Below are 55,779 nucleotides of genomic sequence, written 5' to 3' on the forward strand. Positions count from 1 at the left end.
CAGTGAGGGGGCGCGCGCGTTTGGCACGCAAGCAGCACCGAATCGGCCTCAACCGAAATGAGGGGCCGATTCGAGCTCCGTCGCCGGGAACGGTACCGCGGGGGTTTACGCGTGCTCGTACACCGAGATGTGGCTCTTCCAGTTGAAGACCGTGTCCGGGATGTAGGTACCTCCGGGCGGGGTGATCAGGAACTGGTCGTCCTTGTTGTTCGGGTTCGCGGCGTAGGTGAGTCCGTCGCAGGAGACCGCCCACCGCTGCTGGTGGGTGGCGTCCTCGGCCAGGCACTTGCCGTTGGAGGCCATGAGCTCGTCACCGTCGGCGTACCACACCTGGCGGGAGTCGTTGTAGTTGCACGGGGTGAGGGCGACGTTGTAGCTGGTGTCGGTCAGGCACCTGCTGCCCTGGCCGATCAGGTAGCCGATGGCGCCGTCGTGGTTGATGTGCGGGGTCTCGGCGACGTCCCAGTTGTAGTACGGGGTGTTGTAGTTGCCCGAGTACAGGTCGTCGTGCACGTCGCTGCCGGAGGCGTGGGAGGGGATGCGGAACTGCACCCCGTCGGCGATCGGCTGGCCGCGCTTCTCGGCGATGACCGGCTCGATCGAACCGCCGCCGCTGTAGGCGATCGGGAAGGCGCCGAAGTTGTGGCCCATGACGTAGTTCAGCGCGCTCTGGACACTGCCGACCATGTTCGGGCCCACGCTGCCGATGCGGGCGCCGACGGACTTCAGGGCCTGTCCGGCGCTCTTCAGGGTGGCCCGGACGCCCTTGCCGACGTAGGACTCGTCCAGCTTGTCGAGGCCGGAGAACGTCAGCATGGAGACGGTCGCGTCGAAGAAGGCGCCGCCGACGCTCTTCCAGTTGAGGTAGCCGTCGGTCAGGTACTGGAAGGCCAGCGCGCCGACGAAACCGCCGACGAAGGACGCGAACCGCACGCCCCACTTGCAGCCGACCGGACCGGTGAGCGAGCAGATCAGCGTGGAGCCGAGGATGGTGATGACCGCGTCAGCGGCGATCTCCACCGCCCGCGCCGACAGGTAGGACCACTTGGCCTCTGTCACCTTGTGCAGCTTGCCCGTGCAGTCGGTGACGGCCTCCTTCTTCTTGGAGGCGAGGACCGTCACCTGGTGCGCGGTGAGCGCGTACGAGGTGGCGGAGACCGTGGCCGTGGAGGAGCCGGAGTCGTAGGCCGCGCTCTGGACGACGGGTCCGTTCGCCACCGGTCGTGCCTGTGCGCGGTAGGCGGCCTCGACCGCGTCGACCGTCCCCTCGCAGAGCTGCGTGACCGAGGTGGACGTCTTCCGGGCCGCGTCGGACAGGCGGCTGCCGAAGGAGGCGTCGAGGAGGGTGGCGGCCAGAGCGGTGACCAGCACCGTGATGATCAGTGTGCGTATGGGCACCCGTTGAAGCGGACGCCCGGTGAACCAGGTCAGCACGAATAAGCTCCTTATGGATGCTTTGTTCGGATCGTGAACGCGGCGGTGTGTGCGGGTGCCGCCCGGGGAGCCGCCCCTGCCGAGGCCGACGTATTCGGGTCGCCGGACCGCCGGCGGGGGCGGAACACTTCCGATCCTGTGGGGCCCGACGTTGTTGCTCAATCCCCCTTCCGGGGGCGGCAACAACTCGGTGACCTGGGGAGACGCCGAACCCGCGGGTCCGATCCGCGACACCTTCCCGGTCCGGTCGGCGACCACTGCGACCGGAACAGCCGTTGGACCGGCGGGCCGGGGCGTAGGAGTGCGGACGCGGTACTCGGGTGGTCGGCTGGTTATGGGCGTCGTGGCTTTCTTCTCCCGGATGCCTGCCTTGATGTGGCGCTTGCGCAGGGGGGCGGGGTTGCCGCGGGAGGAGGTCAGGTCCTGTCACCGGCGACCGCGTCCGACCGGGTACGGGAGCGGCCAACGGGGCCGCGGACCGAGCAGCCGCGCAGCGGGACCTCGAACTGGACGGCCCCTTGCTGACCATCGGCTACCTCTTCGGCCGAATCCCCAGGCACCGTGCCGCTCGGCACAGAACAGCTGTGGCCTGCCGCCCCGGTCGGCGAGCGCCGGTCGCAGGCCGCCCACCCGCTCGCGGCCGCGTCCAGGCAGGCGAGGGCGGCTGCGACCACGGAGGCGACACGCTCGTGGTCGCCGGCGTGGACGACGTCACAGCCGAGTCCTCCGGCCTGGCGGGTCACCGCGCCCACGTCGCCGGGGCCCTGGACGGCGCTGACCCGACCTGCCCGTTCTGCTCCTGACCCGCCAGCCCAAGTTCATCGACCGGGCAGCAGCCGCCGGCATCGACCTCCAGCTCTCAGGCCACACCCACGGCGGCCAGATCTGGGCCTTCCCCCACCTCGTCCGCCTCGACCGACCAGCCCGCCCTCGCCGGCCTCAGCCACCACGGCCCCCGCACCCTGCTCCACACCAGCCGTGGCACCGGCTTCTGGAGCCGCCGTTCCGCATTTTCGCCCCCACCGAGATCACCCTGCTCGTGCTCCGCTCGCCGCACCTGCCCACCTCGCCGTAGCACCGGGCGGGCCGGCACAACCGCTCGCAGCAGTCCCACGACCGAGGGGTGTGGCGTCGGCAGACGAACAATCGCAAGAGCCCAGCTCAGCCCCAGGCAGCCACCGGCACAAAGGAACTGTCCTGCCGGAACAGATCCGTCCCCGCCGTCCGGTCCAGGCGGAGCTGGTAGTTGTAGTGGCGCAGGAAGTACCCGGGGTAGTTGTACGACTCCCAGCGGATCGAGCCCGAGGACGAACCCGTGCGGGCGACGAACGTCGCGTCCTTGGCGAAGGTCGACGTGCCGTCGTTCGCGTCGAAGCGGCCGCGGAAGTCCCAGTGGCGCAGGTAGTTGCCAGAGGCGTCGCGGAAGGAGTAGCCGTTGGCGTCGGCGAGGCCCGCGACGACCGTGAAGGTGGACGCCGACTTCTCGGCGGCCGTGCTGGAGCCGGTCACCACCGGGAGGTTGAGCAGCGAGGACTGGGTCTGCCAGTACCGGGTCGAGTAGTTGGCCGACTGGAAGGACCGGGTGACGTTCTTCGCGAGCGAGGGCCCGCCGGACACCGTCTCCTTGATGACCGTGAAGTGGCGTGCGGTGCCGGAGACCACCGGCAGGGCGGTCGGGGCGGACCAGGTCGCGAAGGTGTCGTGGCTGTCGCTGTAGTAGTAGTTCCCGTCGCCGTAGCCGTCGAAGAAGATCCGCCAGCCGCCGTTGTCGAGCTGGATCACGGACGGGCCCTCGCGGTAGCTGCCCCAGCCCGCCCAGTCGCCGGTCCTGGAGATCGTGTAGGGGCCGGTCAGGGACGACGCCGTGGCGTACTCGATGTACTTCGTCGTCTCGTTCTTCGTGAAGGCGTGGTAGGTCGAGCCGGTCCGCACGATGTACGTGTCGATGTGGTTGGAGCCGATCCCGGACAGGGCCACCGGTGAACTCCAGGACGTCAGCGCCGAGTTGGCCGCCTTCAGCCGGTACGGTGTGAAGATCCACTCGTCGCTGGTGAGCGAGCAGGACACGATGACGTGCACACTGCCGTCGCTGTCGACGAACCACTCCGGCGCCCACGCGCGGGACAGGTTGGCGATCGGGACCGTGTAGTCGTACAGGAAGGTCCAGTTGGCGCGGTCGGAGCTGCGCGCGAAGCCAATGGTGGTGCTGACGTCCTGCCAGGTGTGGGTCGTGTACGTGAGGTAGTAGTAGCCGTCGGTGTGCTTGAAGACGCTCGCGTCGCGGATCCTGTTTTTGGGCGGCGTGTAGGCGGAGGACTTGAGCAGCCGGAAGTCCGTGGCGTCGTCCGACTGGTAGACGTTCACGGTGCCGTCGTTGCTGTTGAGGAACGGGACGATCGTGTAGCGGGTGGCCGAGCCGCTGGGCGGGGCGGCGGCGTAGGCCGCGCCGGGCAGTTCGCCCAGCAGGACGGCGGAGGCGGGCAGGGCCGCCATCGCGCGCAGCAGGGTGCGGCGGGACGGCGTGGGGGGTCGTGTGGTCACGGCGGCTCTCCCTGGGGCAAGGACACAACGCGGCTCTCGACGTCCGAGCGGCCGGACGTCCGACATTTCGAACAAGGTTCGGAAAGTCGATCAGAAGGTAGGACCGTGACCGGAACGCGTCAATGCTTTGCACAGGACCTGCGGGACCTGGTGAGCCCTGTGAGGCGCCTGTGGCGTCCGCCGAACCGCCGCTCGCACCTGGAATCGTTCCGCGAAGCGCTTTCCGACGTTACCGTTCGGTAGGCAACGTCGTCCCGGAGTCCCGGAGGTGCCCCGCATGATGTACGACCGTTCCGCAGGCCTGGTGGAGACGGCCCGGGCGCTGGCCGACGGCACGACCACCTCCCGGGCGCTCGTCGAGCAGACGCTGGCGCGGATCCTCGGCAGTCAGGGCACGCTCAACGCCTTCCGGATCGTACGGACGCGGGCCGCCCTCGCGGAGGCGGAGGCCGCGGACGCCCAACTGGCCGCCGGAGTACGCAAACCGCTGCTCGGCGTGCCCGTCGCCGTCAAGGACGACATGGACGTGGCAGGTGAGCCCACCGCCTTCGGCTGCCAGGGAGAGTTCCCGGCGGTCGCCCGGGACGGCGAGGCGGTACGGCGGCTGCGCGCGGCCGGGGCCGTGATCGTCGGCAAGACCAACACCTGCGAGTTCGGGCAGTGGCCGTTCACCGAGGGACCCGCCTTCGGCGCGACCCGCAATCCATGGAGCACGGAGCACACGCCGGGCGGCTCGTCCGGCGGGTCCGCCGCGGCCGTCGCCGCCGGTCTCGTGCCCGCGGCCCTCGGCTCGGACGGGGCCGGTTCGGTACGGATCCCCGCCTCCTGGACCCACCTCGTCGGCATCAAGCCGCAGCGCGGCCGCATCTCCACCTGGCCGCGCGGCGAGTCGTTCCACGGCATCACCGTCAACGGCACGCTCGCCCGCACGGTCGCCGACGCGGCCCTCCTCCTCGACGCGGCGAGCGGCAACCACGTCCTGGATCCGCACCGGCCGCCCGCCGTCGACGCCGTGGCGGCGGTCGGCCGCGACCCGGGCCGGCTGCGCATCGCGCTCGCCCTGAAACCTCCGTTCACCGCGCTGCCCGCCCGGCTCCAGCCGGAGGTACGGGCGCGGGTGGTCGAACTCGCCGAGAAACTCAGCAACTTGGGCCACATGGTCGAGGAGGCGGATCCGCCGTACGGGCAGATCGGACTCACCTTCATCCCGCGTGCCACGGCCGGTATCGCCGAACGGGTCCGTGAGGCGCCCTTCCCCGCGCTCCTCGACCGCCGCACCCGGGGCGCGGCCCGGCTCGGCGGACTGCTCGGCGGGGCCCCGCTGCGGGTCGCGCGGCGCGCGGAGGCGGTCCTGCACCGCCGTATCGGCGCGTTCTTCACGTCGTACGACGTCGTCCTCGCCCCGACCACGGCCGCTCCCCCGCCGCGCATCGGGACGATGCTGGAGCTGAGCGGGCTTGCGACCGACCGCGCGATGATCGCGGCCTGTCCCTACGCCTGGCCGTGGAACGTGCTGGGGTGGCCCGGGGTCAATGTGCCCGCCGGATTCGTCGGCGCAGGGCTGCCCGTCGGGGCGCAGTTGCTCGGACCCGCGAACAGTGAGCCGCTTCTCCTGTCGCTGGCCGCCCAGTTGGAGGCGGAGCTGCGCTGGCACGAGGCCTGGCCGCCCGAGCAGGCCGCCGTGGATTCTCCCGCCGCCTGACAGCGTTCCGCCCGTACCCTGTGACCATGGACGATGCGTCGATGGTCGGGCTCATGGGGCGGGTCACGGGGGCGATCGGGCCGGGGCTCGTCGGCGAGGTGATCGTCCGGGTGCGGGGCGGCGCCGAGCACTTCCTCGCCTACCCCGCCACCGGCACGGACCGGATCGAGCGGGGCACGGTGGTGATGGTGGTGGAGTACCTGCCGCCGAGGACGGTCTACGTGCAGGCGGCATACGACAGTTGAGCCTGCTCACGCCCAGGTGAGAGGCGTGTGTATCAAGGTTTCGACAAGGATTCGTCAGCGTCTTCACCCCCGCCTCCAACAGGCGCACACTCCCTTCGTTCGGTGCCGAAAGGGCACCATCCAAAGGGGGCGTATGCCGATGATCATCGGCGTCGTTGCGGGGGTGGCCGTAGCTGCCATCGCCGTTCTGATCGGTCTGTTCAAACTGATGTGGCGTGTCGCGGAGCCCAATGAGGCACTGATCATCTCGGGCTCCAACCACAAGACCGAGGGGCTCGAAGCGGGCATGGGATTCCGCATCGTCACCGGGCGCGGCACTCTGGTGCTGCCCGGTGTGCAGGCGGTGCGCAAGCTCTCGCTCGACCTGAACGAGACCGAACTGCACGTGGACTGCGCAACGCACCAGGGCATTCCGCTCAAGGTGCGGGGCGTGGTCATCTTCAAGGTGGGCGACGACTTCGTGTCGATCGCCAACGCGGGGCGCCGCTTCCTCGACCAGCAGAAGCTGATGTCGGAGCGCGTGCACAACGTGTTCGCCGGTCATCTCAGGTCCATCGTCGGCGGGTTGACCGTCGAGGACATGATCCGTGACCGGGAGAAGCTCACCGGGCAGACCCGGGCTGCCTGCGGCACGGAGATGGAGAAGCTGGGGCTCATCGTCGACTCCCTGCAGATCCATGAGATCGAGGACCCGACCGGGTACATCCAGAACCTGGCGATGCCGCACGCGGCAGCCGTCCAGCGGGACGCGCGCATCGCGCAGGCGGAGGCGAACCGGCTGGCCACCGAGGCCGAGCAGCAGGCGTTCGCGCGGATGGCGGAGGCCACCCGGGACAGCGAGATCCTCCAGGCCGGGTACCAGGCGGAGCGGGACAAGGCGGCCGCGAAGGCGCAGCAGGCCGGTCCGCTCGCCGACGCCGCGGCCCGGCAGGAGGTCGTCATCCAGGAGACCCGGGTCGCCGAACTCGAGGCGCACCGGCGGGAGCAGCAGCTCCAGGCGGACGTCCGCAAGCCGGCGGACGCCAAGGCCTACGAGAAGCGCACGCTCGCCGAGGCCGAGCGCGATGTGCGGATCTCGGCGGCCGAGGCCAAGGCGAAGGAGACGGAGCTCGCCGCGGCGGCCGAGGCCACCCGGGTCAAGACGGCCGCGGGCGCCGAGGCCGAGGCGACCAAGGCTCACGGTACGGCCATGGCCGCGTCGACCCGGGCCACCGGTGAGGCCGAGGCCGCCGCGGCGCAGGCCAGGGGTCTCGCGGAGGCGGAGGCGGTCAGGGCGAAGGGTCTCGCGGAGGCGGAGGCCATCAAGGCCCGTGCCGCCGCCCTCGCCGAGAACCAGGAGGCGGTCGTCGCCCAGCAACTCGCCGAGAACTGGCCGGAGATCGTCAAGGCGGGCGCGTCCGCGTTCGGCAACGTCGACAACATGGTGGTGCTCAACGGCGCCGACGGGATGGCGGACATGCTCGCCAAGGCGCTCACCATGGGCGGCACCGGGCTCGGTCTGGCCCGTCAGCTGTTGGCGTCGATGAACCAGAACGGGCAGACGCCGAACGGGACTTCGCTCAACGGGGTCGCCGCACCGCCGCCCGTCCAGAAGGTGCCGGTCCAGGAGTAGAGGGCAGGCGGTCCGGGACCTTTGGAGCAAAGGGTCCCGGACCGACCCGCGTTCACCGTGCGAGCAGCGTGGCACCCAGGCCGACGAGAGCGAGGACCTTGGCGATCTCGAAGGCGATGTAGACGAGGTGACCGCGCGAGCGCGGCAGGTCCTCGCCGGCCAGGACGCGTTGGGAGCGTCGGTTCAACCGGGGGCGGACCACGGCGAGTTGACCGACGAGCAGCACCAGCAGAGCCACGGTCCACGCGATGACCCCAGGCGGCGCGTCGCCGAAGGCGAGCAGCACGACCACCGCGGCGGCCAGGACGCCCTCCACCAGGTTCAGGACCGGAAGACCAGGCGGCCGATGCCCAGGCCGACTTGCGTCGTCACTCCCGGCGCACGGAACTTCAGTGGCGCCTCCAGAAAGGAGATCGCCGGCACCATCCCGAGCCATACGAAGGTGACCGCGCCCGCCGCTTCGTTCCTCCGGCCGACCGTACTACCGCCCCGGTTCCGCGGACGCCTAAGGTGCCCCCGTGACTGCGTTTACCGATGAGAACGTCCCCGGCCGCTTCGGCGCCACCGCCACCACCGAGGCCGACCCGCGCGAGGTCGGCCGGGTGCGCACCGAGTACTCCCCCGCACACGACGGCGACCCCGACCCCGGGGAGATCGTGTGGACCTGGGTGCCCTTCGAGGAGAACGACGGACGCGGCAAGGACCGTCCCGTACTCGTGGTCGCCCGGGAGGCGGCCGGCTCCTTCCTCGCCGTGCAGCTGTCGAGCAAGCGGCACGACGGCGACCGGGAGTGGGTGCCGATCGGCAGCGGTCCCTGGGACCGGACCGGCCGGGACTCCTGGGTGGACGTCGACCGCGTCCTGCGTCTGCACGAGGAGGGCATGCGCCGGGAGGCGTGCGCGCTGGACCGGGGACGGTTCAACCTGGTCAGGCAGCGGCTGCACGAGCGGTACGGCTGGACCTGACGGCTAAGCCGTTCGGAGCAGCCCCGCCTTGGGAAACGCGCGGGCGAACGCCTCGCGGACCATCGCACCGCGTGTCCGGTCCAGCACCCCGAACACCACGTGCTCGAAGGCCCCGCCGAACCGTCCGCCGGGCCCGAGAAGCGTCCGGAACGCCCCCGCCACCTGGGCGGGGTCGTTCTGGAAGACCCCGCAGCCCCAGGCGCCAAGGACCAGCCGCCGGTAGCCCTCCGCCACGGCCACCGACAGGACCTGCCCGGAGCGCGCCGCGAGGGCCTCCGGCAGCTCGGCGGCCCGCTCGGGGGCCGTGCGCCGCACCACCCCGGCGTTCGGGGCGGCCGCCGTCAGGAAACCCACGAGGTGCGCCGAGTCCAGCAGCGCGCCGCGGTCGTCCCGGAACACCGGTACGGCCGGTGAGTGGATGACCCGGTCCGTGTAGAACGGGTCGCGGTGGGCCCGGTGGTGGTCGTAGAACTCGCGGGCCCGGAGCTGGCAGGTGTACAGCGCGGAGGCGCGGCACAGGGCCTCTTCCTGGGCCTGGGCGCCGTTCAGATAGCCGCCGCCCGGATTGCGGGCCGAGGCGAAGTTCAGCACCGCAGGCCGGCCGCCGAGCCGGTGGGCCGCTTCCAGGCTGCTCTCCCCCGTGACCTCGAAGCACGTGTCCACGGCGGAGAAAACCGGCACCTGGACGGGCTCCGGTCCGTACATCCGCGTCCCCGCCCGGGCCGCCTCGATCTCGGCGGCCACGGAGACCTCGTGCCCGTCCGGCGCGCGATAGTGGCCCGCCGCGACGATCCGTTCCGTCTCCTGCGCGATCCCGCGCAGACGCGCGCTCATGGCGCCACCCCCGTGGACGCCATGACCGCTCGCCGTGCGATTTCCCCCGTCGTGCCCATGCTGGAATCGTGAGCGATACCGGTGTGGCGGTGCAACAGAGTTTCCGGCGCCCGGATCAACCGGAAAACTCCTCGAAAATCCTGGGAGAACGGAGATCCACAGCCCCTAATGCGAGGATGTGCCCCCTTGTGCGGAACGGCACGAGGGTCTTGGGTGGGACGAGCGTTGCCGGTCCGACCCACATGATCCCCGGACCGGTGGCATGGTGGAATCTCAGGAGGATCCCGACATGTCCGACACCCCCAGCGACTGTACGCCGGCCGACTGTACGAAGCCGCGTACCTCGCTCCCCGAAGCAGAGCTCGAGGCCCTGGTCCGCGGCATCTGCTTCAAGACCGGTCCACCCCGCCGTATCGGGGTGGAAGTGGAATGGCTCGTCCACGAGCTGCGCAGCCCGCGGCTCCCCGTGACACCGGAACGACTCGCGGCGGCCTACGCCGCACTGCGGACCGTGCCCCTGGACTCGGCGCTCACCGTCGAACCGGGCGGCCAGCTGGAGCTGAGCTCGCAGCCCGCCGACTCCCTGATGGAGTGCATCGGTACCGTCTCCGCCGATCTGGCCGCCGTACGGGCGGCCCTCGCCGAGCACGGTCTCGGCCTCGTCGGCCTCGGCCACGACCCCTGGCACCCGCCCCGCAGATACCTGCGGGAACCGCGCTACGACGCCATGGAGACCTGCCTGGACCGCAACGGCCCGGCAGGGCGCGCCATGATGTGCACCTCGGCCTCCGTACAGGTGTGCGTGGACGCCGGCCACGAGGAGCCCGGCCCCCTGGGCCTGGGACGTCGCTGGTGGCTCGCGCACCAGCTGGGCCCGGTCCTGGTGGCCGCCTTCGCCAACTCCCCGCTCGCCGGTTCCGAGCCCACCGGCTGGCTCTCCACGCGCCAGCTGCTGTGGACGGAGATCGGCAAGGACCGGGCGGGCGGCCCGTCCCTGGACATCGACCCCCGCAGCGCGTGGGCCCGGCATGTCCTGGACGCGCCCGTGATGTGCATACGGCGGGACAGCGGCCCCTGGGACGTCCCGGAGGGGCTCACCTTCCGGGAGTGGGCCAGGTCGGGGTCGCCCCGGCAGCCGACGCGGGAGGATCTCGACTACCACGTCTCGACCCTGTTCCCGCCGGTCAGGCCGCGCGGCCATCTGGAACTGCGCATGATCGACGCCCAGCCCGGCGAGGACGGTTGGATCGTCCCGCTCGCCGTGACGGCGGCGCTCTTCGACGACCCGGAGACCGCCGAGACCGCCTACCGGGTGGTGAAGCCGCTGGCCGAGCGGACCCTGTCGATGCCCGCCCCGCACAATCCGCTGTGGATCGACGCGGCCCGCCACGGCCTCGCCGACCCCGAGCTGCACGAGGCGGCGATCGCGTGCTTCGCGGCGGCCCTGGAGGCGTTGCCACGGCTGGGTGCCACGGCCGAGGTCACGGACGCCGTCGAAACGTATCTGCACCGCTATGTGATCCGGGGCCGCTGCCCCGCCGACGATCTGCTGGACCGGACGCACGGTTCGCTCGGGAAGGAAATCCGCACATGACCAACCCGTCCGCCGACCCCTCCGTCGACCCCGAGGCCTTCCGCGAGCGGGCCGTCACCACCCTGGTCACCGCCCGGGACCGTACGACCCTCCTCACCAGCTGTGTGGAGGACCCCGACCTGACCGCCCAGCACTCGCCGCTGATGTCGCCGCTCGTGTGGGACCTCGCCCACATCGGCAACCAGGAGGAGCAGTGGCTGCTGCGGACCGTCGCCGGGCAGGAGGCGATACGGCCCGAGATAGACGGCATCTACGACGCCTTCGAGCACCCGCGTTCCGAGCGCCCCACGCTGCCCCTGCTGTCGCCCGCCGAGTCCCGGCGCTACGCGGCGGAGGTACGCGGGCGGGTCCTCGACGTGCTGGAGGGATCCGCGCTGCACGGGACCCGGCTCACCGAGGCCGGGTTCGCCTTCGGGATGATCGCCCAACACGAACAGCAGCACGACGAGACGATGCTGATCACCCATCAGCTCCGCAAGGGCCCCCAGGCCCTCACCGCCCCCGACCCGGCCCCGGCCCCGCTGTTCACCGGCCCGGCCGAAGTCCTCGTCCCCGGCGGCCCGTTCACCATGGGCACCTCCGACGAGCCGTGGGCACTGGACAACGAACGCCCCGCGCACCGGCGAGAGGTGGACGCCTTCTACATCGACACCACCCCGGTGACGAACGCCGAGTACCAGGCCTTCATCGAGGACGGCGGCTACGACGACGAGCGCTGGTGGGCCCCGGCCGGGTGGGCGCACATCCGCGGGCACTCCATCCACGCCCCGCTGTTCTGGAGCCGTGACGGCAAGCAGTGGCTGAGGCGCCGCTTCGGCGTCACCGAGGTCGTCCCGCCCGACGAGCCGGTGGTCCACGTGTGCTGGTACGAGGCCGACGCCTACGCCCGCTGGGCCGGCCGGCGGCTGCCCACGGAGGCGGAGTGGGAGAAGGCGGCCCGCCACGACCCGGCGGGCGACCGCTCGATGCGCTACCCGTGGGGCGACACCGACCCGGCTCCCGAGCACGCCAACCTGGGTCAGCGGCATCTGCGCCCCGCCCCCGCCGGCAGCTACCCGGAGGGTGAATCGCCGCTCGGGGTACGCCAGTTGATCGGCGACGTGTGGGAGTGGACGGCGAGCGACTTCGAGCCCTACCCCGGCTTCCAGGCGTTCCCCTACAAGGAGTACTCGGAGGTGTTCTTCGGCCCCGACCACAAGGTGTTGCGCGGCGGTTCGTTCGCCGTGGACGCGGTGGCCTGCCGGGGCACGTTCCGCAACTGGGACTATCCGATCCGGCGGCAGATCTTCGCCGGCTTCCGCACGGCCCGTTCCTCGGGGGCCGTCTGATGTGCCGTCACCTTGCCTATCTGGGGCCCGAGGAGCCGCTCGGCCGGCTCCTCGTGGAGCCTGCGCACAGCCTGTACCGCCAGTCGTGGGCACCGCGCAGGCAGCGGCACGGCACCGTCAACGCCGATGGTTTCGGGGTCGGTTGGTACGCCCAGGGCGACCCGGCCCCGGCGCGGTACCGGCGGGCCGGACCCATCTGGGCGGACCTGTCCTTCGCGGACCTGGCACGGGTCGTGAGGAGCACGGCGGTCCTGGCGGCCGTACGGGACGCCACCCTGGCGGGAGCCGACGCCGAGGCCGCAGCGGCGCCGTACGCCTCCGGTCCCTGGCTGTTCAGCCACAACGGCGCGGTCAAGGGCTGGCCGAGCTCACTGGCCCCCCTGGCCGCCTCGCTTCCCGCGGCGGAGCTGCTGTCCATGGAGGCCCGTAACGACTCGGCGTTCGTGTGGGCCCTGGTCCTGAACCGGCTGCGCGGCGGCGACGAGCAGGGCCAGGCGCTGGCCGACACGGTCCTGGAGGTCGCCGAGGCGGCCCCCGACTCCCGGCTCAACCTCCTGCTGACCAACGGGGAGTCCATCGCCGCGACCGCCTGGGGCGACACCCTCTGGTATCTCCAGCGCCCCGGCACCGGCACGGTCGTGGCCTCCGAGCCGTACGACGACGATCCGCACTGGCGGGAGGTCCCCGACCGCACGCTGCTCACGGCGAGCCGCGCCGATGTCCTGCTGACACCACTGAAGTCTTTGGAACCACTCAAGGAGCCGAGCACGTGAGTCCGTTCCTGCTGACCCGCACCCTGCCCGAGGACGCCACCGAGGCCGCCCTGCGCGCCGACGTCCTCAAGGGCCTGACGCACACCCCCAAGACACTGCCGCCGAAGTGGTTCTACGATGCTCACGGCAGCGAACTCTTCGAGCAGATCACCGAGTTGCCCGAGTACTACCCCACCCGTGCCGAACGGGAGATCCTCGTCGCACGCTCCGGCGAGATCGCCGCGGCGACCGGCGCCCGCACCCTGGTCGAGCTGGGCTCCGGCTCCTCGGAGAAGACCCGGTACCTGCTCGACGCACTCACCGCACTGCACACGTACGTCCCGGTCGACGTCAGCGAGAGCGCTCTGACCCAGGCCGGGCACGCGCTCATCGCCCAGCGACCGGAGCTGAGCGTGCACGCGCTGATCGCAGACTTCACGGGCGGTCTGTCCCTGCCGGGGACGCCGGGCCCGCGCCTGGTGGCCTTCCTCGGCGGCACGATCGGCAACCTGCTGCCGGTCGAGCGTGCCGCGTTCCTCTCCTCCGTCCGCTCGCTGCTCTCCCCCGGTGACGCGCTGCTCCTCGGCACTGACCTGGTCAAGGACGAGAACGTGCTGGTCAGGGCGTACGACGACGCGGCCGGGGTGACGGCCGAGTTCAACAAGAACGTCCTGACCGTCGTCAACCGCGAGCTCGGTGCCGACTTCGATCCCGGCGCCTTCGACCACGTGGCCCTGTGGGACGCCGAGAACGAGTGGATCGAGATGCGCCTGCGTTCCCGTACGGATCAGACGGTGAAGGTTCCGGCGCTGGACCTGGCCGTCGACTTCGCGGTGGACGAGGAGCTCTACACCGAGATCTCGGCAAAGTTCCGCAAGGAGGGTGTCCGCAGCGAACTGGCCGCCGCAGGGCTTGAGTTGGCGCACTGGTGGACGGACAGCGAGGGCCGGTTCGCGCTGTCGCTGAGCGTGGTGCGGTAACACGGATCGCGGGGGGGCCGGCTCGTCCCGGCCCCCCGTCAGCGACGGTCCGTCAGTGCCCGTCGAGGGCCCCGGCCATGCGCCGTACCGCCTCGGTGATCAGCTCGGGCGATGTCGCGAGGTTCAGCCGGACGAAGCCTGCGCCCCCGGTACCGAACGGAAGGCCGGAGTTCAGGGCCACCCGGCCGCGCTCCAGGAACACGGCCGCCGGATCGTCGCCCAGCTCCAGCGCACGGCAGTCCAGCCAGGCCAGAAAGGTGGCCTCGGCCGGTTCGTAGCGCACGGCGGGCAGTGACTCGGCGAGGAGTTCGGCCAGCAGCCGGCGGTTGTCGTCGAGGCCTGCGAGCAGGGCGTCGAGCCAGGCGCCGCCGTCCCGCAGGGCGGCGGTGTGGGCGAGGACGCCGACATGGCTCGGGCCGTGACCGACCTCCTCGGGAAGACGCGCGAGGTCGTCGGCCGCCCCGGGCCCGGCGACGGCCACGGCGGCCTTGATCCCGGCCAGGTTCCACGCCTTGGACGCCGACATCAAGGACAGCCCGTTTCCCCCGCCGGGAACGCTCAGGTAGGGAACGAACCTCGCGCCCGCCGCCACGACCGGGGCGTGGATCTCGTCGGCCACGACCCGCACCCCGTACGTCTGCGCCAGCCCCGCCACGTCCGCCAGTTCCTCCGCGGAGTGCACGGCGCCGGTCGGGTTGTGCGGGCTGCACAGCAGATAGACGGGCCGGGCCGCGCCCTTGCGGACCCGCGCGAAGGCGTCCTCCAGGACCTCGAAGTCGATCCGGCCGTCCTCACCGAGCGGGGCCTCGACGACCTTCCGGTCCATGTTCCCGACGAACTGGTAAAAGGGCGGGTACACGGGCGAGTTGACGACCACCGGGTCACCCGGACCGGAGACCAGCTTGAGCATCTCGACGATGCCCAGCATCACGTCCGGGACGATCGCCGTCCGCTCCACCGCGAGCCCGTCCCAGCCCCACCGCTTGCCCGCGAAGTCGGCCAACGCCTCGGCGTACGCCGTCCCGGCCGGATACCCGGTGTCTCCCAGCGCCACCGCGTCCCGGACGGCCCGCGCGACCGGTTCGGCCAGGGGGACGTCCATCTCGGCGACCCACAACGGCAGCACGTCCTGCGGGTACGTCCGCCATTTCATGCTCGTACGTCGTCGCAACTGCTCCAGGGTGAGCCGGCGCAGCGGATTGTCGGTGACGGGGGCTGGGATGTCTCGCGGCATACCGTCCATGGGCCCAAGATAGGCGGCCTTCGCCCCTCGACGAACCGGCGGACCACTCGCGCTCCGCCGCCGCCTGGGGCACGGTGGAACCATGACGAATCACACCTACCGGGTGACCGAGATCGTCGGCACCTCGCCGGACGGCGTCGACCAGGCGATCAGCAACGGCATCGCCCGCGCCTCGCAGACCCTGCGCAATCTCGACTGGTTCGAGGTGACCCAGGTGCGGGGCCAGATCGAGGACGGACGGATCCAGCACTGGCAGGTGGGGCTGAAGGTCGGCTTCCGCCTCGACGAGTCCGACTGACGGCCCGCCGGGGCGGCTGACGGCCCTCAGCCGCTCACGTCCGCCCCTCCCGCTCCTGCGCCACCTCCAGCGTCGCGGAAGGGGCGGTCCAGGATGCCCGTACGACGGTGAAGCCGGCCCGTCGGGCGTCCTCGCAGACCAACTCGTCGTCGTCCACCAGGACCCGGATCTCCCGGGTGCGGGCGAGCCGCTTCAGGATCTCCAGTTTGGTGCGCCGGGCGGGCCGCCGGTCGTCGTTGCGCCGCATGTACACGCGTCCCTCGGGCAGCCCCTGCGCGGTGAGCCAGGCGAGCGTGTCATGTCGGCAGCGCTCGGGCCGTCCGGTGAGGTAGACGATCTCGCACTCCTCGGCGCTCTCCAGCACCAGCGCGATGCCCTCCTGGAGGGGCGGATCCTCGGGCGCGGCCGCGAAGAAGCCGTCCCAGTCGCGCGGCCTGCGCTCCAGGAACCGCTGTCGGTGGGCCGTGTCGGCCAGGGTGTTGTCCAGGTCGAACACGGCGAGCGGGAGCTTGTCGCTGTCGGTCACCTCACCCACCCTAGACCCGGCAACCTTCCCGCCCCGGGCGACCACTCCCCCTCGACAGAGCAGCAGGGCCGAGGCGGGAGACTTCATGCGTGTGAACACGGCGATCTGGACGGCGGCACTGGTCGGCGCGGCCCTGGCCACGGCCTTACCCGCGACCGAGGCGTCCGCGGCACCGACCACCCGGGTGGTGGCGACCAACGGGAGCGACAGCGCCCCGGGCACGCTCGCCCAGCCGCTGCGGACGATCCAGCGGGCCGTCGACCTCGCGAGGCCCGGCGACACCATCGCCGTGCGCGGGGGGACGTACGCCCTGACCGACAACATCACCATCGCCACCTCGGGCACCGCGTCCCAGCCCATCACCCTGGGCGCCTACCAGGGCGAACGGGTCGTGATCGACGGCGAGCAACTGGCCGCGAGCCACACCCCGGTCGGCGGCAGCATCCCGCGGGCCGAGCGCGGGACCATCCACCAGGAGGCGTCCTACTGGCGGATCTCGGACCTGGAGATCGTGAACGGCCCGTACGGGGTGTACTGCGACGGCTGCAACGGCAATGTCTTCGCTCGGCTGAGGACCCACGACAACTACGAGTCGGGATTCCAGCTCCAGGGCGCCTCCAGCGACAACCAGATCCTGAACCTGGACAGTTGGGCCAACCGCGACCCGCGCAAGAACGGCGAGAGCGCGGACGGCCTCGCCATCAAGGAGGGTTCGGGCACCGGCAACGTCGTGCGGGGCGCCCGGCTGTGGAACAACGTCGACGACGGCTTCGACGACTGGAAGTTCACCTCGCCGGTCCTCATCGAGAACACGCTCGCGTACGGCAACGGTTTCAACCGCTGGAACTTCCCCGACTTCGCGGGCGACGGCAACGGCTTCAAGCTCGGCGGCGGCAGTCCGGCACCGGCGGTGGCGCACACCCTGCGCAACTCGATCGCCTTCAAGAACGCGGCGCACGGCGTCACCGACAACGGCAACTCCGGCGCCCTCACCCTGACCCGCGACACGACCTGGGCCAACGGCAACACCGGCTTCGACGCGGACGTCGTGGGCGGCACGGCCCACCTGACCGCGAACCTGTCCGTCGCCGACCCCAAGGCGGCCGCCGTGGGCTCGGCGACCGTCTCCAGCGGGAACTCCTGGAATCTGGGCGGCGCTTGGAACGCCTCGTCGGTGCTGAGCACGGACACGACGGCCATCACCGGGGCACGTGCGGCCGAGGGCTCCCTGCCGTCGGCCCCCTCCTTCCTGGTGCCGCGGAGCGGGGCGGCCGTCGGAGCGCGCTTCTGACTCCAGAGCACCCCGCCCGCACTCCGCGATCAGTGCCGGTTGCATGCTTCTCCCATGTCTCCGACGCCCCGCACCTTCCTGACCGGCTCCGGCTCCTGCACCCTCGTCGTCTGCCGGGGCTGCTGCTGCGGCGACGCCCGCAAGCACCCCGGCGTCGACCACGCCTGGCAGTTGGAGTTGCTGCGGGCCGGGGCCGCCGAGCACGGCTTCCAGGTCCGCACGACCGACTGCCTGGGCCCCTGCGACCAGGCGAACGTCATCGTCGTGCGCCCGTCGGCGGCCGGACGCCGGGCGGGTGGGCGGGCCGCGTGGATCGGGTTCGTCATGGACGACGCGGGCACCGAGGAGGTCGTGCAGTGGGCGGCGGCGGGCGGCCCGGGGGTGGCCGAGCCGCCGCTGACGCTGGAGTTGCAGTTCATCGAGCCGCCGCGGGAGGCCAGGGTGCGCTCCCGACGTCGCCGTTGACGCCACCTGCGACCACGAGACCACTGAAGCTCACGCTCACGCGGCCGTGTCGTAGAACTCCGCGCGGACGCGGCGCAGCCACGCCTCGGCCGGGGCCTCGTCCGGTCGGTCCGGCAGCACGCTCGGCGTCTCGGCGAACGCGGTCTCGTAGTGAGCCAGCAGCGACCGGGCCGAGGCCGGGTCGGCGGCGACGGCGTCCCCGAAGCGGTGGTACTCCTCGGGGTCCTCGACCCGCACCGTGAGCCGCCCGGCGGTATACAGCTCCAGGCCCTGGTGGCACAGCCGCTTCAGGTGCCGGGCGTGCTTGGCGGTGCGGTGGTCGCCGTCGCGGCTCTGAAGTTTCCTGAACTGCTGGGTGGCGTACCCGAGATAGGCGTCCCGGACCCGCTGGGCGCTCAGGAACGACCCGCGGATGCCGATGAGTTCGTCGCCCAGCGGGGTGCGCACCTCGTACATCTCTTCCGGCAGCCACACCAGCTCCATGACGGTCGGATTTCCGCCGAGGGCGAGCCGGCACCACTTCGCCGCCTCGTGCAGGGTGCGGTCCGGTGCCGTGGTGACGTGGGACTCCTTCGGTGTGCGCAGGCCGAGCAGGGTCTCGGTGGGCGCGGCGAACATGCCGAGCCGGTCCACGTCGGAGCCTTCGCGGGCGAGTCCGTACGCGGTCGAGCCGACGATGCCGGAGAGCAGGATGTTCTGGACGGTCACCCGGCCCATTGTGCTGACCTGCGGCGATCGCGGTCATCCGGTTTTCCGGCGGAATACCTCGACCGGTCAGGCGTTGAACCGGGTGTGAGTTCCCTGACCGCCGCCACCCGCTTCTCCGTCCTCGACCGCTCCCGCACCCGCGAGGGCGGCACGAACGCGCAGGCTCTCCAGGACACCGTCCGGCTGGCGCGGGAGCTGGAAGGGCTCGGCTACCACCGGTTCTGGGTGTCGGAGCACCACGGTGTGCCCGGAGTCGCGGGCTCCGCGCCGACGGTGCTGGCAGCCGCCGTCGCCTCGGCCACGGACACGATCCGGGTCGGCACCGGTGGCGTGATGCTGCCGAACCACCAACCCCTGGTCGTCGCCGAGCAGTTCGGAGTGCTGGAGTCCCTCTTCCCCGGCCGGATCGACATGGGCCTGGGGCGCTCGGTCGGCTTCACCGACGGCGTGCGAAAGGCGCTGGGCCGCGGCAAGGACGACGCCGACGACTTCGCCGTACAGCTGGAGGAGCTGCTGGGCTGGTTCCGCGGCACCTCCCCGACGGGGGTGCGCGCCCGCCCCGCCGAGGGTCTGACGGTGCCGCCGTTCGTGCTGGCCATGGGCGAGGGCGCCGCGATCGCGGCCCGCGCGGGCCTGCCGATGGTCATCGGCGACCTCAGGAACCGCGAGAAGATGCAGCGGGGCATCGACCACTACCGCGCGCATTTCCGCCCCTCCCCCTGGGCGTCCGAGCCGTACGTCGTCATCTCGGGCACGGTCGCGGTCGCCGCCACTCCCGAGGAGGCACGGCGCCTGCTGATCCCGGAGGCCTGGTCGATGGCGTACTCCCGGACCCACGGCACCTTCCCGCCGCTGCCGCCCGCCGAGCGCGTCGAGACGCTCCCGATGACGGCCAAGGAGCGGGGCTTCTACGAGGCCGGGCTGGCCGGGCACATCGCGGGCACCGAGGAGCACGTCGCCCACGAGCTGGAGGCGGTCCTGAAGGAGACCGGGGCTCAGGAGGTGCTGGTCACGACCAGTACGTACGACCGCGAGGCCCTGCTGGACTCCTACCGGCGGCTGGCGACGATCACCTCCGGTTAGAGTCGTCGTCATGCACGACCCGAACGGCTCCCACGACCCTTACGTCCGCGTCCGCGGTGCCCGTGAGCACAATCTCAAGGGTGTGGATGTCGATGTCCCACGGGATGTGCTGGCCGTGTTCACGGGGGTGTCCGGGTCGGGGAAGTCCTCGCTGGCCTTCGGGACGATCTACGCGGAGGCCCAGCGACGGTACTTCGAGTCGGTGGCCCCGTACGCACGGCGGCTGATCCACCAGGTGGGGGCGCCGAAGGTCGGGGAGATCACCGGGCTGCCGCCCGCGGTCTCGCTCGAACAGCGGCGTTCGGCACCGACCTCCCGCTCGTCCGTGGGGACGGTCACCAATCTCTCGAACTCGCTGCGCATGCTGTTCTCCCGGGCCGGTGACTATCCGCCGGGTGCCGAACGGCTCGACTCCGACTCCTTCTCCCCCAACACGGCGGTCGGCGCCTGCCCGGAGTGCCACGGCCTGGGCCGCGTGCACCGTACGACCGAGCAGTCGCTGGTACCCGACCCGTCGCTGTCGATCCGGGAGGGCGCCATCGCCGCGTGGCCCGGCGCCTGGCAGGGCAAGAACCTGCGGGACATCCTCGACGCGCTCGGCTACGACGTGGACCGGCCGTGGCGTGAGCTGCCCGCCGAGCAGCGGGAGTGGATCCTGTTCACCGACGAGCAGCCGGTGGTCACCGTGCACCCGGTGCGGGACGCGGACCGTATCCAACGCCCTTACCAGGGCACGTACATGAGCGCCCGCCGCTATGTCCTGAAGACGTTCGCGGACTCCAAGAGCCAGACGCTCAGGGCGAAGGCGGAACGGTTTCTGGTGTCCGCCCCGTGTCCGCTCTGCGGCGGCAGCAGACTGCGCCCGGAGGCGATGGCGGTCACCTTCGCGGGCCGCACGATCGCCGACCTCGCGGCTCTGCCACTGACCGAGCTGGCCGCCCTGCTGGTCGGCCGGGGCGAGACCGCGCGCGTGCTCACCGAGGACCTCAAGTCCCGTATCGCGCCCGTCGTCGAGCTCGGCCTCGGCTATCTGAGCCTGGACCGCCCGACCCCCACCCTGTCCGCGGGCGAACTCCAACGACTGCGCCTCGCGACCCAGTTGAGGTCCGGGCTGTTCGGAGTGGTGTACGTCCTCGACGAACCCTCCGCCGGACTGCACCCGGCGGACACCGAGGCCCTGCTCACCGTGCTGGCACGGTTGAAGGCGGCCGGCAACTCGGTGTTCGTGGTGGAGCACCACCTGGACGTCATGCGGGGCGCGGACTGGCTGGTGGACGTCGGGCCGCGGGCGGGTGAGCACGGCGGTCGGGTGCTGCACAGCGGTCCGGTGAGCGGGCTGGCGACGGTCGAGGAGTCCGCCACCGCCCGGTACCTGTTCGACCGCTCCCCGGCGGTGAGGCGGGAAGTGCGTTCGCCGCGCGGCCGGTTGCAGGTCGGTCCGGTCGACCGGCACAACCTGCGCGGGGTGACGGCCGAGTTCCCGCTCGGTGTGTTCACCGCGGTGACCGGGGTGTCGGGCTCGGGCAAGTCCACGCTGGTCGGCGAGATCACGCAGGAGTCGGAGGGGGTGGGCCGTCTGGTCTCGGTCGACCAGAAGCCGATCGGCCGCACCCCGCGCTCCAACCTGGCCACCTACACGGGCCTGTTCGACGTGGTGCGCAAGGTCTTCGCTGCCACCGAGGAGGCGCGTGAACGCGGCTACGGGGTGGGCCGGTTCTCCTTCAACGTGGCGGGGGGACGCTGCGAGACCTGCCAGGGCGAGGGGTTCGTGAGCGTCGAGCTGCTCTTCCTGCCGAGCACGTACGCCCCCTGCCCGGACTGCGGCGGGGCCCGCTACAACCCCGCGACACTCGAAGTGACGTACCGGGGAAGGAACATCGCCGAAGTCCTCGACCTCACGGTGGAGTCGGCGGCGGACTTCTTCGCGGACACCCCGCTCGTGGCCCGCAGCCTCGCCACCCTCCTCGACGTCGGCCTCGGCTACCTCCGCCTCGGCCAGCCCGCCACCGAACTCTCCGGCGGCGAGGCCCAGCGCATCAAGCTCGCGAACGAACTCCAGCGTGTCCGCGGCGCCCACACCCTGTACCTCCTCGACGAACCCACCACCGGTCTCCACCCGGCCGACGTCGAGGTCCTCATGCGCCAACTGCACGGCCTCGTCGACGCCGGGCACACGGTGATCGTCGTCGAACACGACATGTCGGTCGTGGCGGGCGCGGACTGGGTGATCGACCTGGGCCCCGGCGGCGGGGACGCGGGCGGCCGGATCGTGGCGGCGGGAGTGCCGAACGACGTGGCGGGGGTCGCGGGAAGCGCTACGGCGCCCTATCTGGCACGGGCCCTGGGCTCGGGCACGTGACTCCGTCGGTGCGACGGGGGGCTTGGCGGTGGGGCTACGGGGCGACTCGTGGCCGGGACGGAGGACAGTGTTACGGCGCCCTGCCCGGCACGGGCGCTCGACGTGACCGTCCGGCTCCGTTCCCCGGCGCGAGGAGGACCGGCGTGGGCGTCGGGCTCGGGTGTCCTGCGACGCCGCCCCGTGCCGTCGCCCGGCGTCGGCGACACGGCCGCGTGCTCCCCCGTCCGCCCGTGGCACGCGCTCGACTGTGCCGCGCGGGCCAGGGAGCGGCGGTCGGGGTGGATGTCCGGGGTGACCGGGGCCGGGACCTCCACCTCGGCCAGCAGCCCCCGCGCCGACACCACCCGCCACACCGACGTGAGCAGTGAGTCGTCGCCGATGAAGGCGGGGGCCGTGCTGGAACCGCCGTCGACGAGCAGGTAGCGCAGGCTCACCGGCTGGACGGGCACCCCGGCGTCCAGGGCCGCCTGGAACACCGCGCGGCGGAAGTGGCCCTGGGCGCGGCCGCACCAGGTGCTCCCCTCGGGGAAGACGGCGACGGCGGCGCCCCCGCGCAGCGCTTCGGCGATGCGGGCGACCGTGTCCGGGAGGGCACGCAGCCGGTCCCGCTCGATGAACAGCGCACCGCTGCGAGCCGTCAGCCAGCCCGCCACCGGCCACCGGCGGATCTCGGACTTGGCGAGCATCCGGGCGGGGCGTACGGCGGCCAGCAGCGGGATGTCCAGCCAGGAGATGTGGTTGGCGACCAGCAGTACCCCGCCCGTGGGTGTGGCGGCCCCGGACAGCCGGACCCTGACCCCCGAGGCCCGCACCACCGCCCGGCACCACCATCTGACCGCGCCGGCCGGAATCCACCGGCCGACCGGCAGCAGGGCGATCCCGGCGAGCAGCACCGCCGTGACCGTGAGGAGCCGCAGCACGGCCCGGGGTACGGCCGTGGCGGATCCCACCCGCTCCACACACGCCCCAGGGGTACAGGGCGCGCTGGGCAGCCAGACGCTCATCAGGCCGGGACGAGCGAGAGGAAGTGCCGCAGATACCGGGCGTTGACCCGGCGCATCGACAGCAGTACATACATGTCGGCGACCCCGAAGTCCGGGTCGTGGGCGGGCTGTCCGCACACCCAGGCGCCGAGGCGGAGGTAACCGCGCAGCAGCGGGGGAAGTTCGGTGTGCGCGGCGGGTGTCCCGTCCGCGGGCTCCCAGGGCAGCAGGGGCCGTACCCGGAACTCCTCGGGAGCCAGGTACTTGGTTCGCACCCGGTCCCAGGTGCCGGCCGCGAGCGCGCCGCCGTCGGCGAGCGGGATGGAGCAGCAGCCCGCCAGCCAGTCGTGGCCGCGGTCCACCATGTAGCGGGCGATCCCGGCCCAGATGAGGCCGATGACGGCCCCGTCGCGGTGGTCGGGGTGCACGCAGGAGCGGCCGACCTCGACGAGTCCCGGGCGGATCGCGTCGAGCGGCGCGAGGTCGAACTCGCTCTCGGAGTAGAGGCGTCCCGCCACGGCGGCGCGCTCCGGGGGCAGCAGTCGGTAGGTGCCGACGACCTGGCCGGTGACGGTGTCGCGGACGAGCAGGTGGTCGCAGTAGGCGTCGAAGCCGTCCACGTCGAGGCCGGGTTCCGGGGTGGCCAGGAGGGCACCCATCTCCCCGGCGAACACGTCGTGCCGCAGCCGCTGCGCGGCCCGTACGTCGTCCTCGTCGCGGGCCAGGGTGACGGTGTAGCGGGTGGGGGCGACGCTCTGCGGGGGTCGGTCGAGGGTGGAAACGCCGGTCATGGCACTCTCCAGGTCACAGGCGGAGGCGGCGAGCGGTGCCGCTGTCCCTGTTCTCCCGACGCCGGTTGGCGTGTACGTGACGGGTTCCGAGAGCGCGGATGTGCGGTGGTTGAACGGCTCGGGCAAGGTGTCGGGAGCCTCCGACTCCGTCGACCGGCCGGTGTCCCAGCGGTGACCGGGGGGAGGCGACCGCTTCTGGACATCCTGGTGGGGCCGGCCTTGAGCACCACGTCCGGCCCCACCCGTCCGCACCTTGTCGGCGAACGTCTCTCAGCGCTTGGCGACCTTCCGGGTCGCCCGCAGCCACTCCTTGTTCATGCTGGTGATGGAGACCAGCGGGATCCCCTTGGGGCAGGCCGTCGCGCACTCGCCCGTCAGCGTGCAGCCGCCGAAGCCCTCCTCGTCCATCTGCTCCACCATGTCGAGGACCCGGGTCTCCCGCTCCGGGGCCCCCTGCGGCAGCACGTTCAGATGGTTGACCTTCGCCGAGGTGAACAGCATCGCCGCCCCGTTGGGGCACGCGGCGACACACGCCCCGCACCCGATGCACTCGGCGTGCTCGAAGGCGAAGTCGGCGTCGGGTTTGGGGACCGGCGTCGCATGGGCCTCGGGTGCCGCACCCGTGGGCGCCGTGATGTATCCACCGGCCTGGATGATCCGGTCGAGGGCCGACCGGTCCACGACCAGGTCCTTGATCACGGGGAACGCGGACGCCCGCCACGGCTCGACGTCGATCGTGTCGCCGTCCGAGAAGGACCGCATGTGCAGCTGACAGGTGGTCGTCCGCTCAGGTCCGTGTGCGTCGCCGTTGATGACGAGCGAGCACGCGCCGCAGATGCCCTCGCGGCAGTCGTGGTCGAAGGCCACCGGGTCCTCACCGCGCAGGATGAGCTCCTCGTTGAGGGTGTCCAGCATCTCCAGGAAGGACATGTCGGACGAGATGCCGTCCACCTCGTACGTGGACATGGCGCCGTCGGCGTCGGCGTTCTTCTGCCGCCAGACGCGCAGGGTGAGCTTCATGCGTAGCTCCGCTGAGTGGGGTGGACGTACTCGAAGACCAGGTCTTCCTTGTGCAGGACGGGAGCCTCGCCGGTGCCGGTGAACTCCCAGGCCGCCGCGTAGGCGAACTCCTCGTCCCGGCGGGCGGCTTCGCCGTCGGGCGTCTGGGACTCCTCGCGGAAGTGGCCGCCGCAGGACTCGGCGCGGTGCAGCGCGTCGAGGCACATCAGCTCGGCGAGCTCCAGGTAGTCGACGACACGGTTCGCCTTCTCCAGCGACTGGTTGAACTCCTCGCCGGTGCCGGGGACCTTGATGCGGCGCCAGAACTCCTCGCGGATCTGCGGGATGCGCTCCAGCGCCTTGCGCAGGCCGGAGTCGGTGCGGGCCATCCCGCAGAACTCCCACATGAGTTCACCGAGTTCACGGTGGAAGGAGTCGGGCGTACGGTCCCCGTCGACGGCGAGGAGCAGGTTGAGCCGGTCGCCGGTCTCCGCCAGCACCTCCTGCACGGCGGGGTGTTCGTCGGTCACCGTGTCCTGGTGCGGGTTGCGGGCAAGGTAGTCGTTGATGGTCGCCGGCAGCACGAAGTAGCCGTCGGCCAGGCCCTGCATCAGCGCGGAGGCGCCGAGGCGGTTGGCCCCGTGGTCGGAGAAGTTGGCCTCGCCGATCGCGAACAGGCCGGGGATCGTGGTCTGGAGGTCGTAGTCGACCCACAGCCCGCCCATCGTGTAGTGCACGGCGGGATAGATCCGCATGGGCACCTCGTACGGATCCTCGTCGGTGATCCGCTGGTACATGTCGAAGAGGTTGCCGTACTTGGCCTCGACGACCTTCCGTCCCATCCGCCGGATGGCGTCGGCGAAGTCGAGGTAGACGCCCTGTCCGCCGGGCCCCACTCCCCTGCCCTCGTCGCAGACGTTCTTCGCGGCGCGGGAGGCGATGTCGCGGGGGACCAGGTTGCCGAAGGAGGGGTAGACGCGCTCCAGGTAGTAGTCGCGCTCGTCCTCGGGGATCCTGTTCGGCGGCCGGGTGTCGCCCTTGGCCTTCGGCACCCAGATCCGGCCGTCGTTGCGCAGCGACTCGCTCATCAGCGTCAGCTTGGACTGGTGGTCGCCGGTGCGCGGGATGCACGTCGGATGGATCTGCGTGAAGCACGGGTTGGCGAAGAGCGCTCCGCGGCGGTGGGCCCGCCAGACGGCCGTCGCGTTGGAGTTCATGGCGTTCGTCGACAGGTAGAAGACGTTGCCGTAGCCGCCGGAGGCCAGGACGACCGCGTCCGCGAAGTAGGTGTCGATACGCCCGGTGATCAGATCCCGGGCCACGATCCCGCGTGCCTTCCCGTCCACGACGATCAGGTCGAGCATCTCGGTGCGCGGGTGCATCTCGATGTTCCCGGCCGCGATCTGCCTCGACAGCGCCTGGTACGCGCCCAGCAGCAGCTGCTGTCCCGTCTGGCCCCGGGCGTAGAAGGTCCGGGAGACCTGCACCCCGCCGAAGGAGCGGGTGTCGAGCAGGCCGCCGTACTCCCGCGCGAAGGGCACGCCCTGCGCCACGCACTGGTCGATGATCTCCACCGAGATCTGTGCCAGGCGGTGGACGTTGGACTCGCGCGCCCTGAAGTCGCCGCCCTTGACGGTGTCGTAGAAGAGGCGGTGGATCGAGTCGCCGTCGTTGCGGTAGTTCTTGGCCGCGTTGATGCCGCCCTGAGCCGCGATGGAGTGGGCGCGGCGCGGGGAGTCCTGGTAGCAGAACTGGACGACGTGGTAGCCCTGTTCGGCGAGGGTGGCGCCCGCGGAGCCGCCGGCGAGGCCGGTCCCGACCACGATCACGGTGTGCTTGCGCCGGTTGGCGGGGTTGACCAGCTTGGCCTCGAAACGGCGCTTGTCCCAGCGTTCGTTGATGGGCCCGGAAGGCGCCTTGCCGTCCGTCAGCGGCTCGCCGGTCGGGTAGTCGACGTAGGTCATGTTCAGCTCACCACTCCGGTCATGACGCCCACGGGTACGGCGATGAAACCCGCCGTGAGCAGCAGTGCGAGGACGTTCGCGAAGGCCTTGAGGGCGCGGTCGCGGGTGCGGCTGCCCACGCCGAGGGTCTGCGCGGCGCTCCAGAAGCCGTGCCGGACATGCAGGCCGAGGGCGAGCATCGCGACGATGTAGATGACATTGCCGTACCAGGTGGAGAAGGTGTCCACGACGTTCTGGTACGGGTGGCCCTCCTGGAAGCCGCCGGAGTGCACGGTGCCGGTCGTCAGGTCGAGGAGGTGCCACACGATGAACAGGCCGAGGATGATCCCGCCCCAGCGCATGGTGCGGGTGGCATAGCTCGCCCGCGGCTTCTTGTGGACGTACTTGGTCGGCCGCGCCCGGAGGTCGCGGCGGCTGAGCTGGTAGGCCGAGGTGGCGTGGGCGACGACGGCGAGAACCAGCACGATCCGGATGAGCCAGAGCGTCCACTCGTAGTGCATGAACGGCTCGCCCACCGTGCGCAGCCAGTGCGCGTAGTGGTTGAACTCGCCCGCCCCGAAGAAGATCTTCAGATTGCCGATCATGTGGACGACCAGGTACAGCAGCATGATCAGGCCGCTGACGGCCATCACGGTCTTCTTGCCGACGGAGCTGTCCCACACGGTGCGTGCCATGGACGGCCGTCGGTCCGTCCGCGTTGCCAGAGCCATGGGTCAAGACGCTAGGGCGGAAGGACCCGATCGGTCCAAGACATGGTCCGGCTTGATTCCATAGGAAGCGGCTATCGTACGAGGGTGCAGTTCCAGCAGCTCCAGTACTTCGTGGCGGTCGCCGAGACCCGGCACTTCACTCGCGCCGCCGACCTCGTCCATGTCGCTCAGCCGTCCCTGTCCCAGCAGATCAAGGCGCTGGAGCGGGAGCTCGGGGCCGATCTGTTCCTGCGGGCGCGCGGCAACATCACCCTCACCGACGCGGGCGAGGCCCTGCTGCCGCTGGCCCGTCGCATCCTGGCCGACGCGGACACGGCCCGGCACGAGGTGCAGGAGCTGGTGCAACTGCGCAGCGGCCGGGTCCGGCTCGGCGCGACCCCGAGCCTGTGCACCGGTCTGCTGCCGGACGTGCTGCGCGCCTTCCACGACCGCTATCCCGGCATCCGGCTGATGATCGAGGAGGGCGGCTCCCACGATCTCGTACGGCTGCTCGCACGCGGCGCCCTCGATCTGGCCCTGGTGGTCCTGCCGCTGCCGTCGCCGTCCCCGGCGCTGACGACGGTGGAGCTGCTGCGCGAGGACCTGGTCGTCGTCTCCTCGCCGGAGGCGCCGGCCCCGGGTGGCCCGGGTCGGCGTACCGTGCGTGTCGCCGACCTGGAGAGCGAGCCGCTGGTGATGTTCCGGCACGGCTACGACCTGCGCGAACTGACCGTGGCCGCCTGCCGTGCCGAGGGCTTCGAGCCGGACTTCGCGGTGGAGGGCGGGGAGATGGACGCGGTGCTGGGCTTCGTCCGGGCGGGCCTGGGCGTGGCCGTCGTACCGCGCATGGTCGCCACGCGATCCGGGCGCGGGCTGCGGGTCACCCCGCTCGCCCGGCCCGGCCTGCACCGGACGATCGCGCTGGCCCACCGCAGCGATGTGGCTCCGCCGCGGGCGGCACGGGAGTTGCAGCGGATGCTGCTGGAGCGCTGAACCGTCGCACCATGGGTCGCCCCGCACGGGGGTGGGCGGCTGACGCGGCGAATCGTCGTGGTGGGCGAGGCGCTGATGGTGCCGGCGGGGTACGCGGGCAGCACGCGCCCGGCGGATCGCAGAGCCCCGGTCCGCCCGAAGGCGACGGCGGCCCGGCGGATCGGTCCCGCCGCAGCGGCCCCTTCGAGCAGGACGACGCCGCCGCCCGTACGCCCCCTCAGCCCGTCGCGTCCACCAGGGCCAGCTCGTGCAGCCGCTCCGGTGGGCCCGGGCGGGCGTAGTACCAGCCCTGGGCCGTGTCGCAGCCCAGTATCCGCAACTGTTCGGCCTGGGCCCCGGTTTCGACGCCCTCGACCGTCACCGCGAGGTTCAGGCCGTGCGCGAGTGAGACGATCCCCTCGACGATCTTGAGGTCGACCGGGTCGGCGGGGAACTGCTGCATGCTCTGCGTGAAGGAGCGGTCCAGCTTGAGGACGCTGACCGGGAGGCGGCGCAGGTTCGCCAGGTTCGAGTAGCCGGTGCCGAAATCGTCCAGGGCGATGTCGACGCCCATCTCGGCGAGTCGGCGCAGCGGCTTGAGCAGATCGTCGTCGGCGCCGATGAGGGCCGACTCCGTGACTTCGAGGCAGAGCGCGTCCGGGGCGACGCCGGTGCGCTCCAGGATGTCCACCGTGTCCTGGACCAGGCCGGGGTGGGTGAGCTGGCAGGGCGAGAGGTTGACGTTGATGCGGAGCGGGCCGCCCGCCGCGTCCTCGCCGTACCGTTCTCGCCACTCGCGGGCCTGGCGCACCGACTGCTCCAGGACCCAGCGGCCGAGCGGCACGATCAGCCCGGTGTGCTCGGCGAGCGGGATGAACCGGTCCGGGCCGAGGACGCCGTGCTGCGGGTGCAGCCAGCGCACCAGCGCCTCGGCGCCCCGCACGCTGCCGTCGCCGAGGTGCACCAGCGGTTGGTACTCGATGAAGAACTCGCCCCGCTCCAGGGCCGCCGGCAGCTGCGTGGTGAGTCCGTGCCGGGTGATGGCGCGGGCGTCGGCCTCCGGATCGGCCAGCTCGAAGCGGTTGCCGCCCGCCGACTTGGCCCGGTACATGGTGATGTCGGCGCTGCGCAGGACCTCCGCCGGGCCCCGCTCGCCCGTGGGTCCCTCGACGATGCCGATGCTGCCGCGCACGGTCAGCTCGCGGCCGTCGATACGGACCGGGGCGAGCAGCACGTTCATGATGCGCGCCGCGAGGTCGTCGACCTCGCTCTCGGTGTCGGGTCCTGTGGTCAGCGCCACGAACTCGTCACCGCCGAGCCGGGCCACCATCTCGCCCGGGGCGGTGGCGCAGGACTGGAGCCGGTCGGCGACCTCGACGAGCAGCCGGTCGCCCGCCGCGTGGCCGAGGCTGTCGTTGATGGTCTTGAAGCCGTCGAGGTCGAGGTAGCACAGACCGAACCGCTGGCCCTCGGCCGCGTTCAGCGCCTTCTCCAGGCGCTCGAAGAACAGCGTGCGGTTGGGGAGTCCGGTGAGCGCGTCGTGCGTGGCCTCGTAGCGCAGCCGCAGGTTGAGCAGCCGACGCTCGGTGGTGTCCTCCATGAGGGCGAGCTGGTACTGCGGGACGCCGTCGGCGTCGCGCAGCAGGGAGACCGTCAGGTTGGTCCACAGGACCGTTCCGTCCGGGCGGTAGAAGGCCTTTTCGAGGTGGTAGTGCTCGCGCTCGCCCCGGACGAGTTCGTCGTAGAGCGTCCAGGTCTGCGGGGCGTCCTCGGGGTGGGTCCACTCCTGCACCCTGCGCCCGCGCATCGTCTGGTCGGTGATGCCGAACATGCGCAGCAGCGCGCCGTTGACCTGGAGGACGTTGCCGTCCAGGTCGGCGATGCCGATTCCTATGGCCGCGCCTTCGAACACGGCGCGGAATCGCGCCTCGGTCGCGTGCAGCGCCTGCGCCACCACGCCCTGCGCCTCCAGGGCGGCCTGTGCGATGGCCTCCTGTTCGGCCAGCGTCCGCTCGCGCAGCGCCTGCGCGAACCCGGCGGCCATGGCGTGCTGCAGGCGGGCGGACCGGGACCGCAGGTCCTCGCGGTCACCGTCGCCGCCGCAGTAGAGCACCAGATAGGCGTCGACGCAGTCCAGGGACCGGGTCAGCGCCTCCGGGTCCGTGCAGTGCGCGTCGACGAGGGCGGCGCCCACCGCCCGGCCCTCGTCGGTGTCGACGGTCCTGGCCGCGAGCGCCTGGCTCAACCGGCGGGCCAGCGGCAGCAGTTGTTCCTCGAACTCCGGCCGGGTCGCGGACGTCGACGTCACCGGGAACACGGCCCGGCTCCAGATCGTCGCGAACCGGCGCAGTCTGTCCTCCGGCCCGTCCGGCTCGGCGATCACGCGGAACGCCCCACGCCGGCGAACCCCGAGAAGGCCCAGGGATCCTCGTCGTCGGGGTTCCAGGTCGCCGAATCGGGCCGCCAGCGCGGCGGCGACACCAGTCCCGGTTCCACCATGTCGTACCCCTTGAAGAACCGTGCGATCTCGTCCCGCGAGCGCATGATCAGCGGGTTGCGAATGTCCTTGTACACGTCCACCGCGCCCTCGGTCCGCTCCTGCGGCAGCGGGATTCCCTCGTACGAGGCGTGCGTGAGCACCAGCAGGCTGCCGGGCGCGAGCGCGTCGCGCAGCTCGGCCACCGCTCCGTACGGGTCGTCCGCGTCTTCCACGAAGTGCAGTATGGCAACGAGAAGCAGCGCCACCGGCCGGTTCAGGTCGATCAGGCGCTGGACCTCGAGGTTCGCAAGGATCTCCTGGGGCTTACGGAGGTCCGCCGCGACGACGCCCGCGTCCGGGTTGCCCTCCAGGACCGCCTGGCTGTGCGCGACGGCCACCGGGTCGTGGTCGACGTAGACGACACGGGCGCCGGGCCGGGCGCTCTGGGCCACCTCGTGGACGCTGCCGAAGGTCGGGATGCCGGAACCGATGTCCAGGAACTGGGTGATGCCCTCGTCGGCGGCGAACCGCACCGCCCGCCGCAGGAACGCCCGGTTGGCCTGCATGGTCTTCGGCAGCCCCGGGGCGAACTCCAGGACCCTGCGGGCCGCCTCCCGGTCGGCCTCGAAGTTGTGCGAACCGCCCAGGTAGAAGTCGTAGATACGCGCGACGCTCGGCACCGAGATGTCGATGCTCCGGGGTGCCCAGGCGGGACGCTCCATGTATCTCTCCAAGGCGTAGGCGATCCGGTGTTCGAGCTGAGGCTACTGATCGCCCGCCAATGGAGCGAGCAGAAACGGAAATTGACCGTCCGTTCCCGGTCACTGCCTGCGGCACGTGCCGCTCGGAGGCGACTGTGGACACCTTACGAAACGTAGGCGCTCCGCTCCGGAGAGTTCCGGGACGGGCGCCGAATCGCGGAGAGTTGGGGGGAATGACGCCAAAACCGGTCCGACCCCTCCGTGCGGCGCGGAGGGGTCGGACCGGTGGATCGGGGAAGCCGGTGTCACTTGTCGGAGACGCCGACCATGTCTCCGTTGGGACGGACGGCGTACCAGGTGCCGCCGACGCCCTGGCCGTTGGTGTCGCCGGGCTCCTTGTCGGCCGCGAAGGTGTAGATGGGCGAGCAGTTGACGGTCTGCTGCCTGGCGCCGTCGGAGCGGGTGAAGCTCATCAGGCCCTTCTTCTGGACGCCCTTGGTGTCGTTCGACGACACGGGCGCCACGACCGGCCACTTCTCCAGGCAGGCTCCGGTGCAGTTGGAGACCGGCTCGGGCCAGGCCTTGTCCTTCGCGAAGCGGTAGACCGTCATGCCGTTCTTGTCGACGACGATCTCGCCCAGCTTGGGGTCGTTGCGCGTGGACAGTCCGGGCAGGCTGGCGACCGACGCCTTCTTGCCCGTGGGCGCCAGTGCGTACCACTTGCCGCCCACGCCCTGGCCGGTCAGATCGCCCGCCTTGGTGTCCTTGGCATAGCGGTAGGCCGGCCAGCCGGCGATGGTCAGCTGCTTGGTGCCGTCGGCCCGGGTCACCTCACCGAGCAGCGCCTTGTCGATGCCGGCACCGGCCGAGGCGTCGTCCGCGGGCACCGGCGGCCAGGCCGTCGCGCAGTCGCCGTTGCAGTTCGACTTCGGCGGCTCGGCGGTGTCCTCGTCGAAGCGGTAGAGGCTGAGACCGGTGGCATCGGTCAGCACGTCCCCGAGTTCGGGGTTCGCGGAGACCTGCAGCTTGCCGGCCGAGGCCGACTGGGCTCCCAGGTTCCCCTGGCCGATCGCGGTCGAACTCGCCGTGGGGGTCGGGCTGGTGCCCGTCCCGACACCGGAGCCGACACCGCCGTAACCGCCCGCAGCCGCCGTGGCTCCGACGTTCTGGCTGCCCACGGACGACGTGCCGCCTTCCTGGCCGCACGCTGTCGTCAGCGCCAGCACCGCCGCGGCGCTTGCCATGAGTGAGGCGCTCCGCCAGGAGGTCTTCATCGTCAACTCCCCATAATTCAAAAGGGTGTTGCAGCGCCCTGCTGCGCCGCCGCACGACATTGGGTACGCACCGGAGCAGGGGTTGTGTTCAACGGTTCCGCAAATTTCTTTCCGGAAGCTGTGACCACACCCGCCTCAGGCCGCACAGACGTACGTCCCATCGGACGACGAGCGCCCGGGATTCAAACATCGGGCGACCCTTTATCCCTCCTTCGGAGCAATCTCATCGCGCCCGCGCGTGTGACGGCGTGCCAGGCCTCATGATCTCCGTCGTGCATCGACCCGAATCACCCCAATCCGGCGCCGCCATACGTGTGTTGGCCCTGCTCACCTTGACGTGGGCGCTCATCGGCCCCACGGCCGGGGTGGCCGAGGCGGATGCCTGTGCCTACGCCTCCGTCGGTCCCGACGGTGCCGAGGTGGTGGCGGTCGCCGGGAGTTCCACGTGGCCGACTCCCCCGCCCTGCCCGAAACCGACGCCCACCCCCACGCCTACGCCTACGCCTACGCCCACCCCCACTCCCCCAGAGCCCCCTTGCACTCCGACTCCCTCGCCCGACCCCACGCCGAAGCCGCCTCCGACACGACACCCGCCGAAACCCAGACCCACCCCGACGCCGGAGCCGCCACCTCCCCCACCCCCGCCCGCACCACAGCCGGCGCCACCCCGGGCACGGCCCGCACCGCCCCCCGCGCCCACCCCGGCCCCGACTCCCACCCCGACCCCGACCCGGACGCCGCCGCCCAGGCCTGCCCCGGGCCCCTCCGCGCCCCCGGTGGCCTACCCGGCCTACCACCACGCGAAGGCGCCCGACCGGCCCAGACACAGCACCACCTCGCCCGTGATCTACGTCCTGCTCATCACCGCGCCCGCGGTGGTCGCCGTGGCCGCCCTGCGGCCCCGCTAGTGCCGATCCTGGAGGCATCCCTTGCCGGAATGGCTTGTTCTCATCCTCGCGATGCTGGCCGCGTGCGCGGTGGTGGTCGCCATCACGCTCATCCGCCACAAAGCGGCGCCCGTGGACGAGGATCCCAGCGAGACCCCGGACGTCATCGAGTACATGACGATGTGGATCGGAGTGGTGTACGCCATCGTCCTGGGTCTGGCCATCGCGGGCGTGTGGGAGGCCCGCAGCGCCGCCCAGGACCATGTCCAGACGGAGGCCCAGGCACTGCACGAGATCTCGGAACGGGTCCAGGTCTATCCGTCCGACGTCCGTGACCGCATTCGGGCCGATGTCAACGCCTATGCCGGACACGTCGTCACCACCGAGTGGAAGGAGATGGCCGACCATCGCCGGATGACCGAGCGAGGCACCGAGCTCCTCGACCGGATCCGCACGGACGTCACCTCCTACGAGCCGAAGACCGACTTCGAGGCCCAGGCCTACCAGCCGCTGGTGGACCAGGTGGCCGCAGTGGACCAGGCCCGCAACGCCCGGGCGGACTCGGTCGAGCCCACCATGCCCGGAGTGGTCTGGTTCGGCCTGCTGGGCGGTGGCGTCGTCACCATCGGGATGGTCTTCGCGCTGCAGATCCGGCGTACGACACGCGAGCTGATCCTGGCCGGCCTGTTCTCCGCGCTGATCGCCTTCCTGCTCTTCCTGATCTGGGACTTCGACGCCCCCTACAGCCGGGGCATCACGGCGTCGGCCGAGCCGTTCCTCGCCCTCTTCCCAGGCATCAAGGGCTGACCGCTCCTCACCACAGATGCCGCCCAGGGGCGCCCGACACACCGTCGGCGTCCCCTGAGCGGCCCACACATGTGCCCCATTCGGAGCGACACCGATCGCGCAGACGTACACCTGTTCCTAGCGTTTGGGTCATCGAGGTGCATTTCTCACCTAGGCGGAAAAAGTTCCGCAGCTGCTCCTCGGGGACCGGAGGATCCACCATGCGCGCGATACGCGTCGCTTCGGCCGCACTGCTGGGCGTGACCGCCCTGGCCTTGTCCGCACCGGCCGCCGTGGCGAAGGACGACAACGACTTCACGCCCTTCGGCTTCAGCGTCGTGCCCTCGACCATCGCCGCGGGTGGCCAGGTGGCGCTGCTGCTGGAACGGCACCACGACGGCTGCAAGGGCTCCGCGACCGTCACCTCGGCGGTGTTCGACACCGTGACCATCCCGCCGTACAAGAGCTACGCCACCGCCGGGGTCGACTGGGACGCCAAACCCGGGGCGGTCTACCGGGTGACCTTCACCTGCGACGGCGTGAGCGGCTCCACGGGCCTGACCATCGCGGGCGACCGACGGGACGGACCCACACCGGTTCCGCGCCACCCCGGCCGGGGTGTGCACGCCGGCGCGGGCGGCAGCATCGCCGACTTCGACGCCAAGGAGTTGGGCATGGGCGCCCTGCTGATCGTGGGCTCGATCGGGGCGGCGTACCACTTCTCCCGTCGCCGCAGCGGCGACGACGGCGCCTGACGGGCCTTCCGGGTGCGCAGACGTCCGCCCCGGTTCCTCTCGGAGTCCGGGGCGGAGAACATCTCCGAAGGGGGCGGAGATCAGATGTGCCTCTCGGACCGCCTGCGCATCCAGAACACCCCGCCGCCGATGACGGCCAGCGCCACCAGACCGCCGCCGATGGCCATGTCGGTCGGGGTGGCCCCGGTGGAGCTGCTGCCGCCGAGACCGCCGCGGACGCCGCCGATGACGGTGAAGGCCGTGGGGTTGATCACGGTGCCGTTGCCGCAGACGACGCTGATGCTGTGCGATCCGATGGCCGCGTTCCGGTTGACCGTGGCGCGTCCCGTCGCCAGGTTGTTGGCCCCCGTCCTCAGCCGGATCGTCCGGAACGCGTCCGAGCTCGCGGTGGCGTTGCCCGTGCAGTTGTTGACGGTGATGGTCAGTTGTCCGCCCCGGGCGATGACGTTGGGCAGGGCGACGACATTGCTGGGGCTCAGGTTCATGCCGTCCCGCGCGACGGCCGCCGGAGCGGCGAGTCCGAGCACGGCGACCGCGGCGCCGGCGGCCGCCAGGGCACGAGTAGTACGCATGTGAATCCTCCGCGGGAGACGCCCCGGGAACGGTCCCCGGTGGATCGGCGAGAAAACGCCTCCCAGGAAGACCCTCAGATGCCTTTCCCAGGCCCGCATTTCGGCACTGCTCCGTACTGGTGAGAGGACACGCCGAACGAAAAGCGCACAATCGGATATCTCCGCAGGTCACGGACCGTCAGAAAATTCCTGCTCACGGCAACTCGGATGGCGCACCACCCGCGTTCCGGGACCACCCGTTCGCCGTTGCCCCGTCGCCGGTTCCGTGTGCGGGACTTAGCGTTCTCGTATGCGCGAATGACGCGGCGACGGCCGCGTCGAGAGGGGAAGTCAATGTCTGCGTCCGAGCTGGCCGGGCTGGCCGAAGAGGAGGAGCAGCGGAAGAAGCGCGCTCCCTGGGGCGTGATAGCGCTTGTTCTGCTGACCGGTCTCGCGCTCATTCGGAACGGTTCCGGGGAGTTCGACGTCGGGCCCCCGCAGCCCGCGTCGGCGGCCGCGGCGGACAGCCGGGTGCACGGCACCGCCTTCGGCACCGCCCCCGCTCCCCTGCCGTACGCCGCGCCCGACCGGGTCTCCATCCCCGCGATCCGGGTCGACGCGCCGATGACGCCGGTCGGCCTGGACCCGGACGGCTGGGTGGGCGCGCCGCCGCCGGAGGACCCGAACCTGGCCGGCTGGTTCACCGGCGCGGTGTCCCCCGGCGAGAAGGGCACCGCTGTCGTCGTCGGCCATGTCGACAACAAACAGGGCCCCGCCGTGTTCTACGGACTCGGGGCCCTCAAGAAGGGAAATCGCGTCGAGATCCGACGCAAGGACGGAAAGACGGCGATCTTCGAGATCTACGGCATCGAGGTCTTCGAGAAGAGCAATTTCCCCGGCGACCGCGTCTACGGCTCCAAGGGAACCCCCGAATTGCGGGTCATCACCTGCGGGGGCGGATTCTCCAAGCAGAGCGGCTACGCGGGCAACGTGGTCGCCTTCGCCCGCCTGGTCGAGGTCCGCTGAGCGGTTCCCGACCGGGCGGGCGTATTCCGGCTATGCGTATCGCCGTAGCGGGACGGTGATGTGATAGCCGGAATCGAGCAGGTGCGGCAGATAGTCGCGCAGCGCCCGGACACTCTGGGAGCGGTCGCCCCCGGCGTCGTGCGAGAGCACCACGACGCCGGGGGCGGCGCCGTTCTCCACCGCGCCGACGATGCGCCGGGTGCCCGGGGTGGTCCAGTCGAGGGTGTCGACGGTCCAGGCGATGGGCTCCATGCCGAGTTCGGCGCCGAGTTGGAACGCGGCGCGGTTCCAGGCCCCGTAGGGAGCGCGGAACCATTGCGGACGCTCGCCGTAGGCGTCCTCGATGACGTCGCTGGTGCCTTCCATCTCGGTGCGGATGCGGGAGCGGCTGAGCCGGGTGAGCAGCGGGTGCGACCAGGTGTGGTTGCCGACGACGTGTCCCTCGTCGGACATCCGGGCCAGCAGGTCCTGGTTGTCGACCGCCATCTCCCCGCACACGAAGAACATCGCGCGCACGTCGTACTCGGCCAGCGTGTCCAGGATGTGCGGGGTGTAGCGGGGGTCGGGTCCGTCGTCGAAGGTCAGCACCATGGTCCGGCCGCGTCCGGATACCTTCAGCAACGGCTCGTGGCGCACGAGTGTCTTCCTGGGGGCGGTGCGCGGGGGACCGTATCCGGTCAGGGGCTGGAGGCGGTAGGCCGAGGGCTTGGCCGCGAGGTGGGCCGGGGGGCCGGCGGCGGGGAGGGCCGGCCGGACCGGCTCCTCGCCCGTCAGGGCCGCGAGCGCTCCGGCCGTGCCGGCGGCCGCGACCGCGGTGGCGCCGGCCAGCAGGGCCCGGCGCCGCGTGAGCACCGCCGCCTTCGACGACAGCCGTGTGAGCAACTGATCCTTCGTCATGACTCATCAGTCGCCCGGCGGACGGCCGACGCACCTCAGCAACACCGGTGCGGCGGCACGAATCCACCCGGCCGGCCCAGCGAAGGCGCTCCGAGCGGTCTGACGACACGCCAGGACGACCTCGTCCGGGGCCGATCGGCGTCGGCCCCGGCCTCGTCCCCTCCGTCGAGGCCGGGTGCCGAGGGCCGCAGCGGGCCCAGGTGGCTGCCCGGCGCGGCCCGCCCTTCGGGTGCCCCGTTTCCGCAAAGTTTGCGCACTCAGGTCGACGGAGGCCCGAATGCCGCCCGGACCTGCGGCTTCCGATAGCCTCGCAGCCGTGACGGAACAGCATGCGCACCAGTTCGAGCGGGGCACGGACGGCCCCAAGGTCATCGTCGTCGGCGTGGACGGCTCCGACTCCTCGCTCCGCGCCGCGGCATACGCCGGAGGTCTGGCCCGGCGGCAGCACGCCCTGCTCGCCGTGGTGTACGTCCAGCCGGTGATCGCCTCGGGCGCCGCGCTCGGCGCTCCGGTCGCCGAGACCACCGACGAGATCGCCGAGGACCTGGTCGCCCAGATCCGGCTCGCGACCGAGCAGAACAAGGGGATATTCGATGTGCGCTGGGAGTTCCACACCTTCCGCGGCGACCCCTACAGCGGGCTGACGAAGGCGGCGGATCAGCTCAAGGCCGACGCGGTGGTCGTCGGCGCCTCGGAGCAGGCCGGCCACCGGATCGTCGGATCCGTCGCGGTGCGCCTGGTCAAGGCGGGGCGGTGGCCGGTGACCGTGGTGCCGTAGCGGTCCGCACCAGCACCGCATGCCTGCGCTGCGTCAGAGCGAGCGCAGGAAGTCCAGCACGATCGCGTTGAACTCCTCGGGCTTCTCCAGGTTCGGGAAGTGCGAGGTGCCCTCCACCAGTACCGAGCGGCCGTTCTGCGCGGTGTCGGCGTAGCGTTCGGCGTCGGCGAGCAGGTCCGGGGAGTCGAGCGTGCCGTTGACGGTGAGCACCGGTACGTCGATCTTCGGGACCCGGGCCCAGGTGTCGGTCATGGGCACGTGCCAGTTGTGTTCGCCCGGTGTGTGCTTGGCGATGGTGTGCAGGGCCATCTCGCGCAGGTGGTCCAGGATCCGCGGGTCGGTGTCGCCGGCCTCGCGGAAGGGGCCCGCTACGGACCGGAGGAACACCTTGAGCCAGCCCTCGATGTCGCCCGAGTACAGCAGCCGGTGGGACTCGGCCACGTTCTGCCGGGTCGACTCGTCGGTGTACTCGAAGTCGCTGACGGAGGCCCCGCTCAGCACGAGCCCCCGGACCAGTTCCGGATACTCGATCGCCGTGTCACCGGCGATGAATCCCCCCATGCAGACTCCGACCAGGACCGCGGGCCCGGCGTCGAGGTGGCGCAGCAGCTCGGCGAGGTCGTCGGCCCAGCGGAAGGGCTTGGTGGCATTGGCGGTCCAGCCGTGGCCGCGGACATCCACGGCGATGACGCGGTGGTCGGCGGCGAGGACAGGTATCTGGGCCTGGAAGAGGCGGTGGTCGACATAGCCGGCGTGCAGGAGGACGACGGGGGCGCCGGTGCCGGTGTCGCGATAGGCGATGTCCCCGTCGGTGGACGCGTAGTAGCTCAGTTCCGAAGCGACTGTCATGACAACCAAGGTGTCATCTTCGCGCGACTTTGACAACCTGGTTGTCATGATGAATCGCGGTGCATGATGAGCGGGTGAACGACATCGACGAGCCACTGCCACCCGACGATCTCGGCCACCGGGTCAGCGAGGTGTTCGACCTGGTCGGCGCGCTCTACCGGCGCGGCCTGCGCAAACTGGAGCAGGACGAGGCGGACCGGGGGATGTCCGTCGGCGTGCGTTCCGTCCTCGTCCTGCTGCACAGGTACGGGTCCATGACGGTTCCTCAGATGGCCCGGATCATGGCGCTGACCCGGCAGTTCGTGCAGCGCATGACCAATGAGGCGATCGACCGGGGCTGGACGGAGGCCGTGCCCAACCCCGCCCACCAGCGGTCCTCGCTGATCCGCATCACGGACGAGGGCGTGGCCGTCATCACCGCGGTCCTCGCGCGCGAGCACGCCCTGAACCGGCAGGTCGGCGGCGGCGAGCTGACCGAGGCCGAACTGCGGGCGTGCGCACGCGTGCTGAAGGAGATGCTGCGGACCTTCGACCACGTGGACGTGGACTGACCTACTGCCCCATCGTCAACCCGTCCTTCGCGGCGCCCCGGCTCAGCACCACCTCCCGGATCCGGTCGCGGACGCCCTGGACGTCGGCACCCTGCGCGATCGCCTGGTTGAGGTTCACCACCCGGCCGGCGTCCACGTCGAACATCTGCGGCACGAACACCGCCTTCGCGACCCGCCAGCGCCCGCCCGGCCGGGCGGGCGGGGCGAAGGTGAAGCGGCCGAGGGTGGACTGGTTGCCGCGCGGGTCCTGGGCGCCCTCGTTGTTGAACATCTCCCCGGCGACCTGGTCGCCCATTCCGTAGATCACCCAGGTGCCGTTGACCTTCTCGTACGCCTGCGGGACATGGGCGTGGGTGCCGAGGATCAGGTCGACGTCGGGACGCCCGCCCGTGCGGGCGGCGGTCAGGTCGCGAGCCAGGGCCAGCTGCTGCTCGTCGGGCGCGTCCTGCCATTCGGTGCCCCAGTGCAGCGACACGACGACCACGTCGGCGCCCGCCTTCCGGGCGGCCCGCGCGTCCGCCAGGATCCTGTTCTCGTCCATCAGGTTCACCGCCCAGGGCTGTCCCTGGGGCAGCGGGAGGCCGTTGGTGTCATAGGTGTAGGCGAGGTGGGCGACCCTCGCCGAACCCGCGCGCAGGACGGTGACCGTGCGCGCCTCGGCCTCGGTACGGGCGGATCCGGTGTGCCGTACGCCCGCCCGGTCCAGGGCGTCGAGAGTACGGCGGATTCCGTCGGCGCCGTCGTCGAGGCTGTGGTTGGAGGCGGTGGAGCAGCCGTCGTAACCGGTGGCGGCCAGGCCCTGGGCCACCTCGGGCGGCGACTTGAACACCGGGTAGCCGGTGTAGTCGCCGTTCGCGCCGTAGACGGTCTCCATGTGGCACAGCGCCAGATCGGCGCGGGAGACGACGGGTCGGATTCCGGCCAGCATCGGGCGGAAGTCGTAGCCGTTGCCGCCCGCGTCGAAGCGGGCCCGGTCGATGATCGAGCTGTGCGGCAGGACGTCACCGGAGGCGACGAGCGTGAAGCCGCGCGGTGCGGCGGCGGCCGGGGCCGGATGCCCGGATGTGTCGTGGTCGTGCGCCTGGCAGGCCGCTCCTCCGGCCAGAAGGGCCGTGAGGGCCAGGGCAACCTGCCGTCTGCGTGCAATCATCAGCTCACCCCACTGAGGTCATATTTACTGACGAATGGGTATGAACTTGTCGGTGTCGGCAAACGGCCTGACCGCCTTGTTGACCCGTCCGGGGAGGAAGGGACGCGGAAGGGACCGTTCACCGAACCGTTCGTCGACGCGATCGACCGTCCGCCGCAGATCCTTGTGCGTGCCCTGTCCCCCGGCCCCGCGCTGAGGTGCCATACGGCCATGACGGCCGGAACCACCCTCACGAACGGGACGACCGCCGAGCACGAGCTCGCCGCACTGCAGCGGGAGCACGGCCGGCCCCTCTTCGCGCTCCTGCTCCGGCTCAGTGACGGCGACCGGCAGCGCGCCGAGGACCTGGTGCAGGAGACTCTCGTGCGCGCCTGGCAGCACCCCGAGGCGCTGCGCGCCGACGACTTCGAGTCCGTACGGCCCTGGCTGCTGACCGTGGGACGGCGGCTCGCGATCGACGCGCGGCGGGCCCGGCAGGCGCGTCCGGCCGAGGTCGGGGACGCGGTGCTGGAGAACGCCCGGGTGTGCGCGGACCACGCCGAACGGGCGGCCGCCGCCCTCGACGTACGCGAGGCTGTGAAGACACTCACTCCAGAGCACCGTGAAGTCCTGGTGCTGGTGTATTTCCAGGGGGCGAGTGTGGCGGAGGCCGCCGAGATCCTGGGGATTCCGCCCGGTACCGTGAAGTCCCGCGCGTACTACGCGCTGCGCGCCCTGCGCCGGGTGCTTCCGGGATACGCGGCCGACCTGCGGTGAAACCAATGGGAAAGTCAAACCTCCGTAAAGCGCCTTGCTGAAGACCCCTGTTGAGTAATCGGCTGTCCTCATCCGTGTTCCGGACTGGGAGCCCGGGGTCGGGCGACGCGCACGCACCGGAGGAAGGCAGGAAGGGATGCTGCACAGAGGTCAAGAGAGCACGGACGGCACCGGCGGAGGCGAACTCATCGTCCCCATGGCCTGGTTGTACGCCGAGTACATCGCCGACGAGCTCCTGCGTTCCGGCGATCTGATGCCGCCGACGTCCTTCGAGTTCCGTGCCGGACGGGACGCGCTGGCGCTGACCGTCTTCCTCGCCGACACCGAGGGAGAGCTCTCCGGCATCCAGGTCGTCTCGCAGCTGGAGAACTGGCTGTCACTGACGGCGTACGACCAGCCGTGGCAGGACTGGGTGTGCGAGCGGATGGCCGCGCTGACCGCCGAGGCGGTCGCCACCGGCGAGCCCGCCGCGGACCTCGAACTCGCGGCCGCGGCCTGGCGCTGGCTGGAGGAGACGGAGCTGCTCGCACCCGATCTGAACGCCGTGCCGGGCGGCGCGGCGGGCGTCGGCGAGGACGAGGGGCCGAAGGTGTGGACACCGGCGTGGCAGCTCGGGCTGCCCCTCGGGCATCTGGCCATCCACCTGTTCTAGCCCTTCTGGATTACTTTCGATTCGGACCAATCCGCGGGGCCGACCGCTCCGAATCCCTTGGTCACGATTCTGTGCACGCCTTGAGTGATTCGGCGGGCTGGTGCGTACGGGTGGGAGCAAGGAGTAACCCCACCCACACCCAACGGCACGAGGTTTCCGCATGAGGTCCTTGGAGAGGCATCGCGACGTCGGCGCGTACGCGCTCGGCGTGCTGGACGAGGCGGAGGCCTTCCGCTTCGAGGACCACCTCATGGAGTGCCCCAAGTGCGCGGCACACGTGACCGAGTTCGGTCCTGTGACCCGACAGATGATGCTGTACCGCCGGGCGACACCGCGGGCCGTGCACCCGATGGCCCAGCCCGGCCCCCAGCTCCTGGGCCGCCTCCTCGGCGAGGTCGCGACCCGCCACCGGGCACGGCGCAGGCGGCTGTTGTACGCGGTGGCCGCGTCGGTGGTCCTGACCGTGGGCGGTTCCACCCTCGCGATGACGACGGGCGGCGACGCGGCGGGGACCACCAGCATCGAGGCCACCGACGCCCGCTCCGGCGTGTGGGCCCAGGTCACCACCGAGGACGAGGACTGGGGCACCCAGGTGGAACTCAAGGTGAAGGACGAGTCGGGCCCCCGCGCGTGTCACCTGGTCGCGATCAGCCAGGACGGCAAGGAGGAGACCGTCACCGGCTGGAACGCCACCGGGCACGCCACCGCCGACAACACCATGATGGGCAGCTCCACCTTCCACGCCGACCAGATCGACCACTACGAGGTCAGGACGTCGGGCGGGGAGCATCTGGTGACGCTGGATCCCGGCTGACGACGTCCGGTCACTTGAGCAGTCGCGACAACCGCCGGTCCGCCAGGAGCTTGCCGCCCGTCTGGCAGGTGGGGCAGTACTGGAGCGAGGAGTCGCTGAAGGAGACCTCCCGGATGGTGTCGCCGCAGACCGGGCAGGGATCGCCGGTGCGGCCGTGCACCCGCAGGCCGGACTTCTTCTCCGACTTCAGACGGCCCGCCGCCACACCTCTCGACCGTTCCACCGCCTCGGTGAGGGTCGCGCGCAGGGCCCGGTAGAGGTTTTCCGTCTCCTCGGGAGTGAGGGAAGCCGCAAGTTTGAACGGGGACATCCTCGCCGCGTGCAGGATCTCGTCGCTGTAGGCGTTGCCCACACCGGCGATGAGGCTCTGGTCGCGCAGGGCGCCCTTCAGCTGTCGGCGTTCGCCCTTCAGGAGGGCGGCCAGCCTCGCCCCGTCGAAATCCTCGGCGAGGGGGTCCGGGCCCAGTCGGGCGATGCCGGGAACCTCCTGCGGGTCGGCCACCACGTACACCGCGAGGCGCTTCTGCGTCCCCGCCTCCGTCAGGTCGAAGCCCGCGCCGGTCTCCAACGCCACCCGGAGGGCGAGCGGCCCCTTGCCGGGGCGGGGCGGGCCGTCGGGCAGGCGGTCCTTCCAGTGCAGCCAGCCCGCGCGGGCCAGATGGGTGACCAGGTGCGGGCCGCCCTCCGTCTCCAGGTCGAGGAACTTGCCGTGGCGGTGCACGGCGACCACCTCGCGGCCCTCGACGGCGGTGAGCGGAGGGTCGTACGTCTTCAGGACGCTGATGGCCACCGGCAGCACGCGCACCATCTCGTGGCCGACCAGGTTCTCGGTCAGGAAGTCCTTGAGCGCTTCCACCTCGGGGAGTTCCGGCATACGTCAAGAGTGCCACCGGGGGCCGCTGTGGTCAGCTCAGGTCCGCTCCCCCACGACGAACTCGCACCACACGCACTTCCCGCCGCCGCGCGCCTCCACGCCCCACACGTCGCTCAGCAGGTCGACCAGGAGCAGGCCCCGGCCCGAGACCCCCGACTCGCCCGCCTCCCGGCGGCGCGGCAGGGCGCTGGAGGTGTCCTCGACCTCGACGCGCATCCGCCGTTCGGAACGGGTCATGACCCGCAGGGTGACGATCGCGGAGCCCTCGGTGTGCATCAGGGCGTTGGTGATCAGCTCGTCGGCGACCAGTTCGATCTCGTCGGAGCGCTCCCGTGCGCCCCAGGTGCCGACCGCGGCCCGGATCATGTGCCGGGCCTCGGTGAGGGCTTGGGGGTCCCCCGCCGCCACGTGTTGCTGGAGGCGGCCGCCGGACTGCGGGGCGTCCAGGCCGCGGCGGCGCAGCAGGAGCAGTGCCACGTCGTCGTCGCCGCCGCGTTCCTCGGCCACGTCGATGAGCCGGTCGGCGAGCTCCCACACGTCGACGGGGCCCACGGCGATGAGCTTGGAGAGGGTCTTCATGCCGTCGTCGAGGTCGGCGCCGGGCTCTTCGACCAGCCCGTCGGTGCACAGCAGCAGGGTGCCCCCTGGGTCGAGTTCGAGGGTGGAGACGGGATAGTCGAGCTGCCCGAACTCGGCGGACAGCCCGAGCGGCAGTCCTCCGTCGACGGTCGCCCGGCGGCAGCTGCCGTCGGCGTGCCGGAGCAGCGGGTCGATGTGGCCCGCGCGCACCACCTGGACGACTCCGGTGGACAGGTCCGCCTCGGCGTACAGGCAGGTCGCGAAGCGGTCCGTGTCGAGCTCGTGGAGGAAGACGGAGGCCCGGGCCATCACCGTGGCCGGGGTGTGCCCCTCGGCGGCATAGGCCCTGAGCACGATCCGCAGCTGGCCCATGACGGCGGCGGCGTGGGTGTCGTGGCCCTGGACGTCGCCGATGACGGCACCGACACGGCCGCCCGGCAGCGGGATCAGGTCGTACCAGTCGCCGCCGATGTCCCGGGGCAGCGAACCCTCGGCGCCGGCGGCCCGGTAGCGCACGGCGACGTCGGCGCCGGGGACGCTCGGGATGGTGCGCGGCAGCATGGCCTGCTGGAGACCGGTGGCGAGGTCCTTCTCCTGCTCGTAGAGCATGGCCCGCTGAAGGCTCTGGGCGATGCTGCTGCCGAGGGCGATGAGGACGTTGCGGTCCTCGGTGGTGAAGCCGTACCGGTCGCTGTAGAGCAGGCCCATGGCGCCGATCGGGCGGGCCTCGGCGATCAGCGGGAGGTAGGCGGCGGAGGTGATGTTGAGGCCGGTGATGTGCGGCCACAGGATCGGGTAGCGGTCCGCGAACTCCTCCGGCGACTCGATGAACCGCGGGCTGAGCGTGCGGACGGCCTCGCTCATCGGGTACGGCTCGTCGATCCGGGTGATGTCGGTGCCGGGCACGAAGCTGCCCGCGGGGCCCTCGGCGATCAGCCGGATGCGGCCCGCCTCGACCAGGCCCATGACGAGGCTGGTGGCGCCGAGGTGGGTGAGGCCGTGGGTGTCCTTGAGGACGTCGATGACGTCCTGGACGGTCCGGGCGTGGGCGAGGGCGGCCGTGGTGAGCTGGACGACGTTGGTCTGCCGGCGCCGGGCCTCGTCCTGGGCGGCCTGCTCCCGGCGGGCTTCCAGTTCGCCCATCTCCTGGGTGGCGTCACGGACGATCCCGATGATCCGGCGCGGGCGTCCGGTCTCGTCGCGCCGGATGTAGCCCTGGGTGTGGGTCCAGCGCAGGGTGCCGTCACGGCAGCGCAGGCGGAAGTAGGTGCCGTAGTTCTCGCTGCCGTCCTTGATGGCCTGGGCGACCAGGGCGTCCAGGCGGTGCGCCTCGGCCCTCGGGACCCGGACGGCGAGGCTGATCGGGTTTCCGTCGTATTCGTCGGGGCGCAGGTCGAAGACCTCGTGGGCCTGGGCGTCCATGTGGAACAGACCGGTGTTCAGGTCCCAGTCGAAGCTGCCCATGCGGTTGAGCGCCAGGATCGGGTCCGGGTGGGCGGGCCAGTCGTCCGGGAGTGACAGGGCGCTCGCTCCCCGATCAACCATGGGGCCCACCTTGCCAGTATTTGCCCGATTCTTCGAGTGGGAGACGGTGCCCTCCGCGACCGTCAGGCACCGAAGACGTGGGTGGGGCTGCCGAAGACGGCGTCCGCGCCGGCCGGCTCCGCCGGTGCGTCGGGGATCAGCCCGCCGCCGTCCGGGAGGTCGGGGGTGTCCGGGACGGTCTCGGGGCCGATCCCGGTCTCGGGGTCCGCGGGGGCGGTCGTACGGGTGCCGCCCGGCGGGACCACGGGGGTCCCGGGCCGCGTCGGGTGCCGCATCGCGGGCGGCGGGGTGGTGGGGACGGTGGGCTTGACGGTGGCGGTCGGGGTCGGCGTCGGCGTCGGCGTCCCACAGTCCCGCGCGGCACTCTCCGGAGTGAGGGGCGTGCCGTCGCCCAGGGTCGACGGTTGCGGCCTCGGCCGGGGTACGACGTGGTCGTGACGGCAGTCGTGGTCGATCCGGCGTTCGATCCAGGAGTGGTCGACGAGGTCGATGATCCTGATGTCGGTGATTACCTGCGCGCTGGGGGCCACCACGACCGTCCGGGCGAGTCGGTATCCGGGCCACGGCTGCCCGCCCACGACCACGCCGCCCCGTATCTCCACCGGCGGCGTCAGGGGGTTGCCGCAGGCGCAGCGGACGCGCGGGACGCCCCGGTCGTCGACGAGGACGGCGGTACCCGCCTGGAGGACGGACTGGCGGCCGCTCGCCCGGCCGTCGCGGTAGCCGTGGTCGGTGACCCGGGTGTCGGCGCGCAGGACGACCGGGGCGAGGCCGCGCAGGTAGTCCGGGACCGAGGCCGGTGGGATGCCCGCGACCTGCGCGAACGCGTTCGTCCTGGACCGGTCGGAGGTCAGGTCGTCGATCTGCCGTGCCACGTCGCAGCCGGCGACGCGCACGGTGCCGCCGTAGAGGCCGGGCGTCCCGCCGGAGACGGTCCGGGGGGCGTCCGGGTCCCGTGGCGGAGTTCGGGTGAGGGGCGGGGGCGTTATCGCCGCCGAGCGGGTGAAGGGGTCCGGCCCCTGGGCCGCCGCCGGCTGCAGGAAGAGTTCACCCCTCGCCGCGGCGGTGTTGTCGCCGCCACCGTCGACCCCGCATCCGGCGACGAGGAGTGCCGCCGCGAGCGCGCAGGCCGTGACGAGGGTTCTGGTCGGTGTCCGCACCGTGTTCTCCCGTTCGTCCGGGCAGTTCGCCCCTATTGTCTGCTTCACTCGCTTGGGTTACGCAAGCGGAGGAGAGGTACACGGAGCGTCACGCGGGGGTTCGGCGGGACAATGGAGGCAGGAGAGCACGGCCGTGGAATGGTTCACCGCACCCGACTACTGGCTGAGCCGACTGGTCTTCCAGCGGGCTCTGGCCGGACTGTACTTCGTCGCGTTCCTGGCGGCGGCCCTGCAGTTCCGGGCCCTGCTCGGGGAGCGCGGCATGCTGCCGATCCCCCGGTTCGTCGCCCGGGTCCCCTTCCGGCGGGCACCGAGCCTCTTCCAACTCCACTACTCGGACCGCTTCTTCGCCCTGTGCGCGGGGACGGGCTGCGCGGTGGCGCTCGCGCTGGCGGCGGGCCTGGACTCGTGGCTGCCGCTGTGGGGCGGGATGCTGCTGTGGCTGGTGCCGTGGCTGCTGTATCTGTCGATCGTCAACGTGGGCCAGACCTGGTACGGCTTCGGCTGGGAGTCCCTGCTCCTTGAGGTCGGGTTCCTCGCGGTGTTCCTCGGCAATGACGAAGTGGCCCCGCCGGTCGTGGTGTTGTTCCTGCTGCGCTGGGTCCTGTTCCGGGTCGAGTTCGGCGCGGGGCTCATCAAGATGCGCGGCGACGCCTGCTGGCGCAAGCTCACCTGTCTGGACCACCACCACGAGACGCAGCCGATGCCGGGTCCGCTGAGCTGGTTCTTCCACCGTCTGCCGAAGCCTCTGCACCGGGTGGAGGTGGCCGCGAACCACGTCACCCAACTCGCCGTGCCGTTTCTGCTGTTCGCCCCGCAGCCGATCGCCACGGCCGCCGCGTCCCTGATGATCGTGACCCAGCTGTGGCTGGTGCTCTCCGGCAACTTCGCCTGGCTGAACTGGATCACGATCGTGCTGGCGGCGTCGGCGCTGAAACTCCCGGGGGACGCGCCCGATCTGCCCGCCACCCCGCTCTGGTACGAGGTGACGGTCCTCGCCGTCGCCGCGCTCCTCCTCGCCCTGAGCTACCACCCGGTCCGCAACATGATCTCCCGGAGCCAGATCATGAACCGTTCCTTCGACCCGCTCCATCTCGTCAACACCTACGGCGCGTTCGGCAGCGTCAGCCGGATCCGCTACGAGGTGGTGGTCGAGGGCACCGCGGACGACGTACCGCGCCAGGACTCGGAGTGGAAGGAGTACGAGTTCAAGGGCAAGCCGGGTGATCCACGGCGGTGGCCGCGCCAGTTCGCGCCCTACCATCTGCGCCTGGACTGGATGATGTGGTTCGCCGCGCTGTCCCCGGCGTACGCGGGGGCGTGGTTCGGCACGATGGTCGAACGGCTCCTGGAGAACGACCCCGCCACGCTGAGGCTGTTGCGCCGCTCCCCGTTCCCGGCGGACGAGCCGCCCCGCTATGTCCGGGCCCGTCTCTTCCGGTACCGGTACACGACGTGGCGGGAGCTGCGGGAGACGGGGGCGTGCTGGGAGCGGACGTATGTGCGGGAGTTCCTGCCGCCCACACGGTTGGCGCAGCCGGTTCGGCAGGCCTGACCCCGGCCGCAGCTCAGAGGCCGTAGGTCCGGGTGGCCGTACCGCCGAAGACGTCGGCGCGTTCGGACGCGCCGAGACCTGCGGTGAGTTGCTTCGACACGGACATCATCTCGCCGTAGGTGGCCCCCAGGGTGCACACCGGCCAGTCCGAGCCGAACATCAGACGGTCCGGGCCGAAGGCGTCCAGGACGGTGTCGGCGTACGGGCGAAGGTCGTCGGTGGTCCAGGTCGCGAGGTCCGCCTCGGTGACCATGCCGGAGAGTTTGCAGACGGTGTTGGGGAGGCCGGCGAGGGCGCGCACGTCGGTCGTCCAGGGTTCCAGCGTGCCGGAGGCGATGGGTGGCTTGCCCAAGTGGTCCAGGACGACGGTGAGTTGCGGCAGCGACTCGGCCGCCTTGACGCAGGCGGGCAGCTGGTGCGGGAGGACGACCAGGTCGTAGACCAGGCCTGCGTCGGCCACCGCGGCCAGGCCCCGGCGTACGTCCGGGCGCAGCAGCCACTCGGGGTCCGGCTCGCCCTGGACCTGGTGGCGGATGCCCTTGAGGTAGGTGCCGCCGGGGAGTTGCCGCAGCCGGGCCAGCTCGTCGGCCACGTCGGGGCGGGTCAGGTCGGTCCAGCCGACGACGCCCGCGATCAGCTCGTGCCCGGCCGCGAGGGCGAGGAACTCCGGGGTCTCCTCGGGGACGGTGACCGTCTGGACGAGGACCGTGCGGTCGACTCCCGCCGCGCGGGCCTCGGGTGCGAGGTCCCGCACGGTGAAGTTCCGTCGCAGCGGGCTGTCCTCGGCGATCCAGTCCTGGTCCCGCACCGACAGGTCCCACACGTGGTGGTGCGCGTCCACGACCGTCACGGCAGCTCCCACACGACGGGCAGGCCCGCGTCGGCGCCCTCGCCGGAGTAGTCGTGCACCACGTCGAGGAGTTCGGCCATGCGGGCCTGCCAGGTGACGTTCACCGGGAGCTTCTCCAGTTCGGCGAGCAGGCGGCCGTAGTCCTCGCACTCCAGGACGTGGAAGAGGTCGGTGCCGCTGCGCCAGATCGTCCAGGAGGTGGCCCCGGCGGCGCGGATCGCGTCGGTCAGTTCGACGGGGACCTCGCGGTGGGCCGCCTCGTACTCCTCGACACGGTCCGCGCGGACCCTGGTGTGCAGGGCGACTCTCATGACGGCTCCTCGGCGGTCAGGAGACCGGTGTCGCGCAGCTCCTGCCAGAAGGCAGGGGGCACGGGTGTGGCGAACTGGTCGGCGGCGTCCCGGACCTCGGCCGCCGAGCGGGCGCCCACCAGGACGCTCGCCACGGCCGGGTGGGCGGCGCAGAAGGCGAGGGCGGCGGCCCGCAGGCTGATGCCGTGCCGCTCGGCGACCTCCCGCATGCGCAGGGCTCGGTCCAGCAGGTCCCCCGGAGCCTGCGCGTAGTTGTACGTCGCCCCCGGCCTCGGGTCCGCCAGTAGTCCGGAGTTGAAGGCACCGCCGATCACCACCGAGACGCCCCGCTCGACGGCGGCGGGCAGCAGTTCGGTGCGCGCGCTCTGGTCGAGCAGGGTGTGGCGGCCGGCGCACAGCACCACGTCGACGTCGGTCTCGCGGACGAAGCGGGTGAGCATCTCGGCCTGGTTCATGCCGGCGCCGATCGCCCCGACGACACCCTCCGAACGGAGCTTCTCCAGAGCCGGATAGCCCTCGTGGAAGGCTTGCTCAGCATGGTCGTCGGGGTCGTGGAGGTAGACGACGTCCACGCGGTCGAGGCCGAGCCGTTCGAGGCTCGCCTCAAGGGTGCGTCGTACGCCGTCCGCGCTGAAGTCCCAGACGCGGCGCCGGATGGCGGGGACCGCGAAGCCGCTCGCGAGGTCGTCGCCACCGTCCGTGGACGGCTCCAGCCGGCGGCCGACCTTCGTGGAGACCGTGTACTCGGCGCGCGGAAAGGCGCTCAGGACCTCTCCCAGCCTGCGTTCCGACAGGCCCAGTCCGTAGTGGGGGGCGGTGTCGAAGTAGCGGATGCCGCGCTGCCAGGCGGCGGTGACCGCGTCGTGGGCCTGCTCGTCGGTCACCTCGGTGAACAGGTTGCCGATGACGGCGGCCCCGAAGCCGAGCCCGCTGACCGGGACGCCGCTGCTGCCGAGGGTGTGGGTGTTCACTGCCCCACCGGCCTCAGGCGCAGGCCCTGCATGCCGCCGTCGACGGCGAGGGAGGTGCCGGTGGTGGCGCCGGAGAGGGGGCTCGCCAGGTAGGCGATGGCGCCCGCGACCTCGTCGGCCGAGACGAGGCGGCCGGTGGGCTGGCGGGCCTCCAGGGCGGCACGTTCGGCGGCCGGGTCGGGGGCCTTGGCGAGGAGGCGACCGATCCACGGGGTGTCCGCGGTGCCGGGGTTGACGCAGTTCACGCGGATGCCCTCGCGGACGTGGTCGGCGGCCATGGCGAGGGTCAGGGAGTACACCGCCCCCTTGCTCGCGCAGTACAGCGCCCGCTGCGGAAGCCCGGCGGTGGCCCCGATCGACGAGGTGTTCACGATCGCCGCGTGCGCGGACTCGCGCAGGTGGGGCAGGGCGGCGCGGGCCACCCGGACCATGCCGACGACGTTGACGTCGAGGACGCGGTGCCATTCCTCGTCGTCGTTGTCCGCGACCGTGCCCTGGGCGCCGATGCCCGCGTTGTTGACCACGATGTCGAGTCCGCCCAGGTCGGCCGCGGCCGCGGCGACGGCCGCGCGCACGGAGGTGTCGTCGGTGACGTCTGCGCGGTATGCCAGCAGCGGCTTCTCGACGGACGAGGGGTCCAGGTCGAGGACGGCGACCCGGGCGCCGCGCGCGAGAAGGAGTTCGGCGGTGGCCCGGCCGATGCCGGAGGCGCCACCGGTCACCAGGGCCCGCAGCCCCTCGAAGTCGCTCATGCCGCCTGCCCCTTCTTCTGTGTGTCGTCGGCGAGGTCTTCTGCCCAGAAGGCTCCGTCGGGGAACGTGTACCGCGCGATGGACTCCGGCCGCATGGCCGCCGAGAAGCCGGGTGCGGTGGGAGCCGTGTAGTGGCCCTCGCGGATCACCACGGGGTCGAGGAAGTGGTCGTGCAGATGGTCGACGTACTCGATGACCCGGTCCTCGGTGGTGCCGGTGACGGCCACGTAGTCGAACATCGACAGGTGCTGGACGAGTTCGCACAGGCCGACGCCGCCCGCGTGCGGGCAGACCGGCACACCGAACTTGGCGGCGAGCAGCAGGATGGCGAGGTTCTCGTTGACACCGCCGACGCGGGCCGCGTCGATCTGCACGACGTCGAGAGCGCCTGCCTGGAGGAGTTGCTTGAAGACGACCCGGTTCTGGACGTGCTCGCCGGTGGCGACCTTGACCGGGGCGACGGCCTCACGGATGGCCGCGTGGCCGAGGATGTCGTCCGGACTGGTGGGCTCCTCGATCCAGTACGGGTCGAACTCGGCGAGCGCCCTGGTCCAGCGGATCGCCTCCGCCACGTCCCAGCGCTGGTTGGCGTCGATCGCCATACGGATGTCGGGGCCGACGACCCGGCGGGCGACCCGGCACCGCCGAATGTCGTCCTGGAGATCCGCACCGACCTTGAGCTTGATCTGCCGGAAACCGTCGGCGACGGCCTCGGCGGCGAGCCGGGTGAGCTTCTCGTCGTCGTAGCCGAGCCAGCCGGCGGAGGTGGTGTAGGCGGGGTAGCCACGCTCCAGGAGCGTTTCGACACGCTCCCGCGAGCCCGCACGCCCCCGCCGCAGGATCTCCAGTGCCTCCTCGGGAGTGAGTGCGTCCGTGAGGTAGCGGAAGTCGATCTGCGCGACCAGCCACTCGGGGTCGCCCTCGGCCAGCAGCCGCCACAGCGGCTTGTCCGCGCGTTTGGCGGCCAGGTCCCACACGGCGTTGACGACCGCGCCGATCGCCATGTGCATCACGCCCTTCTCGGGGCCGAGCCAGCGCAGCTGGCTGTCGCCGATCAGGTCGCGGTTCAGCGTTCCCGGATCCGCGCACAGCTCGTCGACGGACCGTCCCACCACATGCCCGCGCAGCGCCTCGATGGCGGCGACCTGGACCTCGTTGCCCCGCCCGATGGTGAAGGTGAATCCGTGTCCCTCGTGCCCGTCGGCCGCGTCCGTGCGCAGCACGACATAGGCCGCCGAGTAATCGGGGTCCGGGTTCATCGCGTCGGAGCCGTCGAGCTCGCGCGAGGTGGGGAAGCGGATGTCGTAGGTGTCTACCGCGGTGACACGGGCGGGGGTCGAGGACACGGAAGGCCTTTCGGTAGGGGACGGGGCGGCCGGGCTCAGTCCTGGGCACGCCCCGTCGTGACACGGGCGATCATGAGGGCGACCAGGATGATTCCGCCGTAGATGGCCTGGATCCAGAAGGACGGCACCTGGGCGAGCGTGAGCAGGTTCTGTACGACGCCCAGCAGGAGGACGCCGGTCAGGGCACCGAACATGGTGCCCTTGCCGCCGTCGAGGCTGATGCCGCCGATCACCGCCGCCGCGAACACGGTGAAGATCATGTTCTGGCCCTGGTTGGCGCTGATCGCGCCGACATAACCGGTCTGCATGATGCCGCCGACGGAGGCGAGGACCCCGGCCACGACGAACACGCCGAGCATCACGCGCTCCACGCGGATCCCGGCGGCGCGGGCCGCGTCCGGGTTGCCGCCGATGGCGTACAGGGAGCGGCCGACGCGGTGGTACTTGAGGACGAGACCGGTGACGGCGAAGGCGACGGCGGCGAGCCACACGGACATCGGGATGGTGAGGAAGGTCGTGGTGGCCAGGGAGTAGAAGCTGTCCGGCATGCCGAAGAGGGTCTTGCCCTTGGTGGCGCCGACGAGCAGTCCGCGCAGCACGATCAGCATCGCGAGCGTCACGATGAACGCGTTGAGCTTGAACTTCACGACCAGGATGCCGTTGAAGGCGCCGACCACCGCGCCCACGACGAGGATCGCCAGCATGGCGAGGACGGCCGGGAACTCGGTCCCCCAGCCGGACTGCGCGGCGGGCAGGACGAGCAGGGCTCCCACGGCGGGCGCGATGCCGACCACCGACTCCAGGGAGAGGTCGAACTTGCCGGTGATCAGGACGAGCGACTCGGCCAGCACCACCATCGCGAGGGCGGCCGAGGCGCCGAGGATGGAGATCAGGTTGCGTTCGGTGAGGAACGAGTCGTTGACGAACGCGCCGAGCACCATGAGCAGCAACAGAGCGGGCACGAGGGCGAGTTCGCGGGCGCGGCGGAGCAGGACCGTCCGGGCCGCCCGTACCTCGGGCACCCGCGCCTGCTTCACCGGCGGAGCCTGGGTGTCAGCCATGGTGGTCCACTCCTTCGATGGAGGCGATCAGCTCGTGGTCGTTCCAGCCGGCCGGGTGCTCGGCGACCACGCGGCCGTGGAAGAGGACGAGGACGCGGTCGCAGCGGCGCAGGTCGTCGAGTTCGTCGGAGACGACGAGGACCGCGGTGCCGTCCTCACGGGCGGTGTCCACGCGGGAGAGCAGGGACTCCTTGGACTTCACGTCGACGCCCGCGGTGGGGTTGATGAGAACCAGCAGACGGGGGTCGGAGGCGAGGGCGCGCGCCATGACGACCTTCTGCGCGTTGCCGCCGGAGAGGTCGGAGACGGGCTGGTCGGGGCCCTCGGTGTGGATGTCGAGCCGGTCGATCAGCTCGGTGGCGAAGCCGCGCTTGCGGTCGGTGCCGACGAAGCCGTGGCGGCCGAGCCGGTCCAGGACGCTGAGGGTGGCGTTGTCGCCGATGGTCATCGCGAAGACCAGGCCCTGGGCGTGCCGGTCCCGAGGCACGAAGCCGACGCCGGCCTTCAAGGAGGCCTGCACATCGCCGAACGGCAGGGGCCTGCCGTCGAGTCGGGCCGTGCCGCTGGTCGGGGTGTGCAGCCCCGTGAAGGACTCGGCGAGCTCGATCTTGCCGCTGCCGCTGATGCCGGCGAGTCCGACGACCTCACCGCGGCGCACAGTGAGGTCGACGTCCTCGTAGGCGTCCGAGGTGAGGCCGCGGGCGTCGAGGAGGACGGGCGCGGTGTCCTCGACCTGCCTGAGCTGTACGGCCTGTTCGGCGACGGTCTCGCCGGCCATCGCCTCGATCAGGGACGTCCTGGGCATGCCGGCGACCGGGGCCGTGGTGATCCAGCGGGCGTCCCTGAGGACCGTCACCGTCTGGCACACCTCGTACACCTCCTGGAGGTGGTGCGAGATGAACAGGAAGGTGACACCGGAGTCCTGCAGCGAGCGCATCCTGCTGAAGAGCCGCTCGATCTCCCGTTTGTCGAGCTGAGCGGTCGGCTCGTCGAGGACGATGAAGCGGGCACCGAAGCTCAACGCCCGTGCGATCTCCACCATTTGACGGTCCTCGACCTTGAGGTCGGCGGTGCGCGCCTGCGGGTCGACGCCCACGTCCCAGGTGTCGAGGAGTTCGGCGGCCTCCTTGTGCAGCCTGCGCCAGCTGATGAGGCCCCTCTTCAGAGGCTGCCGGTTGATGAAGAGGTTCTCGGCGACCGTCAACTCGGGTACGACGGTGGGTTTCTGGTAGACGCAGGCGACCTTGCCGCGCCAGGCGTCCCGGTCGGTGAGCGGGGGCGCGGGCTCGCCGTCGAAGCGGACGGTGCCCTCGTCGGGGGCCTGGAGACCGGTGAGGATCGTCACGAGGGTGGACTTGCCCGCGCCGTTGCGGCCGACGAGGGCGTGGGACTCGCCGGGCAGGACGGTCAGGCGACCGTCGGCGAGGGCGGTCGTGGGGCCGTACCGCTTGACGATCCCCTGGGCTTCAACGAGTGGAGTGCTCATTTGACCGTGTTGCCCCACAGCTTGG

The 55,779-nt window shown here is 71.2% G+C and carries 54 protein-coding genes and 2 pseudogenes (1 of these 56 only partly in view); 25 read left to right on the top strand and 31 right to left on the bottom strand.

Annotation, left to right across the window (positions count from 1 at the left end; all coding sequences use genetic code 11):
- Positions 1-105: 105 nt before the first annotated feature.
- Together ABZT93_RS08175 and ABZT93_RS08180 are read right to left on the bottom strand one after the other, a co-directional pair.
- Positions 106-1,398: a hypothetical protein gene (locus ABZT93_RS08175; RefSeq protein WP_356100727.1), complete on the bottom strand. Its 1,293-nt coding sequence runs from the start codon at positions 1,396-1,398 to the stop codon at positions 106-108.
- 452 nt (positions 1,399-1,850) lie between these two features.
- Positions 1,851-2,186: a hypothetical protein gene (locus tag ABZT93_RS08180; protein WP_356101488.1), complete on the bottom strand. Its 336-nt coding sequence runs from the start codon at positions 2,184-2,186 to the stop codon at positions 1,851-1,853.
- Between ABZT93_RS08180 and ABZT93_RS08185 the strand changes: the two are divergent.
- A pseudogene (locus ABZT93_RS08185) lies at positions 2,109-2,509 on the top strand (metallophosphoesterase); the annotation flags it as partial. The gene ABZT93_RS08180 and the pseudogene ABZT93_RS08185 sit on opposite strands and share 78 nt — an antisense overlap.
- Before the next feature lie 86 nt (positions 2,510-2,595).
- Here ABZT93_RS08185 and ABZT93_RS08190 read toward each other — a convergent pair.
- Positions 2,596-3,975 (bottom strand): glycoside hydrolase family 43 protein, encoded by a 1,380-nt coding sequence (locus tag ABZT93_RS08190; RefSeq protein ID WP_356100729.1) that lies wholly within the window; start codon positions 3,973-3,975, stop codon positions 2,596-2,598.
- Between the two features lie 277 nt (positions 3,976-4,252).
- Between ABZT93_RS08190 and ABZT93_RS08195 the strand changes: the two genes are divergently transcribed.
- The 3 genes from ABZT93_RS08195 to ABZT93_RS08205 all read left to right on the top strand — a co-directional run bounded on the left by ABZT93_RS08195 (position 4,253) and on the right by ABZT93_RS08205 (position 7,534).
- Entirely contained in the window at positions 4,253-5,677 is a 1,425-nt protein-coding gene (locus ABZT93_RS08195; RefSeq protein ID WP_356100731.1) for an amidase, read from the top strand.
- Positions 5,678-5,703: 26 nt separating this feature from the next.
- Positions 5,704-5,922 (top strand): hypothetical protein, encoded by a 219-nt coding sequence (locus ABZT93_RS08200; RefSeq protein ID WP_266450852.1) that lies wholly within the window; start codon positions 5,704-5,706, stop codon positions 5,920-5,922.
- Between the two features lie 133 nt (positions 5,923-6,055).
- Positions 6,056-7,534, top strand: coding sequence for an SPFH domain-containing protein (locus tag ABZT93_RS08205; protein ID WP_356100735.1), 1,479 nt, complete (start codon positions 6,056-6,058; stop codon positions 7,532-7,534).
- A gap of 52 nt (positions 7,535-7,586) precedes the next feature.
- Here ABZT93_RS08205 and ABZT93_RS08210 read toward each other — a convergent pair.
- Positions 7,587-7,960: pseudogene (locus ABZT93_RS08210) on the bottom strand (hypothetical protein).
- Between the two features lie 92 nt (positions 7,961-8,052).
- Here ABZT93_RS08210 and ABZT93_RS08215 point away from each other — a divergent pair.
- Entirely contained in the window at positions 8,053-8,499 is a 447-nt protein-coding gene (locus ABZT93_RS08215) for a type II toxin-antitoxin system PemK/MazF family toxin (RefSeq protein ID WP_031058547.1), read from the top strand.
- A 3-nt stretch (positions 8,500-8,502) separates the two neighbouring features.
- Here ABZT93_RS08215 and ABZT93_RS08220 read toward each other — a convergent pair whose 3' ends face one another.
- Positions 8,503-9,333, bottom strand: coding sequence for a TIGR02452 family protein (locus ABZT93_RS08220; protein WP_356100737.1), 831 nt, complete (start codon positions 9,331-9,333; stop codon positions 8,503-8,505).
- Positions 9,334-9,622: 289 nt separating this feature from the next.
- Between ABZT93_RS08220 and egtA the strand changes: the two genes are divergently transcribed.
- The 4 genes from egtA to egtD are packed head-to-tail and all read left to right on the top strand — an operon-like array spanning position 9,623 to position 13,987.
- A complete protein-coding gene (gene egtA, locus ABZT93_RS08225; RefSeq protein WP_356100739.1) occupies positions 9,623-10,927 on the top strand; it encodes an ergothioneine biosynthesis glutamate--cysteine ligase EgtA in 1,305 nt (434 codons plus the stop codon).
- On the top strand, positions 10,924-12,255 hold the full coding sequence (egtB, locus tag ABZT93_RS08230) for an ergothioneine biosynthesis protein EgtB (protein WP_356100743.1): 1,332 nt from the start codon (positions 10,924-10,926) through the stop codon (positions 12,253-12,255). Before egtA ends, egtB begins: the two co-directional genes overlap by 4 nt.
- Entirely contained in the window at positions 12,255-13,028 is a 774-nt protein-coding gene (gene egtC / locus ABZT93_RS08235; protein WP_356100746.1) for an ergothioneine biosynthesis protein EgtC, read from the top strand. Before egtB ends, egtC begins: the two co-directional genes overlap by 1 nt.
- Positions 13,025-13,987 carry an L-histidine N(alpha)-methyltransferase gene (gene egtD, locus ABZT93_RS08240; RefSeq protein WP_356100749.1) on the top strand — a complete coding sequence of 321 codons (963 nt, stop codon included), beginning with the start codon at positions 13,025-13,027 and terminating at the stop codon, positions 13,985-13,987. The genes egtC and egtD overlap by 4 nt, the downstream gene beginning before the upstream one ends.
- A gap of 52 nt (positions 13,988-14,039) precedes the next feature.
- On the opposite strand, the gene ABZT93_RS08245 is transcribed toward egtD, so the two are convergent.
- On the bottom strand, positions 14,040-15,221 hold the full coding sequence (locus ABZT93_RS08245; protein ID WP_356101447.1) for an aminotransferase class I/II-fold pyridoxal phosphate-dependent enzyme: 1,182 nt from the start codon (positions 15,219-15,221) through the stop codon (positions 14,040-14,042).
- Positions 15,222-15,312: 91 nt separating this feature from the next.
- Here ABZT93_RS08245 and ABZT93_RS08250 point away from each other — a divergent pair, with 91 nt between their 5' ends.
- Positions 15,313-15,528, top strand: coding sequence for a dodecin (locus tag ABZT93_RS08250; protein ID WP_356100751.1), 216 nt, complete (start codon positions 15,313-15,315; stop codon positions 15,526-15,528).
- A gap of 34 nt (positions 15,529-15,562) precedes the next feature.
- Here ABZT93_RS08250 and ABZT93_RS08255 read toward each other — a convergent pair whose 3' ends face one another.
- Entirely contained in the window at positions 15,563-16,054 is a 492-nt protein-coding gene (locus ABZT93_RS08255) for a hypothetical protein (protein WP_356100753.1), read from the bottom strand.
- 85 nt (positions 16,055-16,139) lie between these two features.
- Between ABZT93_RS08255 and ABZT93_RS08260 the strand changes: the two genes are divergently transcribed.
- Positions 16,140-17,345: a right-handed parallel beta-helix repeat-containing protein gene (locus ABZT93_RS08260; RefSeq protein WP_356100755.1), complete on the top strand. Its 1,206-nt coding sequence runs from the start codon at positions 16,140-16,142 to the stop codon at positions 17,343-17,345.
- A 54-nt stretch (positions 17,346-17,399) separates the two neighbouring features.
- On the top strand, positions 17,400-17,810 hold the full coding sequence (locus ABZT93_RS08265) for a (2Fe-2S) ferredoxin domain-containing protein (RefSeq protein WP_356100757.1): 411 nt from the start codon (positions 17,400-17,402) through the stop codon (positions 17,808-17,810).
- 36 nt (positions 17,811-17,846) lie between these two features.
- Here ABZT93_RS08265 and ABZT93_RS08270 read toward each other — a convergent pair whose 3' ends face one another.
- Entirely contained in the window at positions 17,847-18,518 is a 672-nt protein-coding gene (locus ABZT93_RS08270; RefSeq protein WP_356100758.1) for a nucleotidyltransferase domain-containing protein, read from the bottom strand.
- Positions 18,519-18,602: 84 nt separating this feature from the next.
- Here ABZT93_RS08270 and ABZT93_RS08275 point away from each other — a divergent pair, with 84 nt between their 5' ends.
- Both ABZT93_RS08275 and ABZT93_RS08280 read left to right on the top strand, forming a co-directional pair.
- Entirely contained in the window at positions 18,603-19,601 is a 999-nt protein-coding gene (locus ABZT93_RS08275) for an LLM class flavin-dependent oxidoreductase (RefSeq protein WP_356100760.1), read from the top strand.
- Positions 19,602-19,611: 10 nt separating this feature from the next.
- Positions 19,612-21,960 (top strand): excinuclease ABC subunit UvrA, encoded by a 2,349-nt coding sequence (locus tag ABZT93_RS08280; protein ID WP_356100761.1) that lies wholly within the window; start codon positions 19,612-19,614, stop codon positions 21,958-21,960.
- On the opposite strand, the gene ABZT93_RS08285 is transcribed toward ABZT93_RS08280, so the two are convergent.
- The 5 genes from ABZT93_RS08285 to ABZT93_RS08305 all read right to left on the bottom strand — a co-directional run bounded on the left by ABZT93_RS08285 (position 21,927) and on the right by ABZT93_RS08305 (position 27,371).
- Positions 21,927-22,964: a lysophospholipid acyltransferase family protein gene (locus ABZT93_RS08285; protein ID WP_356100763.1), complete on the bottom strand. Its 1,038-nt coding sequence runs from the start codon at positions 22,962-22,964 to the stop codon at positions 21,927-21,929. The genes ABZT93_RS08280 and ABZT93_RS08285 overlap by 34 nt on opposite strands.
- Complete coding sequence (locus tag ABZT93_RS08290) at positions 22,964-23,734, bottom strand: GNAT family N-acyltransferase (protein ID WP_356100764.1); 771 nt, start codon at positions 23,732-23,734, stop codon at positions 22,964-22,966. Before ABZT93_RS08290 ends, ABZT93_RS08285 begins: the two co-directional genes overlap by 1 nt.
- A gap of 270 nt (positions 23,735-24,004) precedes the next feature.
- Positions 24,005-24,754, bottom strand: coding sequence for a succinate dehydrogenase/fumarate reductase iron-sulfur subunit (locus tag ABZT93_RS08295; protein WP_356100765.1), 750 nt, complete (start codon positions 24,752-24,754; stop codon positions 24,005-24,007).
- Positions 24,751-26,697: a fumarate reductase/succinate dehydrogenase flavoprotein subunit gene (locus ABZT93_RS08300; RefSeq protein ID WP_356100767.1), complete on the bottom strand. Its 1,947-nt coding sequence runs from the start codon at positions 26,695-26,697 to the stop codon at positions 24,751-24,753. The genes ABZT93_RS08295 and ABZT93_RS08300 overlap by 4 nt, the downstream gene beginning before the upstream one ends.
- A gap of 2 nt (positions 26,698-26,699) precedes the next feature.
- A complete protein-coding gene (locus ABZT93_RS08305; RefSeq protein ID WP_356100768.1) occupies positions 26,700-27,371 on the bottom strand; it encodes a succinate dehydrogenase in 672 nt (223 codons plus the stop codon).
- 120 nt (positions 27,372-27,491) lie between these two features.
- On the opposite strand from ABZT93_RS08305, the gene ABZT93_RS08310 reads away from it, so the two are divergent.
- Positions 27,492-28,379 (top strand): LysR substrate-binding domain-containing protein, encoded by an 888-nt coding sequence (locus ABZT93_RS08310; RefSeq protein ID WP_356100771.1) that lies wholly within the window; start codon positions 27,492-27,494, stop codon positions 28,377-28,379.
- A gap of 217 nt (positions 28,380-28,596) precedes the next feature.
- Here the strand turns inward: ABZT93_RS08310 and ABZT93_RS08315 are convergent, their stop codons facing one another.
- The 3 genes from ABZT93_RS08315 to ABZT93_RS08325 form a co-directional block, all read right to left on the bottom strand.
- A complete protein-coding gene (locus ABZT93_RS08315; RefSeq protein ID WP_356100774.1) occupies positions 28,597-30,741 on the bottom strand; it encodes an EAL domain-containing protein in 2,145 nt (714 codons plus the stop codon).
- Positions 30,738-31,559: an SAM-dependent methyltransferase gene (locus ABZT93_RS08320; RefSeq protein WP_356100776.1), complete on the bottom strand. Its 822-nt coding sequence runs from the start codon at positions 31,557-31,559 to the stop codon at positions 30,738-30,740. The genes ABZT93_RS08315 and ABZT93_RS08320 overlap by 4 nt, the downstream gene beginning before the upstream one ends.
- Before the next feature lie 284 nt (positions 31,560-31,843).
- Positions 31,844-32,812 carry an SCO0930 family lipoprotein gene (locus tag ABZT93_RS08325; RefSeq protein WP_356100779.1) on the bottom strand — a complete coding sequence of 323 codons (969 nt, stop codon included), beginning with the start codon at positions 32,810-32,812 and terminating at the stop codon, positions 31,844-31,846.
- Between the two features lie 776 nt (positions 32,813-33,588).
- On the opposite strand from ABZT93_RS08325, the gene ABZT93_RS08330 reads away from it, so the two are divergent.
- From ABZT93_RS08330 to ABZT93_RS08340, 3 genes are all read left to right on the top strand, one after another.
- The gene (locus ABZT93_RS08330; RefSeq protein WP_356018698.1) at positions 33,589-33,720 is read left to right on the top strand and encodes a hypothetical protein; all 132 of its coding nucleotides are present in this window, start codon (positions 33,589-33,591) and stop codon (positions 33,718-33,720) included.
- A gap of 21 nt (positions 33,721-33,741) precedes the next feature.
- Entirely contained in the window at positions 33,742-34,506 is a 765-nt protein-coding gene (locus tag ABZT93_RS08335) for a DUF4239 domain-containing protein (protein WP_356100782.1), read from the top strand.
- Positions 34,507-34,706: 200 nt separating this feature from the next.
- Complete coding sequence (locus ABZT93_RS08340) at positions 34,707-35,240, top strand: hypothetical protein (protein WP_356100784.1); 534 nt, start codon at positions 34,707-34,709, stop codon at positions 35,238-35,240.
- 80 nt (positions 35,241-35,320) lie between these two features.
- Here ABZT93_RS08340 and ABZT93_RS08345 read toward each other — a convergent pair whose 3' ends face one another.
- Positions 35,321-35,812, bottom strand: coding sequence for a hypothetical protein (locus tag ABZT93_RS08345; RefSeq protein WP_356100786.1), 492 nt, complete (start codon positions 35,810-35,812; stop codon positions 35,321-35,323).
- 333 nt (positions 35,813-36,145) lie between these two features.
- Between ABZT93_RS08345 and ABZT93_RS08350 the strand changes: the two genes are divergently transcribed.
- Complete coding sequence (locus tag ABZT93_RS08350) at positions 36,146-36,817, top strand: class F sortase (protein WP_356100789.1); 672 nt, start codon at positions 36,146-36,148, stop codon at positions 36,815-36,817.
- Between the two features lie 30 nt (positions 36,818-36,847).
- On the opposite strand, the gene ABZT93_RS08355 is transcribed toward ABZT93_RS08350, so the two are convergent.
- Complete coding sequence (locus ABZT93_RS08355; RefSeq protein ID WP_356100792.1) at positions 36,848-37,714, bottom strand: polysaccharide deacetylase family protein; 867 nt, start codon at positions 37,712-37,714, stop codon at positions 36,848-36,850.
- 316 nt (positions 37,715-38,030) lie between these two features.
- Between ABZT93_RS08355 and ABZT93_RS08360 the strand changes: the two genes are divergently transcribed.
- Complete coding sequence (locus tag ABZT93_RS08360) at positions 38,031-38,492, top strand: universal stress protein (RefSeq protein WP_356100795.1); 462 nt, start codon at positions 38,031-38,033, stop codon at positions 38,490-38,492.
- A gap of 33 nt (positions 38,493-38,525) precedes the next feature.
- Here ABZT93_RS08360 and ABZT93_RS08365 read toward each other — a convergent pair whose 3' ends face one another.
- Complete coding sequence (locus ABZT93_RS08365; RefSeq protein WP_356100797.1) at positions 38,526-39,341, bottom strand: alpha/beta hydrolase; 816 nt, start codon at positions 39,339-39,341, stop codon at positions 38,526-38,528.
- 74 nt (positions 39,342-39,415) lie between these two features.
- Here ABZT93_RS08365 and ABZT93_RS08370 point away from each other — a divergent pair, with 74 nt between their 5' ends.
- Positions 39,416-39,892, top strand: coding sequence for a MarR family transcriptional regulator (locus tag ABZT93_RS08370; RefSeq protein WP_356100800.1), 477 nt, complete (start codon positions 39,416-39,418; stop codon positions 39,890-39,892).
- 1 nt (position 39,893) lies between these two features.
- Here the strand turns inward: ABZT93_RS08370 and ABZT93_RS08375 are convergent, their stop codons facing one another.
- Positions 39,894-41,042 carry a CapA family protein gene (locus ABZT93_RS08375; protein ID WP_356100803.1) on the bottom strand — a complete coding sequence of 383 codons (1,149 nt, stop codon included), beginning with the start codon at positions 41,040-41,042 and terminating at the stop codon, positions 39,894-39,896.
- Between the two features lie 210 nt (positions 41,043-41,252).
- Between ABZT93_RS08375 and ABZT93_RS08380 the strand changes: the two genes are divergently transcribed.
- The 3 genes from ABZT93_RS08380 (at position 41,253) to ABZT93_RS08390 (ending at position 43,264) form a co-directional block, all read left to right on the top strand.
- A complete protein-coding gene (locus ABZT93_RS08380; protein ID WP_028807581.1) occupies positions 41,253-41,798 on the top strand; it encodes a sigma-70 family RNA polymerase sigma factor in 546 nt (181 codons plus the stop codon).
- A gap of 136 nt (positions 41,799-41,934) precedes the next feature.
- Positions 41,935-42,450, top strand: coding sequence for a hypothetical protein (locus ABZT93_RS08385; RefSeq protein ID WP_356100806.1), 516 nt, complete (start codon positions 41,935-41,937; stop codon positions 42,448-42,450).
- Positions 42,451-42,610: 160 nt separating this feature from the next.
- A complete protein-coding gene (locus ABZT93_RS08390) occupies positions 42,611-43,264 on the top strand; it encodes a zf-HC2 domain-containing protein (RefSeq protein ID WP_356100807.1) in 654 nt (217 codons plus the stop codon).
- Between the two features lie 10 nt (positions 43,265-43,274).
- Here the strand turns inward: ABZT93_RS08390 and ABZT93_RS08395 are convergent, their stop codons facing one another.
- The 3 genes from ABZT93_RS08395 to ABZT93_RS08405 all read right to left on the bottom strand — a co-directional run bounded on the left by ABZT93_RS08395 (position 43,275) and on the right by ABZT93_RS08405 (position 47,470).
- Entirely contained in the window at positions 43,275-44,138 is an 864-nt protein-coding gene (locus tag ABZT93_RS08395) for a DNA-formamidopyrimidine glycosylase family protein (protein ID WP_356100810.1), read from the bottom strand.
- Between the two features lie 36 nt (positions 44,139-44,174).
- The gene (locus ABZT93_RS08400) at positions 44,175-46,262 is read right to left on the bottom strand and encodes a SpoIIE family protein phosphatase (RefSeq protein WP_356100813.1); all 2,088 of its coding nucleotides are present in this window, start codon (positions 46,260-46,262) and stop codon (positions 44,175-44,177) included.
- A 62-nt stretch (positions 46,263-46,324) separates the two neighbouring features.
- The gene (locus tag ABZT93_RS08405; protein ID WP_356100815.1) at positions 46,325-47,470 is read right to left on the bottom strand and encodes a DUF6777 domain-containing protein; all 1,146 of its coding nucleotides are present in this window, start codon (positions 47,468-47,470) and stop codon (positions 46,325-46,327) included.
- 85 nt (positions 47,471-47,555) lie between these two features.
- Here ABZT93_RS08405 and ABZT93_RS08410 point away from each other — a divergent pair, with 85 nt between their 5' ends.
- Positions 47,556-48,977: a lipase maturation factor family protein gene (locus ABZT93_RS08410; RefSeq protein ID WP_356100818.1), complete on the top strand. Its 1,422-nt coding sequence runs from the start codon at positions 47,556-47,558 to the stop codon at positions 48,975-48,977.
- A 13-nt stretch (positions 48,978-48,990) separates the two neighbouring features.
- Here the strand turns inward: ABZT93_RS08410 and ABZT93_RS08415 are convergent, their stop codons facing one another.
- The 8 genes in view from ABZT93_RS08415 to ABZT93_RS08450 are tightly spaced (at most 35 nt apart) and all read right to left on the bottom strand, a layout consistent with a single transcriptional unit that may run on beyond the window.
- Positions 48,991-49,827 (bottom strand): amidohydrolase family protein, encoded by an 837-nt coding sequence (locus ABZT93_RS08415; RefSeq protein WP_356100821.1) that lies wholly within the window; start codon positions 49,825-49,827, stop codon positions 48,991-48,993.
- Positions 49,824-50,138: an L-rhamnose mutarotase gene (locus tag ABZT93_RS08420; RefSeq protein ID WP_356100824.1), complete on the bottom strand. Its 315-nt coding sequence runs from the start codon at positions 50,136-50,138 to the stop codon at positions 49,824-49,826. Before ABZT93_RS08420 ends, ABZT93_RS08415 begins: the two co-directional genes overlap by 4 nt.
- Positions 50,135-51,109, bottom strand: a complete 975-nt coding sequence (locus ABZT93_RS08425; RefSeq protein ID WP_356100827.1) for an aldo/keto reductase — start codon at positions 51,107-51,109, stop codon at positions 50,135-50,137. Before ABZT93_RS08425 ends, ABZT93_RS08420 begins: the two co-directional genes overlap by 4 nt.
- The gene (locus tag ABZT93_RS08430; protein WP_356100830.1) at positions 51,106-51,861 is read right to left on the bottom strand and encodes an SDR family oxidoreductase; all 756 of its coding nucleotides are present in this window, start codon (positions 51,859-51,861) and stop codon (positions 51,106-51,108) included. Before ABZT93_RS08430 ends, ABZT93_RS08425 begins: the two co-directional genes overlap by 4 nt.
- Positions 51,858-53,207 carry an L-fuconate dehydratase gene (locus tag ABZT93_RS08435; protein ID WP_356100831.1) on the bottom strand — a complete coding sequence of 450 codons (1,350 nt, stop codon included), beginning with the start codon at positions 53,205-53,207 and terminating at the stop codon, positions 51,858-51,860. The genes ABZT93_RS08430 and ABZT93_RS08435 overlap by 4 nt, the downstream gene beginning before the upstream one ends.
- A gap of 35 nt (positions 53,208-53,242) precedes the next feature.
- On the bottom strand, positions 53,243-54,268 hold the full coding sequence (locus ABZT93_RS08440; protein WP_356100835.1) for an ABC transporter permease: 1,026 nt from the start codon (positions 54,266-54,268) through the stop codon (positions 53,243-53,245).
- Positions 54,261-55,754 carry a sugar ABC transporter ATP-binding protein gene (locus ABZT93_RS08445; RefSeq protein ID WP_356100837.1) on the bottom strand — a complete coding sequence of 498 codons (1,494 nt, stop codon included), beginning with the start codon at positions 55,752-55,754 and terminating at the stop codon, positions 54,261-54,263. Before ABZT93_RS08445 ends, ABZT93_RS08440 begins: the two co-directional genes overlap by 8 nt.
- Positions 55,751-55,779, bottom strand: the end of a protein-coding gene (locus tag ABZT93_RS08450; RefSeq protein ID WP_356100840.1) for a sugar ABC transporter substrate-binding protein. The gene runs 1,045 nt beyond the window's last position; only the last 29 of its 1,074 coding nucleotides appear in the window; its start codon lies beyond the right edge, outside the window — the gene reads right to left on this strand; it ends in the stop codon at positions 55,751-55,753. The genes ABZT93_RS08445 and ABZT93_RS08450 overlap by 4 nt, the downstream gene beginning before the upstream one ends.

Source organism: Streptomyces sp. NPDC005303 (genome assembly GCF_040607335.1).
Taxonomy (GTDB): domain Bacteria; phylum Actinomycetota; class Actinomycetes; order Streptomycetales; family Streptomycetaceae; genus Streptomyces.

Coding starts and splice junctions, on each gene's coding strand:
- ABZT93_RS08195 (WP_356100731.1), top strand. CDS start 4,253: ATGATGTACGACCGTTCCGCAGGCCTGGTGGAGACGGCCCGGGCGCTG.
- ABZT93_RS08200 (WP_266450852.1), top strand. CDS start 5,704: ATGGACGATGCGTCGATGGTCGGGCTCATGGGGCGGGTCACGGGGGCG.
- ABZT93_RS08205 (WP_356100735.1), top strand. CDS start 6,056: ATGCCGATGATCATCGGCGTCGTTGCGGGGGTGGCCGTAGCTGCCATC.
- ABZT93_RS08220 (WP_356100737.1), bottom strand. CDS start 9,333: ATGAGCGCGCGTCTGCGCGGGATCGCGCAGGAGACGGAACGGATCGTC.
- egtA (WP_356100739.1), top strand. CDS start 9,623: ATGTCCGACACCCCCAGCGACTGTACGCCGGCCGACTGTACGAAGCCG.
- egtB (WP_356100743.1), top strand. CDS start 10,924: ATGACCAACCCGTCCGCCGACCCCTCCGTCGACCCCGAGGCCTTCCGC.
- egtC (WP_356100746.1), top strand. CDS start 12,255: ATGTGCCGTCACCTTGCCTATCTGGGGCCCGAGGAGCCGCTCGGCCGG.
- ABZT93_RS08245 (WP_356101447.1), bottom strand. CDS start 15,221: ATGCCGCGAGACATCCCAGCCCCCGTCACCGACAATCCGCTGCGCCGG.
- ABZT93_RS08250 (WP_356100751.1), top strand. CDS start 15,313: ATGACGAATCACACCTACCGGGTGACCGAGATCGTCGGCACCTCGCCG.
- ABZT93_RS08260 (WP_356100755.1), top strand. CDS start 16,140: ATGCGTGTGAACACGGCGATCTGGACGGCGGCACTGGTCGGCGCGGCC.
- ABZT93_RS08265 (WP_356100757.1), top strand. CDS start 17,400: ATGTCTCCGACGCCCCGCACCTTCCTGACCGGCTCCGGCTCCTGCACC.
- ABZT93_RS08280 (WP_356100761.1), top strand. CDS start 19,612: ATGCACGACCCGAACGGCTCCCACGACCCTTACGTCCGCGTCCGCGGT.
- ABZT93_RS08285 (WP_356100763.1), bottom strand. CDS start 22,964: ATGAGCGTCTGGCTGCCCAGCGCGCCCTGTACCCCTGGGGCGTGTGTG.
- ABZT93_RS08290 (WP_356100764.1), bottom strand. CDS start 23,734: ATGACCGGCGTTTCCACCCTCGACCGACCCCCGCAGAGCGTCGCCCCC.
- ABZT93_RS08295 (WP_356100765.1), bottom strand. CDS start 24,754: ATGAAGCTCACCCTGCGCGTCTGGCGGCAGAAGAACGCCGACGCCGAC.
- ABZT93_RS08300 (WP_356100767.1), bottom strand. CDS start 26,697: ATGACCTACGTCGACTACCCGACCGGCGAGCCGCTGACGGACGGCAAG.
- ABZT93_RS08305 (WP_356100768.1), bottom strand. CDS start 27,371: ATGGCACGCACCGTGTGGGACAGCTCCGTCGGCAAGAAGACCGTGATG.
- ABZT93_RS08320 (WP_356100776.1), bottom strand. CDS start 31,559: ATGGAGCGTCCCGCCTGGGCACCCCGGAGCATCGACATCTCGGTGCCG.
- ABZT93_RS08325 (WP_356100779.1), bottom strand. CDS start 32,812: ATGAAGACCTCCTGGCGGAGCGCCTCACTCATGGCAAGCGCCGCGGCG.
- ABZT93_RS08340 (WP_356100784.1), top strand. CDS start 34,707: ATGCGCGCGATACGCGTCGCTTCGGCCGCACTGCTGGGCGTGACCGCC.
- ABZT93_RS08345 (WP_356100786.1), bottom strand. CDS start 35,812: ATGCGTACTACTCGTGCCCTGGCGGCCGCCGGCGCCGCGGTCGCCGTG.
- ABZT93_RS08350 (WP_356100789.1), top strand. CDS start 36,146: ATGTCTGCGTCCGAGCTGGCCGGGCTGGCCGAAGAGGAGGAGCAGCGG.
- ABZT93_RS08355 (WP_356100792.1), bottom strand. CDS start 37,714: ATGACGAAGGATCAGTTGCTCACACGGCTGTCGTCGAAGGCGGCGGTG.
- ABZT93_RS08365 (WP_356100797.1), bottom strand. CDS start 39,341: ATGACAGTCGCTTCGGAACTGAGCTACTACGCGTCCACCGACGGGGAC.
- ABZT93_RS08375 (WP_356100803.1), bottom strand. CDS start 41,042: ATGATTGCACGCAGACGGCAGGTTGCCCTGGCCCTCACGGCCCTTCTG.
- ABZT93_RS08380 (WP_028807581.1), top strand. CDS start 41,253: ATGACGGCCGGAACCACCCTCACGAACGGGACGACCGCCGAGCACGAG.
- ABZT93_RS08385 (WP_356100806.1), top strand. CDS start 41,935: ATGCTGCACAGAGGTCAAGAGAGCACGGACGGCACCGGCGGAGGCGAA.
- ABZT93_RS08390 (WP_356100807.1), top strand. CDS start 42,611: ATGAGGTCCTTGGAGAGGCATCGCGACGTCGGCGCGTACGCGCTCGGC.
- ABZT93_RS08395 (WP_356100810.1), bottom strand. CDS start 44,138: ATGCCGGAACTCCCCGAGGTGGAAGCGCTCAAGGACTTCCTGACCGAG.
- ABZT93_RS08400 (WP_356100813.1), bottom strand. CDS start 46,262: ATGGTTGATCGGGGAGCGAGCGCCCTGTCACTCCCGGACGACTGGCCC.
- ABZT93_RS08420 (WP_356100824.1), bottom strand. CDS start 50,138: ATGAGAGTCGCCCTGCACACCAGGGTCCGCGCGGACCGTGTCGAGGAG.
- ABZT93_RS08430 (WP_356100830.1), bottom strand. CDS start 51,861: ATGAGCGACTTCGAGGGGCTGCGGGCCCTGGTGACCGGTGGCGCCTCC.
- ABZT93_RS08440 (WP_356100835.1), bottom strand. CDS start 54,268: ATGGCTGACACCCAGGCTCCGCCGGTGAAGCAGGCGCGGGTGCCCGAG.
- ABZT93_RS08445 (WP_356100837.1), bottom strand. CDS start 55,754: ATGAGCACTCCACTCGTTGAAGCCCAGGGGATCGTCAAGCGGTACGGC.